Raw genomic sequence first — 47,988 nt, forward strand, 5'->3', positions numbered from 1 at the left:
AATACCAGTCGGCGAATTAAACAGACTGTCAAAAACTAACTGTTGTCCGACACTTCCCGTAAAGGTGTAAATTTGTTGTTGTGCTGGTGTTAATAATTTCCCTTCTACCACCTCACCAACTATTAAATCTTGGCTAGTAGTCGTGATTGTCGAGACTCTAAAACTATAATTATTGTTATCAATTGCAGAACTACCATCCAGCACTAACCAATAGTCACCATTTTCGGGGATAACAAACTTAAAGTCAGCAAAAGAATCAGCATCAGCTAATACCCTCTGACTACTGCCGTACACTCTCCAGTTAACATTACTATTACTGCTATTCAGATAATCAAAAAATAATTGTTGTCCTGCATTTCCACTAAAACGATAGATTTTTCTAGTTAATCTGGAGTTGAGTGTACCTGTAATCGGATTAGCAGTATTAAACTGGAGTGGTTCAGTATTGACTGCTAAATCTAATAGTTGAAATTTATAATCGCCAACGGTTTGACTACCGCTACTAATAATTAGTTGATAGATGCCTTGTTCACTCAGTATGATAGGCAGCAAATCATTACGTACACTTTGATTAAAAATCGTATTTTGACTAGGACTAACCAAGCGGACATTGATACCAGTAGGCGAATTAAACAGACTGTCAAAAACTAACTGTTGTCCGATGCTTCCTGTAAAGGTGTAAATTTGCTGTTCTGCTGGTGTTAATAGTTTACCTTCGACAACATTACCGATAATTAAATCTTGGGTAGTAGTCGTGATTGTTGAGACTCTAAAACTATAATTGATGTCACTAGCTGGACTGCCATCCAAAATTAACCAATAGTCACCCGTTTCGGGGATAACAAGCCTAAAATCAGTCAAAGAATCAGAGTAAGTCAGTACCTTTTGACTACTGCCATAAACTGACCAACGTACACTAGAATTACTAATATTGATTTGATCAAAGAATAATTCTTGTCCAGTAGTACCACTAAAACGATAGATTTTTGCTGCCACTCCTAAGCTGAGTGTGCCTGTAATGGGATTGGTAGTATTAAACTGGAGTGATTCGGTATGTACTGCTAAATCTAACAACCGAAATTTATAATCCCCAACAGCTTGGTTAGTGCTACTAAAGATTAGTTGATAGCTGCCTTGTTCGCTGAGTATGATGGGAATCAGTCCGTTAAAAGATTGATAGTCGTTGTTTGCACTTTGGTTAAAAATAACATTTTGGGTGGGACTAACTAAGCGGACATTGATTCCAGAAACGGAATTGAACAAACTATCAAATATTAATTTTTGTCCGATGCTTCCCTCGAAGGTATAAACCTTTTGTTCTCCTGGTGTAACTAGCAAGCTTTCTACAGAATTACCCAGAGTTAAGGGAATTGAATTAGCTGGTGGGAGAACAACAGGCGCGTCATTAACTACATTATTAACAGTGAAAGTATAGGGTGTGCTATTGTTGGTATTACCGATGACAGCTAGTACATAGTCGCCTGTACTGGGTAAGAGTGTCTGAAAATTTTGGTTAACTCCTATCGATGCGATGACAGCGTTATCAGATCCATACAGTATCCAAGTACCACTTGTAGAGACGTTGGTGGCAGAATCCAACAGTAAACGCTGTCCAGCACTGCCACTGATAGAATATAAATCTATTTCTTTGCCGTGATTGAAGGTATCAGATTTTGTTTGTCCTAGTGTGATGGGATTTTGGGAGGCGATCGCACCCACATCTAGTAATCTAAAACTATAGCTGCCTGTATTCTCACCACTCGGATCTAATACGATGCTATAAGTTCCCGTTTCGGTAAAGGTGATAGGCTGAGAATCTGCGTTAACTACAATATCAAACAGTTCTACATTTGTCGGACTCAATAAACTGGCACGAATGCTATTATTAGATGTAGCTAACCCATCAAAAATTAACCGTTGTCCAGTAGTCCCACTAAAGGTAAAAACTTGTCTTTCTCCAGGTTCGGCAATTGTTCCTGTTAATGTTCGACCTAACAGAAAATCATTAGTTAAACTCGTCATTCCTACCAGTTGGCTGTTTATCTCTCCTCCGGTAAGGGCATCTTGATTTAAGGCAGTTTGCTGGTTATTCCCCTCATCAAAAATTAAGCTTGTTACTTCATAACTATTGATTTGTGCGGATGTAAGCGGTTGGTAATCAGTAGCACCGTTGACTTGTGAAGTGGGAAATAAAATTGTATCAGTCTGCTGCTCTTGTGAAGGAGAACTAATACCAAACTGGGAATCATTGGAGTTATCGTTGAAGCTACTGTTTTCCGCTAACATCTCTGCTTGTGATTAAAATAAATTCTTAACGTTAAATTAAGGCAACACAAATTTTTGTAACTATAAAGTTACATTTACTCAAAGAAAATATTAGTCCAAGATTAATCCACTTATTAGCCAGCAAATACGCCAAATATTGGGTTTGTTTCTTAAATCTTGGCAATCAGCAATTACTCACGCAACTGATGCACTGCTGCTAACTAACTGTTCACACCTTGGCTCATAATGTTATTCAATAACCCTGATGAATAAAATTCAGTAGCCTTCTTCTTACTTGTAGTTTCATATACATTTTATTTCACTAAATAAAATACGTATTGTTAATTTCTTTATTCGTTCCTGATTCTACACGAAATTTAGATTTTAGTTCATTAATATTACTTAAAATTTCCCTGACGATAGTATACCTATCAGGTTGCTGCAATAGGCATAGTTACAGGATAATTGGCTATTTGCTGTATCAGGTTAATTGCTGCTGAAAAAGCATTAACAATGCTAATAACGCTTTCTCATAGCTTTGAGCAGAGAAAAATCGAAATGTTGAGATGTTAAAGTATCATTAATAGCACCAGAAATTTAATTCATTAAAGCAATTACTGTTAGAAAACCAAAGGTCATATCATGTCCATTAGAACAGTTATTATATCTGTGAGGGCTAGGGAACTCTTAACAGGGAACAGGTATCTTTATTCCCAATCGACAGACAAATGCTGATATGATTCAGGCAATTTTTATGATCGTTTTGTAGGTACTTCATCAGAGTTGAATTGCTTATAAAGAGGAGATGTTTCGCATCTGAGGCACCCTACTAATGGACAATTTCTAGACTAAACGGTTTAGTTTTATAAAAAGGTGAAGGGTAATCTTCCGTCTTGGGTGAGTCAAAACCCCAATTCTAGACTAAACGGTTTAGTTTTTAAATGCAGTTTTCCGACTGATAGATATCATATCCGGTTGATTACTGATAATTAACTGAAGATGCAGACTTTTCTCTGACTCCGTTCCCTCACCAAAAAACCTACATCATAAGCGTTGAGCTAGATGTAGGTAGATTGAATATGTTTGTTAACTACAGATTAGAATTGGACAATGTGCGATAGCCATACCCTAGGTGAGAGTCTTTTTGAATCTGTTGTTTAATACTATCGAGATCAAGAAAAGAGTCCGCAACATCTATTAAACAGTCATTAGTCATCGTTCGCAGACTAACAACTTCCACTCGCACGCCTGTACTGGTGACAGCATTGACAGCATAGGCTAAATCTCCATCCCCACTCACTAAAACGGCTGTATCGTAGTAGGGAGCTAAGGTGATCATATCTACAGCAATTTCTACATTCAAACTCGGTTTTTTGGTATTATCTGTTGGCTGTACGTCTTTTGTAACTACACGATAGCCATTACGACGCATCCAAAATAAAAAGCCTTGTTGCTTATCATTGTTACGTGAACGAGTGGCAGTCTGGCGTGATATATCAATCCCAGTGTAGAAAAAAGCACGTAATAACCGTGAACCAGAAGTTAAACGACAGAGTAATTTAAGATAGTCAATTTCAATGCCTAGTTGCAAAGCAGCATGAAAGAGATTAGCACCATCGATGAAAATAGCAACTCGACCACGATTTAAGTCATTAGTAACAGCATAATCAGCCCTTGGTTGTCGCTGTCTGGAAGATTCATTGTGGTTGCTGTTTTTTATCTGAATTTTACCTGGCGAATGAGGTTCTTCAGCAAGCGGTCTATAAGAATTGTTTACTTTGGTAAAACCAGTGTTAGTCATTGATTCCTCTGGATTTTAAATTTGGCAAGGCTGTTGGCACTATTGGCAATAGAGCGTCTATACTGATTGATCAGCACAGCAAAAAATGATTTGCAGTCACTTGACACCAACACTCTCAAATCCTGTTCACTGCTTAGATTTCAAAGTTTCATGACTCAGAGTCATTCACACACCAAATTAGATAGTTAGTATTCTTGGAGATTCCTGAAACAGCCTCAGAATCGACGCTGTTCATCAACCATCCAAAATTGGTGTAACTCTTGTCAAAACAAGTTTTACCAGATATCCCCTCTGTTGATATGCTGCCCTTTTTATCCCACTACAGCACATTAACTTGACCCAAGGGGTAAGCAACTGGGCGAAAACAACTTGCTGTCATGGTCAGCCTCGGCAAAAGCCATTGGCATCTTATTCTTATTGTACCTCTGTCTTTAAGAAGCCTTACATTAAGCTAATATTTATATCTTGACTTAACAAGATTCGTGAAACATAGCTATGGTAAAGATTTGATTACAAAGAATTATATTTATTTTGTTTTAAGAATCAGTAAATCTTTACATTTCTGGGTTGCTATGAGTATATATTGGTGTTTGTAGGCATTAAGGAGATTTTTGAGGAAAAATTCTGTAGGTATGTGAGGTTTATGTCAGGATTTGCGCGTTTTTGTTGGAGAAATTAGCCGTAACTTATCATAATATGGCGGTGCGTTGCGCTTTGCTTGAACGCACCCGACAATTTAAGGTTTACTATAGCATTATGCTGGATGTAAATATTAGTTACTAAATTGGGAAATTTATCCAGCAGCTAACTTTGATATTGCAAGCGATCGCCCTCAGCAATCTGATACTATTACTTATAATCAAACAACAGATTTTACTCCCAAGATAACCGTAATTAATCATTATTTGTACGACTGATACTAATCAACTTAACCGAAGAGTGTTTCTTTAGATGGAGGGAATAAACGTGATTAACCAGCTAAATTTATCTTTAGATTAGTCCACAATTAAATGTCTTTGATAATCTCCTCTGAGGTGTCCGACTCGGAGGTTATTTTTTGTTATTTGTTGTAAACATTTATATATTTTTAAAAAAAGACCCCCGGTAATGAGCCGAGGGATTCTGCAAGTCGGTATTGTCGCACAAAGACATTCGCGAATTCCACAATAACAACCATCACATTAGAGAATGTGCCAATTTGCCAAAAGGTGGGGACTGGGTATTGGAAGGGACTGGGGACTGGGTATTGGGGACTGGGTAAAAGTTATTCTTCCCCTGCTTCCCCTGCTTCCTCATCTCTCTGGGTAGATATTCAACCATCAACCCGCCAGCAAGTTTAAAATTGAAAGTAAAGAAATGTTGCTGGGCTTAGGGGAATGAAACGCATCGTTTTAATTGCTGGGTTTGAATCGTTTAACGCTGACTTGTACAGGAAAGCTGCTTGCTTGGCTAAATCTCGCTGTGGTGATTTGGATATTCGAGTATTTAGCGATCGCGATATTATAAGTATTCGCCCAGAAGTAGAAGCAGCACTACAAGGCGCGGATGTGTTTTTTGGTAGTCTACTATTTGATTATGACCAAGTTTTGTGGCTGCGCGATCGCATCGCCCAAATACCCATCCGCCTAGTCTTCGAGTCAGCCTTAGAATTGATGAGTCTAACCAAACTCGGTGCATTCGCCATTGGCGACAAACCCAAAGGAATGCCCAAACCCGTTAAATTCATCCTCGACAAATTCAGCAACGGACGGGAAGAAGACAAACTTGCCGGCTATATTAGTTTCTTAAAAATCGGCCCCAAACTCTTGAAATTCGTGCCAGTGCAGAAAGTCCAAGACTTACGCAACTGGTTAATTATCTACGGTTACTGGAACGCCGGCGGCACAGAAAACGTTGCCGCATTATTCTGGACACTAGGAGAAAAATACCTAAGCTTAAAAGTCGGTGACATCCCCCCACCCATCGAAACCCCCAACATGGGTTTACTACATCCCGACTATCAAGGTTTTTTTACATCCCCCACAGCATACCTAGAATGGTATCACCAGCAGCGCATAGAAAAACATCCCCAGTCCCCAGTCCCCAGTCCCCAGTCCCCAGTCGCCGCCATTCTCCTCTACCGTAAACACGTCATCACCAAACAACCCTACATTCCCCAACTAATTCGCCGTTTTGAAGAAGCGGGTTTGATACCTTTACCCATATTTATCAACGGTGTAGAAGGTCACGTAGCGGTAAGAGACTGGATGACAACCGACTACGAACTGCAACAACGACAACAAGGTAAGATTGAAACCCCCTCACTTTCACCAGAAGCCGTGAAAGTTGATACAATTGTTTCTACAATTGGCTTTCCCCTTGTCGGGGGGCCAGCCGGTTCAATGGAAGCAGGTCGTCAGATAGAAGTCGCCAAGCGCATCCTCACCGCTAAAAATATCCCCTACATCGTCGCCGCACCTCTATTAATTCAAGACATCCACTCTTGGACTCGTCAAGGTGTGGGTGGTTTGCAAAGTGTGGTATTGTACGCCTTACCAGAATTAGACGGTGCCATTGATACTGTTCCCCTCGGCGGTTTAGTGGGTGAAGATATTTATTTAGTTCCTGAAAGAGTGCAGCGTCTGATTGGCAGAGTGAAAAACTGGGTAGAGTTGCGTCAAAAACCACCCGCAGACCGGAAAATTGCCATTATTTTATATGGGTTTCCTCCTGGTTATGGTGCAGTAGGTACGGCGGCATTATTAAACGTTCCCCGCAGTTTAATTAAACTACTCCACGCCCTCAAAGACCAAGGTTACAACGTCGGCGAAATTCCAGAAGATGGCGAAGAATTAATACGTCAGGTAAAAGCAATTGATGAAGAAATGGAGAGATGGGAATTAAATAAGCCTTTCCCCTCCTCAGCTACTACTGTCAACGCCCGTAAACTAGAAAAATGGTTGGGATATCTCCGCACATCTCGCATTGAAAAACAATGGAAATCTCTGACAGGAAGCGGAATAAAAACCTATGGTGAGGAATTACATATTGGTGGTGTGCAGTTAGGAAATGTTTGGATAGGTGTACAGCCACCTTTGGGAATACAAGGCGACCCCATGCGGTTAATGTTTGAACGAGATTTAACACCCCATCCTCAATACGCGGCTTTTTATAAATGGTTGCAAAATGAACTTCAAGCCGATGCAGTAGTTCACTTTGGGATGCACGGCACTGTAGAATGGTTGCCGGGTTCACCTTTAGGAAATACGGGTTATTCTTGGTCTGATATTCTGTTAGGAGATTTGCCGAATCTCTATATATATGCTGCTAATAATCCTTCAGAATCAATTTTAGCGAAACGTCGCGGTTATGGGGTGTTAATTTCTCACAATGTCCCGCCTTATGGTCGGGCTGGTTTATATAAGGAATTGGTAGCATTACGAGATTTAATTTCTGAATATCGCGAAGACCCGCAAAAGAATTATGTCCTCAAGGAAGGGATTTGTAAAAAGATTGTTGATACTGGTTTAGATGTGGATTGCCCATTTGCAGATGCGAAAAAATTGGGTATTCCGTTTACGCCAGAAAATATCAAAATGTTTAGTGGTCATGCTTTTGATGATTATTTGGTGAAGTTATATGAGTATTTACAAGTTTTAGAAACTCGGCTGTTTTCTTCTGGTTTGCATATATTAGGTGAACCACCAAATGAAGAAGAATTAGCAGCTTATCTCGAAGCTTATTTTGGTAGTGAACAGCCAAGAAACCCAGAGGAAGAACAGCAAATCAAAGATTTGTTACTACAAACTACAGATGAATTAACTAATTTATTACGGGGATTAAATGGGGAATTTATCCCACCTGCGCCGGGTGGTGATTTATTACGAGATGGTGCGGGTGTGTTACCCACAGGTAGAAATATTCATGCTTTAGACCCCTATAGAATGCCTTCTCCTGCTGCTTATGAACGGGGACGAGAAATAGCTCAAAAAATTATCAGTCAGCATTTACAAGAACATGGTAAATATCCCGAAACGGTAGCAGTTTTATTATGGGGATTAGACGCGATTAAAACTAAGGGTGAATCGCTAGGGATTCTGTTAGAATTGGTGGGTGCTGCACCTGTGAAGGAAGGAACAGGGCGCATTGTGCGTTATGAGTTGAAACCCTTAGCAGAAGTAGGACACCCGCGCATTGATGTGTTAGGCAATTTATCAGGAATCTTCCGCGATAGTTTTGTGAATATCATCGAATTATTAGATGATTTATTCCAAAGGGCGGCGGATGCTGATGAACCAGAAGCACAGAATTTTATTAGGAAACACGCCTTAGCTTTAAAGGCGCAAGGTGTGGAAAATACTTCAGCGAGATTGTTTTCTAACCCGGCTGGTGATTTTGGTTCTTTGGTAAATGATCAAGTTGTTGATAGTAACTGGGAAAATGGCGATGAGTTAGGTGAAACTTGGCAAAGTCGCAATGTGTTTAGTTATGGTAGAAAAGATAAAGGCCAAGCTAGACCAGAAGTTTTAAATCAGTTACTCAAGACTAGCGATCGCATCGTTCAAGAAATCGACTCTGTAGAATATGGTTTAACCGATATTCAGGAATATTACGCCAACACAGGCGGATTGAAAAAAGCCGCCGAACAACAAAGCGGTAAGAAAGTCACCGCCAGTTTTGTCGAAAGTTTCTCTAAAGACACCACACCCCGCAACTTAGATGATTTACTCAGAATGGAATACCGCACCAAATTATTAAATCCCAAATGGGCGGAAGCAATGGCTAATCAAGGTTCAGGTGGTGCTTTTGAGATTTCCCAACGGATGACAGCCTTAATTGGTTGGGGTGGTACTGCTGATTTTAAAGATGATTGGGTATACAATCAAGCCGCAGACACCTATGCTTTAGATCCTGAAATGGCGGAGAAATTACGCAAAGCTAACCCCGAAGCGTTTCGTAATATCGTCAGCAGAATGTTAGAAGCACATGGGCGCGGTTTATGGCAAGCTGATACAGATAAGTTAGATAAGTTGCGTCAATTATATGAGTTGACAGATGAACAATTGGAAGGTGTGACAGTTTAGAAAATATCAATCAATTGACTGATTATCTCCCTCGCCCACTCGATAGCTTCCTCTGGCGTAGAGACTTTCCCCTCAGCTTGCGCCACAGCTATCTCTGTCAGTAGTTTACCTACTACTGGCGATGCTGGGATATTTAATGCTATCATTAGATTTTTACCACTTACTAGCTGAGTGGGATGAGCGACCAGATCATCAGGGTTAAGGTAGCGGCTGATCAATGGTGCGTATACCCTCAATGGATTGGTGCCAGAAATCGGCTCTACCAGATTATCGTTTACTAAGGCTAGCACAATTGTAGCCGGCAATACAATTCCTGCCTCTTGGAATAAAAAATACTGTTCTCGCAAGGTATGAGCTAACTTTAGCTGAGGGGATAGTCTAAGAGCAGTGATAACAGCGCGAATTTCAGCGCGGCTATAGGTGAGTTCCTGTAGTTCAATTTCTGCAACGCTGGGATTGGGATGGACAAGACAAGCGAGTTTGGCAATACTTAACCATGTAGTTTTGACTGTATCACGGACTGATTGTTGCAGTTCTCTATCTAGTTGTGCATAGTGTTGTGCAAGTATGCTAGCAACTTGATCGACTGCTGCTAATTTACGAAAACTTTCAGGAGTGGCGTGTTTAAAGAATGCAGTCAGTAAGCCATCTTCAGCCGCTTGAGTTATCCCAGGTGTACCTTGAGAATTGGCTAGTAAATAACCAATTTCTACTCTCACTCTTTCGGCGGCAACTTGGGATATCTGCGAAGCTAAAGCACGGATAGTATTTTGGGTGTTGGTTTCAATGATAAATCCTAGTTGAGCAGCTTGGCGATAGGCACGTAATAGGCGTAGCGGGTCGTCTTGTAAATTGCTGGGTGATATCATGCGTAATAGACCTAACTGTAAATCATCACAGCCATGTAGGGGGTCGATGATTTCTTGGCTGTGGGGATTGTAGGCGATCGCATTAATGGTATAATCTCTCCTATATAAGTCAGTCTCTAAACTCTCGCCTTCCTGTTGGGCAAAGTCAGCCGTAGCATCAGGAAACACCACCCGCGCAATTCGTCTTTCTGAGTCGAGTAACACAAAACCAGCTTTGTAACGTTGGGCGATCGCTCTAGCTACCTGAACCGCATCCGATGGGATCACAAAATCAAGATCCCAATACTCACGGGTTCTACCTAAAATCCCATCCCGCACCGCACCACCTACCATGTAAGCTGGTTGTGGCAAGCATTCCAGACTAAAAGGCCAATTTTCCGGGGCTAGGGTAGAAGGAACTGAGTCAAACATTGTAATAAAAATCAACCCAGCAACAGGTGAATAATCATTGGGCTTAAGCTAGATTAACAATAAATGCCCTGGAGTTGGTTCTATTATGTGTATTTGTGTCAACTGCCACTATGTAGATCGCTGTGTGACTTATCATGCAGTAGAAACACAGCACCAACAACCCCACCTCACCGAAAACCCAACTTTTGATCCCAACGAACCCTCCATTAACGTTAACATCCGCACAAAGGAAGATACAATTGAAATGGAATGGGATGTTGTTGGTTGTCTCAGTTTTAAACCAGAAATGGGCAAATGGTCAAAGTTACGCCCAGGCGAATTAGTCCCCACTTGAGATTAATTTCAATAGTCAATCATTGTGTAGAGACGTTGCATGCAACGTCTCTACAAGTCATCGATGCACAGGGCATTGAATAAAAATTCAACCTCATCCCCCTCATCCCCCCAAAGACACCAACCCCTTTGATTCCTGTGCCAGTGTACTGTGTAAACCTGCCAATAATTCCTTTGTGGTGTAGGGTTTAGCAATAAATTGTTTGACTACAGGAGATTTCACGAGTTTATGAGTGGGGACAAAACCACTCACAGCGATAATTTTGATATGAGAATTCATTTTTTGCAAAGCGCGAATGGTGCTAGCACCATCCATCGATGGCATGATCATATCCATTAACACCACACTGATTTTATCCCGATGTTGGGCATAAAGTGCGATCGCCTCCACCCCATCCCTCGCCGTCAGCACTTGGTAATTATAAGTTTCTAAAGCAATTTTCGTAGTTTCCAAAATTTCCGCTTCGTCATCCACTACTAAAACTAATTCTCCACTACCTTTGAGTAGTTGCAAGTCTTCATCCTGGGAAGTCGCCATTGTCTCGACGGCTGGCAAAAATATCTTAAATTCCGTTCCCTTACCTACCTCACTGTAGACTTTCACAAAACCATTATGACTTTTAATAATGCCTTGTACCGTAGAAAGACCTAAACCCGTACCTTTACCTACATCTTTCGTAGTGAAAAACGGCTCAAATATTCTATCAACGATTTCCGGTTCCATACCCATGCCTGTATCTGCTATGGAAATCACAATGTAAGGGCCAACACAAGCATCCAAATTCATTCGGGCATAGTGTTGATCAATCAAAAGATTTTGAGCAGATAAACTGAGTCTACCACCTTCTGGCATGGCATCACGAGCATTGACAACTAGGTTCATCAGTACCTGATGCAGATTGGTGGCATCACCGATGACAGTCCACAGGTTAGGCGGGATATTTGTAGATAATTCTATGGTTTTGGGAAATGTTTCTTGAACAATTTGTTGAATTTCGGAACACAAGTAATTAACTTGTACAATCGTCCGTTTGCCTTCCACGCCACGGGTAAAATGCAATACTTGTTTCACCAAAGCCGCCCCACGTTTAGAGTTAGACTCGATAGTTTTCAACATTTGTTGACTGCGGTCATCAACGTGGGGTAGTTTGAGTTGTAATAGTTGCGCTGATGCTAGAATCGGAGTCAGGATATTGTTGAGGTCATGGGCAATACCGCTAGCGAGTGTGCCGACACTTTCTAGGCGTTGCGCCCGTAAAAACTGACGTTCTAGTTGTTTTTTGTCGGTAATATCGGTGTTAACTGTTAATATAGATTGTGGTTGTCCATTGCGATCGCGCATAATTGTCCATCGGCTAGCAACAATAATTTTTTTGCCTTGTCGGGTAACTTGATGTAATTCACCCTGCCAGGAATCACCATCAGCTAAACTAGCGGTGACATTTTGCAGTTGAGACAAATTGTCTGGTTGATATAGCAACCGACGCACACTTTGCCCCATCGCTTCTTGAGTCTGCCATCCATAGAGATTTTCCGCGCCTTTGTTCCAGAAACAGATGCGATCGCTCATGTCTTTAACTAAAATGGCATCTGTGGTAATATCCAACAAAGCCGCTTGTTCTCGCAGTTTTTCCTCTACACGAGTACGTTCTAAAATCTCTGCGGCTAAACGCTGATTCTGCACTTGCAATGTTTTCGTCAAATTACGCAGTTGCAGATGCAGTTGAATCCGCGCTAAAACTTCTTCATGTTGCAGTGGTTTTGTGATATAATCCACAGCACCAATATTTAAGCCCTTGACCTTATCTAAGGTTTCCGAAAGGGCAGTCATGAAAATCACCGGAATTTCTGTTGTTAATTCGTTGCTTTTCAAGCGGCGACAAGTTTCAAAGCCGTCTATACCCGGCATGAGGATATCTAAAAGAATCAAGTCAGGTGGCGCATATTCAGCCCTAGCGATCGCACTTTCCCCATCTTCAGCTACTAACACTGTATAACCGGCATTCGCCAAAAAATCAAACAGCATTTCTAAATTCGTGGGAGTGTCATCCACAATCAAAATGACACCTTGAACAACAGAATTAATAGTCATAGTATCTTAAAAAAAATTTAATATTGTTTGAGAAAATCTACAAGTTGCTTACCTTTAAAGCTTTTAGCCAATTGACGTAAATGAGTCGCAAACGGGGCAAATTCTGGATTTAACTCCTCTATTTGTCTAGCTTTTTCGGCAATCCCTCTGAGATTTCCCCGCATCGCCAAATCAAGCAAAATCCCCAATTCTGCTGCGGGTGGAACTAGCAATGTTAAATTTTGGCAGGGGTTTGTAGGATTGACAGCTTCTGACGGTAATTGATGCTGCCTACTATCTTGATAAACCCATTTCAAGCCTAAATGAAACTGTAATTTTTCTAAAAGATTAGCTACCTGAATCGGTTTCGGCAGAAAATCATTGCAACCAACTTCACGACTCTGTTGTTGACTAAAATCAAACACACTAGCCGAGATTGCAATCACAATAGTTTGTGCTAAGGTTGGTATCATCCTCAGACGACGAGTAGCTTCAAAGCCATCCACTCCCCCCATAACTAAATCCATAAAAATCACATCAGGCTGAAATTCACAGGCTTTATCAATACCATCCAACCCATCTGTCGCTTCCATTACCTCAAAACCCAAAGGCTCTAGCAAATTCACCAAAACAGAACGATTTGCCCAATTATCATCTACAACCAAAACTTTGCGTCTAGAGCCAACAAAACTGACGATATTTTGTTCATCAACTCTCTTAACATCAGTAGGCGAGATAATTTCTGGTAAGTCTAAGTCTAACCAAAAAATGCTTCCTTCACCTAAATTACTTTTAACTTGAATTTCCCCGCCCATCATCTCCACTAATTGACGGCTAATTGCCAAACCTAACCCTGTTCCTTCCGTTTTCAGATTATTATCACCCACCTGATGAAATGGCAAAAAGATTGCTGATAATTGCTCAGGTGCAATCCCAATACCTGTATCTTCTACATAAAATCTAATTTTAGGAATAGAATACTCAGCCGCATTTTCCCCAGCTACCAGTTGCCAATCACCAGCACCTGTGACATAACCCACCTTGAAAAATACATAACCTTGTTTGGTAAATTTAATCGCATTACTCAATAAATTAATTAAAACTTGCCGTAACCGTTTTTCATCAGCGTAAACAATGCGCGGTAATAAAGATACTGATTGATATAATAACGTTATACCTTTTTGTTCCGCACGCACACGGCACATCTGAACAATACCTTCTAAAAATTGCGAAAAATCAAATTCTTGCGGATAAAGTTCCATTTTTCGCGCTTCTATTTTCGCAATATCTAAAATATCATTAATTAATGTTAATAAATGTTCACCGCATTGGTGAATGATTTCCACGCCATTTTTTTGTTGAGCAGTTAAATTTTTGTCCTTTTGAAAGATTTGCGTGTAACCGAGAATTCCATTCAATGGTGTACGTAATTCATGGCTCATATTAGCCAAAAATTCACTTTTAGCACGGTTAGCGGCGGCGGCTGCTTCTTCTGCTCTTTGGCGTTCTCGAATCTCTGTTTGTAACAGCAAATTTTTCTCTTGTAACTCTAGAGTTCGCTGATTGACTTTTGTTGCGAGTGTGCGATTATATTCTTCTAAATCATGATAAAGACGAGCATTTTCAATGGAGATTGCAGCTTGACAAGACAAAATTTGCAACAATTCTACTCGCTCAGATGTAAAGGCTCCAGAAATCAAGTTATTTTCTAAATATAAAATGCCAATCAGTTTCCCTTGATTGACAATTGGCGTACATAGCAGAGATTTTACTTGATGCTGGATAATATAGCTATCTGTGGTGAACATTCCTTCACAACTGGCATCATTAAGTACAATACTCTCCTGAGTGCGACAGACATAATTAATTACAGATAGGGGCAGATTTTGACTGTGTTCTACAGGGATAGACTGCTGTAAACATATCTGCTCATGTCCGAAACTGCCGGAAGCCTCTATCAACAAATTACCTGCGGTTTCTAAAATTAATAATCCGGTTTCTGCCCCAGCATTTTCTAAGAAAATTTGCATTAATTTAGTCAATAAATTCTCTAAAACAATTTCACCAGAAAGAGCTTGCGAGGCTTTAATAACTGCGGATAAATCAAACATTCCCTGTATCCCTGTAGTCGTCGAGCTAATCGTTTGATTCATCTCTAAGCTTGGCGTGTTTTGCTCCCCTATCCGAGATAAAATATGTGGATATTTTGCGGCTAAATCTTTAACTTTGGCAGTAGCTCCCCAGCGCATATAGCCATAGTAAGCATCAATGAGATAGCTATGAGCAACCTTGTCTCTACCACAATCAAAATAAAACTTGGCAGCCAGTTCATTAGCTAATGCTGCTTCTTGGATATAACCCTGTTGTTTAGCACCTGCGATCGCGCGCTCATAAAACTCCATTGCTTGCCAATATTCACCCAGTAACCGCGCCTTTTCTGCCTCTACAAGCTCATACTTATGCTGAAAATTCATTGGTGCATGACTTGACCATTTTTGCATTTTTTCTTGATTATTGCTCACCCGGCTGAGGATATTTTCTCGTTGTGATGGTGACGCTGATGAATAGATTGCCAGTTGTGCTAAAGAATCATAAAAATGGAATAACGGCACATTCAACCATCCTGTTACACCGTCTAAATAATCTTCGGCTTTCATAGCATTTACGGATGCTTCCGCAAACTTACCAAATAAGTAACAAAGAATTAATTTATTCAGAAATACATAGAAGATTATAGTACGTTCATTTGCGGCAATATGAATTGATAATAATTGTGCCTCATTGTAGACTTCACCGATTAAAAGACAGGGGTTTTCAGCCAAGTCTAATAAATTCAAAACTGCCTGATGAAATACTTGATGCCACTTTAAAGCCGTCTCTTGATGAAGTTGAGCGATCGCCCTACCATATCTAGTCATTTCCTGTTCTAGACTTTTTAACTCTGCACCACTCCAATAACTATATTGACAGCGATTACTAGCTGCATATCCCGTATGTACTAAATTGCCATATTCCCATCCACTAGCATAAGCATCTTCTAATAATGGTAAAGTCTCTCGAATATGATGTTTCCAATGAATCAGGAAAGTTGCCACCTTAAATAAAACTTGACTTCTTAGCTCACAAGCATCTAAAACATCTAATAACTTTAAAGCTAACTGCCCAAATTTATAAGCCGCTTCCACATCTTGTAATAACCCACTAAAAACTACACCATAATCAGCAAAACCGCTAGCGGAAAACAGAGTATTACCATGTTGAATAGATAAATTAACCTCCTGACAAGCCATCATCATAAATAATGTAGGTGCAGATTGATAAGCAGCCGGAACTAAACTGGCTATCAACCGCAAAGCTGCTAATTGCTTTGCATCTGTCATGGTTGGGAGATTAACTAAATCTTCTATACTTTTATCTGCTAAATTTGCGCTTGTTTCTTGAATAGCTTGCTGAATATCTGATGGAGTTGGTGATGCAGTTAGTTTCACTCCCAATATTTCTAACACTTGCAAACCCAGCTTGACAGCTGCCAAAAGTTTTCTTTGGACTTCATAACTTTGAATTCGTAACTCATAAACTTTTACCTTTTCCCAATCATTATCAGCTTCTTGCAGCACCACCTCAACCAATTGTTCCATTTGCTCAAAGTCGCCCATCAGAAATGCTGCTTCTGCTGCTTCTTGATGCAAAGCTAATACTAATTCATATTGCTGCTTCCAGCTAGCGGTTGTTAACAGACTTAAACCTACCTGGAGGTAGCCCATAGCCGCCTCATACGCCGTTGCTGCTTTAGCTTTTTTCCCTGCTATCAGGTTAAGTTCAGCTAGTTGAATTTTTGCAGAATCTAGAGCCAGTAATTCTGTCCCATAATTCAGGTGATTAACTAAATTAAAAATATTTTCACTGCGTTCTTCTAATGTATTATTTTCTAATAGTAATCGACCAATTTGTAGATGAGTTGCTTTTTTGAGAGAATCCGCAATTAAAGAATAAGCTGCTTGTTGAACTCGGTCATGTAAAAACTTGTAACTAATTGTGAAGTTTGCCTCTGGCAGACTATGAAAAACTAAAGGAATTTTGTAAGATTCGTCTATAGGTAAGACTAAACCAGCCTGTAACGATTCCCATAAATCTGCTGCTGTTTCATCCCAAGTTTTTTGATTAACAATACTCAGAATATCTAAAGTAAATTGATTACCAATACAAGCGGCTAATTTTAAAACATTCTGTGTCATTGGTGATAGCTTCTGAATTTGATTCACCATCAGATCAACGACATTATCAGTAATTTCAATATCTTGCAGCAGTTCCATATCCCACTGCCAACAACCAGTCATAAAATTAAATGATAGTAGGTTGTCTTGCTCAAGGGTTTTGAGCAGTTGTGTTAAAAAGAAAGGATTTCCTTGAGTTTTCTGCCATAATAACTCTGCGAGTGCTGCTGAATTTTTTTGCTGAGTATGGAGAGTATCACTAACTAATTGCTGAACATGAAAAATCTGTAACGGCTCCAGAACCAAATTGTTAATAACTACATCAGATTTTTGGATTTCCTGTATAGTCAACATTAACGGATGATCAAGATGAACTTCGTTGTCACGATATGCTCCAATCAGCAATAAATATTTAATCTCTGAATCAGTGCTTAAAAGTTGAATTAACTTGAGAGAAGCAGCATCTGCCCATTGTAAATCATCTAAGAAAATAACTAAGGGATGTTCAGGTTGACAAAATACGGTAATAAATTGTTTAAATACCAGATTAAATCTGTTTTGGGATTCATTTAAACCTAATTTAGCAACAGGTTGCTGATAACCAATAATTTGTTCTACTTCGGGAATTACATCAATAATTACTTGTGCATTTGTACCAATAGCTGCTAAGATTTTGTCTTTCCAAATCTTGATATTTTCAGTATTTTCTGTGAATAATTGTTGAATTAATGCCTGAAAAGCTGGAATAAAAGCCGCATAAGGAATATTTCGCTTTAATTGGTCAAATTTACCCGAAATAAAATAACCATGCTGGGCTAATATAGGCTTATGAACTTCATTGACTAAAGAAGATTTGCCAATACCTGAGTAACCACTAACTAACATAATCTCTGCTGCGCCACGGCTAACACGCTCAAAGGCGTTCATGAGAGTTAAAACTTCTGTTTCACGCCCATACAGTTTTTGTGGAATCAGCATTTGGCTGTATAAATCAGATGTACCAACAACAAAGTTAGCTATTTTTCCAGTTGCTTGTAGTTCTCTGAAACATGCTTCTAAATCAGCTTTTAGCCCCAAAGCATTTTGATATCTCTCCTCAGCAGTTTTAGCTAATAATTTCATGACAATATCAGAAATTGCTGGCGGAATTTCTGGATTAATATCTTTTGGTGATAACGGTGTTTTCGCAATATGACAGTGAACAATTTCTAAGGCATCAGTAGCTATGAATGGCAGTTGTTGCGTGAGCATTTCATAAAAGGTAACACCCAAAGAATAAAAATCAGTGCGATAGTCAATCCCGCGATTCATCCTTCCAGTTTGCTCTGGTGACATATAAGCCAAAGTCCCTTCCAGCCCACTAGGATGACTAACAAGTAAATTTTCTCTCGACAAACAGGATGAAATACTAAAATCTATAATTTTGATGTCGTTGCTTTTGAGATTAACGAGAATATTATCCGGCTTAATATCTTTATGAATAATATGATTTTCATGAATTTGAGCCAGTGTTGCAGCTAGTTGAATAGCAATTTGCAAAAACTGACTGATATCAAATTTTTGACTATTCATGATCTCTTTGAGAGGTTCCCCTTCAAAATCTAGCAAAATTAGCCCCAAAGCATTTTGATAGCTTGCTAACGCCTGGGGTTTAATCACTCCATCTATCTCTAAATGTTGGAGAATTTTATATTCATGTTTTAACTGAGTCAGCTGTTCTATAGTAGGATACTCAGCTTTAAGAGTTTTAATAATTGCTGTTAATTGATGAGCCTGATTAATCGCACGATAAATACAGGTATTCGTACCATCATAAAGAATTTGAGTGAGATTGTAATCGGCAATGTTGATACCCATATTTTTCTGCTTGCTGCTAGGATGATGTTGCTTGGCAGTCAGTTATTTGCTTCTCTATCAATGGTAATAATTTCTGCTGATGTTTAACTATGGGAGTATGATCAATTGTCTACATAGTTTTTAGCTGTTACCTATTTTTTTAATTGAAAATAAAATTACGTAACTAAAATTTAACTAATCTGAAGTGTTTGCTTTTATTCTCAATCAGCAAGGTAGTAACGATGCAACGAGTTGGATAGCGAAGCATGAAACAGAGGCTAGAGCCTATTAGGGAAGGCAAAGCCCAGCATATCTAAGTTTTCTTAGCACAACCCACCCTACTAGGCTGACATAACTAAAATGATTTAAAAAATGGTAGATTGGGGAGCCATCGCCGTGAATGGGTTTCCCGGCTTGAAGCTCATGGCGTTTGACGTAAGGAAACTCAAGACTAATATCCTAGTTGGGTTGCGCTACGCTTCACCCAACCTACATCTAATGCACAAAATTAGCTGTGTCAATCCAATAGGTTCACAAATCAAATTAAATTTCTCTAGTTTTCTCCAACTACATTGCAAGGCTGGCTCGATTATGTGGTTGAATAAATTAATTACAGCAGATTTGGGGTAAATGAGGTACAAATTTTAGGAACAAAGCTTTATGCTAAAAGACATTCCAACCTGTTCCCTGTTCCCTGTTCCCTGTTCCCTGCTATATGTCAACTTAAACAATCAAGATTTGCATTTACCTTGGCGACACAATTAGAACATATCACACCCAACAAATACGCTTTATCACTGCATACTACTACCCCGGAATTGGGGTTGGCGATTAGTAATTTTGCAGGTGATACTCGGTCTAATGTTTGGAATTTAGGGCGTGATTTATCGAGTTATATACATCAATATTTAGTAGAATTTATCCAGCCACAAACTTGGGCAGATTTGGCTTTTATTGCAGTTGCCAAAGGCCCTGGAGGTTTTACAGGGACTCGGATAGGTGTTGTGTTGGCACGGACTTTAGCACAGCAGTTAAACATTCCTGTATTTGGAATTTCTACATTAGCGGCAGTTGCTTGGACAGCGACAAATGCAGGTAAACAAAAACAGACTATTGCCGTGGAAATGCCAGCGCAACGAGGACAAGTATTTGGGGCTATTTACCAACCTGCTTCTAATAGTAACGAATTAATCACTTTATTACCAGATACGGTGTTTACACCAGAGGCATGGCAGGAAACTTTAGCTAACCAGAAAACTGATTATCATTTAGTTGAAGCTAAATCTGGGTTAGCTGCCACGGTGACAAGTATTTTAGAACTAGCTTATCTAGAATGGCAGTTGGGTAAGCGTCCCCATTGGTCAGAGGCTTTACCGTATTATGGACAGCATCCAGTAAATATTTAGAATGAGATTAATCCAGAACTTACCCAACTGGCACATTAGTAGGGTGCGTCAGATGTGGAAAATCCGTTTTTAGCAACTAATCTCTTCTGACGCACCCTACTGGACTGACACGACTAAAATGATGCACAAATATAATACAAAATTTCTTGTGGTGCAGGCATCTTGCCTGCACAGGACGGTCAAGATGACCATCCCACAAGAGTTTCCTAATGCACTAAATTAGCTGTGTCAGTCCACTACAAGCAACTTTGATTGTGACAATGGCGTAAGTCCTATAATCATTAAATTGCTGTCAATCAGACTATGATTACACGTCCTAGCGCAATTATCACTCCTGTCTCAACTCTGCCACCTTTGGAAAACGGCGACAAACTCACCCGCCCGGAATTTGAGCGTCGTTATCATGGTATGCCGGAAGTCAAAAAAGCGGAACTGATTGAAGGAATTGTGTATATGGCATCTCCGTTAAGAGTTACAGGTCACGGTGAACCCCATGCTGATATTATGATTTGGTTGGGACTTTACAAAGTGGCTACACCAGGAGTTAAACTAGCTGACAATTCCACTGTCCGCCTAGACGCAGATAATGAACCTCAACCAGATGCTTGCTTGAGAATTGCTCATGGGGGACAAACTCGTGTTAGCGAGGATGATTATATTGAAGGTGCGCCTGAGTTAATTGTGGAAGTTGCAGCTAGTAGTGCTTCCCTTGATTTGCATGAAAAGCTAAAAGTTTACCGTCGCAATCAGGTGCAAGAATATTTAGTGTGGCGAGTTTATGACGGTGCTTTTGATTGGTTCAAATTACAGGAAGGGGAATACATCCAACTTCAGCCTAATGCTGAGGGTGTAATTTGTTCTCAAGTCTTTCCTGGTTTATGGTTAGAAACATCAGCGTTGTTGGCGGGAAATTTAGCCAAAGTAATAGAAGTTGTACAGCAGGGTTTAGCGAGTGCAGAACATCAGAGTTTCGTGGAAAATCTTGCCAGCAAGCAGTCTTAAAAAAAGCACAGATGAACACAGACAAATTATCAGCGTTCATCAGTGATGAATTATATAGCGGATTGCAACCGGATAGAACACAAATTCATCCGCGTTTATCTGCGTTTACACCGTTCGCGCAGCGTCTCCGTTAGGAGAAGTTCTGATGTCTACGACAAGCCGCTTGCGCGTCTACGGCGGAAGCCGCCGCTCAGACTTCTCTCTGCGTTCAATTATTTTTGCTCACTCTCATTGAAAACCGCTATATCTGAGAACTTACGCTGTAACAGCTGCTAAGGCTTTATCTACAGCTTGCAACGCCGTATTTACCTCTGCCTCTGTAACAATTAACGGCGGTACAAACCGGACAACTTTTGGCCCGGCTGGTACAAGTAATAAGCCTTCATTCATGGCAGCTTTGACAATATCAGCAGCAGTTAGCTGGATGTCTGCTTGTAATTCCATACCGTTAATTAAACCCCAACCGCGCACATCGGTTATATGATGGGGATACTTAGCAGCGATCGCTCTTAATCCAGCCCGTAACTGTTCACCTCTATCTTGCACATTCTGCAAAATATTCTCTTTCTCCAAAGTTTGGCAAACACTCAACGCCACGCCACACACAAAAGGATTACCCCCAAATGTACTAGCGTGTTCCCCTGGTTGGAAAACATCACAGAACTTCTTACTCATCATTGCCCCGATAGGTATACCACCACCCAAACCTTTGGCGGAGGTGAAAATATCCGGCTCAATGCCGAGATGTTCATAACCCCAGAGTTTACCACTGCGCCCCATACCAACCTGCACTTCATCACAAATCAACAAAATGCCGATTTCGTCGCAAATTTGCCGCAGTTTTTGGAAATATGCCACATCTCCGGGACGGACTCCACCTTCTCCCTGTAATGGTTCTATCAGGATAGCCGCAACCCGATAATCTCCTTCATCTAACTCGCTCACGGCTGTTTCAATGGCACCAATATCATTGTAAGGTACATAGTGAAATCCTGGTACTAGGGGGTCAAAGTATTTTTGATACTTTGGTTGTCCGGTGGCGGTAACGGTTGCTAAAGTCCGCCCGTGGAAACTGGCGTTAGCGGTTAAGATAATCGGCTTGTCAATTTCTAGCACTGTATGGGCATATTTCCGGGCTAGTTTGATTGCTGCTTCGTTGGCTTCCGCGCCAGAGTTGCAGAAAAATACCCGGTCAGCGCAAGAATGTTGAATAATCCAATTAGCTAATTCCCCTTGTTCGGGGATGTAGTACAAATTAGAAACATGGTGTAGCTTTTGAATTTGGCGTGTTACCGCTTCTATCATGGCTGGGTGCGCGTGTCCTAGAGTGCAGGTGGCAATTCCAGCTACAAAGTCTAGGTATTCCTTCCCGTCGGTGTCCCAAACTCGGCATCCTGCACCCCTTTCTAGGGCGATGGGAAACCGGGCGTAGGTAGACATGACAGCTGCATCAAATTTTTCGGGGCTAAAGGGGCTAGATGACATAGTACCTGAGTCTGGGGGATTTGTGGCTTGCTCAAGAAGGGATTGTAGACTCACTAGCTATCCTCCTAAAAAAATGTTTAAGTGTATACTTACTCTCTAGTTTCCTAGAAATTCTACAAAATAACTTTGGATTTACTGGATCTGATATTCTCTCTTGGGTCTAACATTATATATTCTCAAACTCGTGGCAGTGGTGAAAAATAACTTTGTATTCAACTCTTGAGCAAAAATATCAACGCATTCAAAAAGAGTTAATGGCCGGGGCGATCGCTCTAGTCGGTGTATTATTACTTGGTACTCTGTGGTATCGCTTTGTCGAGGGTTGGTCATGGGAAGATGCGGCTTACATGACTGTAATTACTTTAGCAACTGTGGGATATGGTGAGACCAACCCTTTAGGTAGCCGAGGGCGGTTGTTTACCATCGCTCTAATTTTGTTGGGTGTGGTGAATATCGGTTACATTGTCAATAGATTTACGGAAGCAATTATTCAAGGCTACTTTCAACAAGGCATTCGGCTACAGCAACAGAGGCGGTTAATGGAATCACTAGCACAACACTATATCATCTGTGGATTTAGTCGCACAGGTCGCCAAATTGCTAAGGAATTTCGGGCGGAAGCTGTGCAGTTTGTGGTGGTTGATTCTGAGGCGGAATCTGTGGAAAGGGCGCAAGCTGAGGGTTATATGGCTTTTCAAGGCGATGCTACCCTGGATGATACATTACTGAAAGTCGGGATTGAACGGGCAATGTGTCTAGTTGCCGCTTTGCCTTCGGATGCCGAAAATTTATATACTGTGTTATCAGCGAAAACTTTAAACCCACGCATTCGCGCGATCGCACGGGCCAGTACAGAAGAAGCGTTACAAAAGCTACAGCGTGGCGGAGCAGATGCCGTAATTTCACCTTATATTACTGGAGGTAAGCGGATGGCAGCCGCCGCCCTCAGACCGCAAGTTTTAGACTTTGTAGATGGAATTCTCACTGGTGCAGACCGTCAGTTATACATGGAAGAATTTTTACTAGATGCGTCTCTGTGTCCGTTTGTCGGGCAAAGTTTACAAAGAGCTAAATTGCGATCGCAAACTGGCGCGTTAGTTTTAGCCATTCGTCGCCTTGATGGTACTCTCATCGGCGGCCCTACTGGTGATACTGTATTAGCAGCAGGAGATACGCTTATCTGTATGGGTACGGCGGAACAACTCCGCAGTCTCAACCAAATTCTCAGCCCGATTAATTATCAAAATTTGCGTAAACCTAAAAGTAGTTAACAACTTTCACGTTAGCACATTACTGGGATGCGTAAGTCATCAGCAAATAAGGACTTTATTACTATTTCCCCCTTCCCTCGTAGGGAAGGGGGTTAGGTTTTTAATAAATCCTCCGACAAATCACCATAATATGTGATTGATATTTATTAGTTGTATAATGAACAATTTCTAATCCAGCTTGCTCTAATTCCTGGATAAGTTCAGGAATTTCATGTTTATGATGTCGCCAAATCGTCATCTCTTCACCTGCGGAAATTGTGACATTTTTCTCTATGCCTTGATAATTAAAATTAATCGTATAATCTTGCAGTAATTTGATATTTGCAACTACACTATCTGTTACTGAATCATACTTTCTTAGCAGTTGACAATCTTCATACCTAAACCCCATATTCTTCTTCAGCCATTCATATATTTGTCCGGCATGATAATCACAGCCACCTCTGACTCTACCATCCCATGCTGAGTTAGCACCAATTTCGTTAGTGAATACTAACAAATCATTCTTACTCATGCTATTTTTGAAATTATCAAAAACTTTGGTTCTATGGTAATGATTGCCAATAGTTACTCCCAAGTGTAAAAATATATTGGCTATCTTGTCATTTTCGTTATCAGTTGGATTTTTCCACAAGTCTGGAGGAATAGAATTATTTTCTATATCAATAGCTTGGCTAGCAAAATCAATTGCAGGAAACCATTTTTTAAAATTGCTGCTAGCTACTTTTAATAATTCCTCACTCACATCTAAAGCCACATATTTCTTAATTATATTTAATTTTTTCAATCTGGAAATAAAGGCTTTCACCGGATAGGAATTACCAGCACCTACATCTATAATATTGAGTTTTTCGCAACTTTGATAATTACCATTTAGATAGGCAAAATTTTGCTTTAACAAATCAATTTCTACATTGGATGTGCGATACCATGTAGGAATAATGTATTTTAAATAAAAATCATGCCAAATTTTTGCGCCTCTGCCTTTGTAAGAATACTTTAACGGGATTTCTCGTCTGACTTCTAAGGCGTGAACTATTTCTAAAACTTCTGCTGGAGAAAAAACAGAGTAAAACTCAGAACTCGGCTTGGCTGTAAGACTGTGAGATTGGGGGATATCTGAGATAATTTGTGAATTGCTTTGAGCATTCTTAGCCATTGTTCTGGTTTGATACTGAAAAATTGCATAAGAATCAGTATACAGATTTACGTGCTAAAGCATCTCAAATTATCTATTGAGCAAAACACAACAGTGTCCAGAGCCAAATTTATGCTTTTCTAGCTCGACAAATACATGATATAATTGATTAATGCAAATAACTATTGAGTGTTAACTAATACCTCCTGCTCAACTTCTTGCCACCCGTGCATCAGTGCCATACTTTTGATTGCTAATTCTAAAATTATCGGTGGTGCGGTGGAGATGAAAATACTGGGATAAACTGCTGCACCCCAGGTTGGATGCACTAACACACAGCATTTATTTTTTAAAACTGGATAGTTGAGTAAAGCTTTGACAACGGCTGTGTCGTTGTGCGGCATTTCCCCCGGACGAGAAAACAAAGGGTAGCCAGTGCGGGGATCTATCAAGTCTGCTAAATAGCCGCGATCGCGTAAACTAAATGCTAAGTCGCAACCAAAGCGCATAAACTTTTCCCGCAAGTGTTGTTTCTCTTGCTCGATTTCTGGGGTACTTTTCACAAGAGGATAGCGCGATCGCTGCAAAACAATCACCACCCACAATAAAGCTTGCTGTCTCCAATCTGGTAATATCCGTTCGCGGTTGGCACAGATATATTGACTGGGCGCATGAATAGAAATTTGTACTTCTTGTCCCATTTTTCCAACCAAATTAATGGGACGGGTTTGTTCCGTAGCGTCAACTTTGGGATAGTTCACCACATTTATTCGGTTGCTGCAACTTTTTAAGTTATCTTTATAATCGATAATAACTCTTATTACTATCAAAAAAATAGCAAATTTTTCGGAAATATCAGCCCTTTTTCAATTTGTTGTTCATAAATTGTAAAGATTTAATCGGATTTTTATCTTTTATTAACCTAATCTGATATTCCCAGCATCAAAAGACAACCTTCCGCATATCCACAACCTATCCCCACCTGCCCATCCACCCATATTTGAGATTACCAAACTAATTCAGTTTTAAACTATTAACTGGGACTTCATCCCAAGAATCAACAGTCCGTAACCGCGCTATCCAACCTGCTGCCTTTTGTTCCTCAGTCAAGTTCTGCTGAAAAGACTGATGGCAATCTTGAGCTTGAGATTCATTACAACAGGCAATACAAGCATGAATCATCCCAGATGGATCAATTTGCTCATTTACCCAGATAGTCATAGAATATCCTCTAAAAAACAATTTATTATCTTAAGATAATAATAGAAATAGAAACTATAGAGCAAATATTCTCTTAACTTCCAGCCCTAGAAATGCCCAACCGCCTAAAATTTATCTTTTCTGTCTCGTTCATAACGACGACGGTAGAGTAATTCTAACTGTCCACCATACTCTTGAATCCTGGCAATTTGACGCTGATATAGTCCCCGGAAGGTATTGGCAAAGAACAGCGTAAATATCGCCACCACTAAGCCTGATGCGGTAGACACCAAAGCTTCACTAATTCCAGAGGTGACACCTACGGTTTTCGTGCCTCCCACATCCCCAATATTCAGAGAAGCAAAGGCAGAGATTAATCCTAAAACAGTCCCCAAAAGTCCCAAAAGCGGCGATAAACCAATAATGGTGTCAAAAATATTTTGAAAACGTTTGAGTACAGGTATCTCGGCTTGTGCTTCACTTTCTAACGCTAGCCGAAATTCCTCTGGTGTGGGTTCATCTAATTCTAAAGCAGCCAGAAAAATCCGAGCTAGGGGTAAGTCTGTATTTTGCTGCAATTTACCTACAGCACTGACTATATTATCTAAGCGATAAAAGTTTAAAACTTCTTTTACAACTCGGTTTTGCTTCCTGGTCAGTCTTACCCAAAATATCATCCTTTCAATAATTAGTGCCACTGCTAATAATGAAAATCCCAGCAGAGGCCACATCACTATACCACCAACTGTAAAAAGATTGTTCATAATTGCTATCTAGGTTAAGTAGTTGATAAATGCACACCTAGATTAGCAGATTGCTATCGGAAAATATTTTAACTCTCATGGCTATATGGGTGTTGATATTACTAAATGGGTATTTTATTGGTTATTTCACGCTGGTTTGCAGGTTTTAGGCAAAAATATATGATTTAGTTGATTTTTTTAACGCGGAGGAGCGCGGAGGTAAACGCAGAGGGGCGCGGAGGGTTATTTTAAGTTTTGAGTGAGGTGAGCAAATAAATGTTAAATTTAATATAATTACAGGTTGTTAAGATGTGATCAATGGATTTACTAAATCTTGACAGTTATTTACTTCCTGATAATATTAAATGTATTACTCATTGGGGTGATGATTGGGCTTGGTTGGGTGGTGGTACTTGGTTATTTTCGGAAGCACAGCCACAGGTGAAGGTGTTGGTAGATACTCAGAATTTTGGCTGGTCTGAGATTGAGGTAACACAAGGTTATTTGGTGATTGGGGCTAGTTGTCCTTTAGTTAAGTTATTGGACTATCCTTGGTTACAAGAATGGCGGGCTGTTACAGGTTTTAAAGCTGCTGTGTCGGCTTTGGCTGCTTCTTTGAAAGTTATTAATATGGCTACTGTCGGTGGTAATATTTGTCTGGCTTTATCTGTGGGAACTTTAGCACCTTTAATGGTGGCTTTGGATGCTATTTATGAAGTTTGGAATCTTCAAGGTGAGTCATTTCCAGTAGCAGCTAAGGATTTTCAATTGGGTTCTCGTCGTACTGTTTTAAAGTCAGGGGAAATTCTCAGGCGGGTTTTAATTCCTCTGTCTCATTTACAATGGGCAGTTAATTATCAACGTTTTAGTCTTGCGTCTACAGACTCGGCTTTGGCTATTGTGGTGACGGTGATGAATCATCAACAAGTACGTTGTGTTATTGCTGCTAGTGTTCCTGCACCTCGATTATTTGAGTTTGCAGATTTGACAACTATGCAATCACAAGTTAGTCATTTTTTGGCTGATGAATTTTTTATTGATGATGCTATGGCTAGTGCTAATTATCGTCGAGAAATGACTGCGGTTTTAATTCATAAAACTGTGAATTTGTTTCGCGCACAGACGCAAAGAGTAAATGGTTGAGATATATAATTATTTCAAGTTGAAAATTTCAGATGTTAGAAAATTTAGAGTTTACGGTTAATTGTCAACTACATTCTGTTAGTTGTCACCCTGGTAGTAGTCTTTTAAGTTTGTTGCGTCAATTGGGTTATTTTGGTGTACACCGGGTTTGTGATGCGGGTGATTGTGGTGCCTGTACGGTTTGGGTAAATGATACTCCTATTCATAGTTGCATTTATCCGGCTATGCGTGTTCATCATCAGGCGGTCACGACTATTGCAGGGTTGGCAAAAAATGGTATACTAACCCCTATGCAGCAAGCTTTTTTGCAAGCTCAGGGTTTTCAATGCGGTTTCTGTACTCCTGGCATGATTATGAGTGCGGCTAAGTTACCGTCATTGTCTCTAGATGAGTTACCTTTGGCTTTGAAAGGTAATCTCTGTCGCTGTACTGGCTATCAAGCTATTATTGAGAGTATTTCATTATCTGCTAATTCCCCAGTCCCCAATACCCAGTCCCCAATACCCAGTCCCCTCGGACAAAGTGTTGCTAAACAAGATGGGGAAGCTATAGTCACGGGGAGGGCATCCTATTCAGGTGATATTGTACCACCAGGGTTATTACATTTGCAAGTGGTGCGATCGCCTCATCCCCACGCCCGTATTCGTCACATTGACACCAGCAAAGCTCAAGCTTTACCGGGTGTGGTGGCAATTTTCACCCATGAAGATGTCCCTAGAAAAGCATACACTACAGCCGGACACGCTGAACCAGTACCTGATCCGTTAGATCATTACTTGTTAGATTATAAGGTGCGATTTGTAGGCGATCGCGTGGCGGCTGTTGTCGCTGAATCACCCAGTATTGCTGCACAAGCTTGTGAATTAATTACTGTTGATTATGAAATTCTCCCTCATGTAATTTCACCGACTGAAGCTATGAATGGTGGTGTAGTCATTCATGATGAACCAGAATCAACACAAATTCATGATCGAAATCACAACATTGCTGGACAAATTTTCCTAGAATCTGGTGATGTAGAACAGGGATTTAGTCAAGCTGATTTGATTATAGAAAATACTTATAATTTACCAGCAGTTCAACACGTTCATCTTGAACCACACATAACTATTAGTTGGTTAGAAGCTGACGGAACATTAGTTGTCCGTTCTAGTACCCAAGTACCTTTTCACTGTCAGCGTCTACTCTCCCAACTGTTTGATTTACCTTTAGAAAAAATTCGCGTTTATAAAGCACAAATTGGTGGAGGTTTTGGCAACAAACAAGAGATACTATCAGAAGACCTTTGTGTTTTAGCTACTTTACGTACAGGTAAACCAGTACAGTGGGAGTTTAGCAGAAAAGAAGAATTTACTGCTACGAATAGTCGTCATGCAATGACAATTAAAGTTAAAACCGGTGTGCAAGCAGACGGTACAATTATCGCTCAAGATTTAGAAGTCATTGCTAACACTGGTGCGTATGGTAATCATGGGCAAACCGTGTTATTTTTATCCGGTTATATCCCACTAGGTTTATATCGATGTCCCCATCAAAGATTTCGAGGATTTGCTGTTTATACTAATACCATGCCTGGGGGTGCATTTCGTGGTTATGGTGCAACCCAAGGAACTTTTGCAATGGAAAGTCAAATTGATGAAATCGCTCAACAATTAAATATAGATGTTGTAGAAATGCGGCGAAAAAATCTGATTTGTCCAGGGGATGTGATTAGTTTAGGTAAGTCTGATGACCATTTTAATTTAATTGGTAGCTATGCGGTGAATGAATGCTGGGAACAAGTCACTCATGCGCTGGGTTATCTTCCTGGTACATCTCCAAAAATATCAGGTTCTCGTCGTCGCGGTGTCGGTTTTGCAGTTTCGATGCAAGGAAGCGGTTTATCGAAAATTCATTTAGCTAAGGTGAAATTATCCCGGTTAGCTGATGGGAAATACGAGTTAAGAACTGGTGCTGTAGATGTGGGAACTGGTTCAGATACAACTTTGCGTCAAATAGCAGCAGAAGTTTTGGGTGTCAACGTGACTGATATTCATATCATCTCTGGCGATACTCAAGCAACACCTTTTGATGCTGGTTCTTATGCTTCCGCGACAATTTATATTTCGGGACAAGCTGTAAAATTAGCAGCAGAAGAACTGTTAAAAACTCATGAGCATACTGTTGAAATTTCCTATGCAGCGAATGAGTCAAGTTTAACTTTTGCTGTGCAAGGTGTAGAAGTAGAAGTTGATATTGAAACCGGAAAAGTAGAAGTTTTAAAATGTGTGCAAGCTATTGATATTGGTAAAGCAATTAATCCCCGTATTTGTCAAGGACAAGCAACTGGGGGTATAGTCATGGGAATTGGTTATGCTTTAACGGAAGAACTAATATTTAATCAGCAAGGATGTATTATCAACCCGACATTACGACAGTATCGCCTACCCACAGCCGCAGATGTCCCACCTATAGAGGTAATATTAATCGAAAAACCTGACCCTCATGGCCCTTTTGGTGCCAAAGGTGTGGGAGAGATTACGATTAATTGTACAGCCCCAGCTATAGCGAATGCGATCGCTCATGCTACAGGTTGCAGACTCCGCCAATTACCCATGACACCCCCAAGAGTCTGGGAAGCAATTCACAATTCAGGTGTTCATGCTTGACTTCTACCAACAACTCGCCATATCCTTAAAACAAGGTGCTGTAGTGTTAGCCACTGTCATCAGTACCATCGGTTCAGTACCTAGAGAAGTCGGCGCGAAAATGTTGATCACCGCCGATGGAAAAACTTATGGTACAATTGGCGGCGGTGCTGGAGAAGCGAAAGTTTATCAAACAGCTTTGCAAGTCTTAGCCACTGGTGTCAAACAATTTGTCGAAATCGATTTATCCGGCGCACCCCATCGCCAAATTCAAGGCGTGTGTGGTGGTACAATGCAGATATGGTTAGAGTTATGGTCAGGTGATAGCAGCTTAAACTTAGTCAACCAAATTATCGCAAATTTCACATCTGGCAAATCGGCAGCGATAATCACACCATTATATATAGATAGTCAACCCTATTTAACCACAGCCGACATTCCCGATTTACCGCAGTTAGCAAATCATAGTTTCATTGAACCTTTACTTCCACCGCCCACACTATTAATTATTGGTTGTGGACATATAGCCGTACCTTTAGCGAAGATTGCTAAAATAGCCGGGTTTAATATTATTGTACAGGATGACCGCCCAGATTTCGCCACACCTGACAGATTTCCTGATGCTGCTTTGGTGCTAGCTCAACCCATCCAGGAAATACAGGAAATTATCCAGCATATTCCTAATTTATATATTACCTTGGTCACGAGAGGTTATTTACAAGATATCGCAGCCTTACCCATACTCAGCCAGATGAATGCCAAATATATTGGCATGGTTGGCAGTCGTAAGCGAGTCCGTACAGTTTACAAAAGTTTAGATAATCAGAGTAAATTAGCTAAAATATATGCACCTATTGGCTTAGATATTGGTGCTTTAACTCCAGAAGAAATTGCGGTGAGTATCTGCGCGGAATTAATTAAAGTTCGTCGTGGTGGCACTGGGGTATCATTATCTGAGCAGATGGATTAGTTTGTAGTGAGGACTTTAGTCCTCTCTTTTACACACAAACTCAGGCGTTGCTGATTAAATATAAGAATTTGTTTCGCGCATACCGCTAAAGCGGAACCCGAAGGGTAGGCGCAAAGGCGAGCCAGTGCGTTGGGCGGCTCCGCCGACTTGTAGCAACTGGCGTGCAAAGAAATATTTTTGTGTCGTATTCTAAGTCTGGAAGGCTCAAAGTCAGGACTAAAGTCCTTACTACGAACTAATAATGATAAAATTGTTTGGGTATAGCGTTTCAGTATTAATTAGAGATTGTCAAACTTTGCTATCATTCTCGCTGCGGGTAAGTCAACTCGCATGGGTACTTGTAAAACTTCCCTACCTTGGGGTGAGGGTAAAACTTTATTGACTTATCAACTAGAACAATGGTTAAGTGTAGGTTTTACGCCTGTCGTTGTGCTAGGTTTACATAATGCTGATAGACAAAATGATTGTCTTGTTGGTAGTGTAGCTGTGATTAATCCTCATAGTCAAGCTGGGAAAATCACTTCGATTCTTACAGGGTTAGATTATATTCCGCCAGACTGTCAAATTTTAGCAATTTCCGCAGTCGATCAACCTAGGAAATTAGAGATTTATCAGCGACTTGTACAAGCACATCAAGATAATGATGCTGTGATTACAGCACCGACTTATCAAGGTAAAATGGGACATCCATTGTTATTCGATAATGGGATGCGATCGCACTTAGCAAACATCAGTGAGGAAACTCTTGGTTTACGTCACATTATCCAAGAATTTTACAGCGTCATTCATAAGGTTGAATTTGCTCATCCGGCTGTGTTGCTTGATATTAATACGCCAGAGGTATATCAAAACCAAATTTTAAATTAGAAATATGATTTTTTTTCACGCAGAGACGCAGAGGCGCAGAGAGTAAGAGGATTAAATCATCTCAAATTCTAATTGGTGACTCTTGAGAAAATCATGAGTGAAATGATCAACTACATTCGTGTCAGCTAATTCTAGATTATAGAAATCTACCACATCATGATTAAAATACGGCCCAGCGTGCCAAGTACCTTCATTTAACTTAATAAAACAATTTCCAGGGATACGAAAAGCCGCCATTTCTGCTAACACTGGTGTATCTAAATCATTATAAGGGGGACACACCGCAATTAACCAATCCTTCCCTTCTAAAGAACCCAAACATTGTGTACATTGCAGATGACGAGTAATTTTATGAAACCTTGTACCCCGCTTATTTAACCGCATAATATAAAAACGTGGCGTACCATTTTGCAAATTTAACTGTGCATCTTCCCCATCAAAAACCTTACCATCTGCACTAGCAAAAATCACCTGTCCATAACGTTGAAAATTTGCTGATGTTATCCATTCCGCCCGTAATTGCTGCACCACTGACGACATACTCATAAAAAACCAACTCCTCTCTCTTAAACCCTCTCTTTGCACGCCAGTTGCTCCAAGTCGGCGGAGCCGCCCAACGCACTGGCTCGCCTCTGCGCCTCTGCGCCTCTGCGTGAAAAAATCATACCCTTACTCATCAACATCAGGATACCATTTCCACTCACGAGGAATCAAAGAAGCCTGAATTTCCCTATCAGACGGTTGCGTATACCACCAAGCCCAAGCAATCAAAACCGCTTGCAGAGGCAGTCTAATCACTTGAAACCAAACAGAATCCGAATAGGGTATACTTTCTATCTTAATATGATTCACAGCCTGATTAATATTCGCCGGGAAAACCGCAAGAAATAACAAAATTACACCCCAAGCTGCGGCTTGACTCACAGGCGGAACTAACAAGCCAATACCGCCTAAAATTTCATAAAAGCCACTCAGATAAACCAAACCCAACGGGTAGGGAAGTTGTGGCGGTACAATTTTAACGTATGGTTGGGGAACGGCAAAATGTGTAATTCCAACTATGATTAGAGATACAGCCAAAATCACCCGTAAGAGTTCTTTACGCTTGTGCATTGATTTTCCCGAAATTCTGTGTTTACCTATACTGTTTCAGTGTGACTACCTGAAGTTAATTTGTCCTCACTCAACAGTCAGAAAATCAGCGCACATCTTCACAAATTACACTTACGACCTTAAAGTATTCTCATAACTAAAATGACTATAAATTTTTAGGTTAGTATATGACTTGCAATTTTAGCCGTCGTCAATTTCTCGTATATGGTTCAGCTACCTTTGCTACCAGCTTGCTATTAAAAGCTTGTAGTAGTAACCAAACGCAAACACCAACAGCGACAAGTGGCGACGCAGGGTTTAAAATAGCGATCGCACTCCCTGGAGTGATTACAGATCAAGCATGGAATCAATCTGGTTATGAAGGGGTAAACTTAGCTAAACAACAGCTAAATGCAGAAGTCGCCTATGTCGAACAAGTTGCCCAAGCCGACCAAACAGAAGTTTTAACAGACTTTGCCCGCAAAGGTTATAATTTAGTATTCGCCCACGGTGGACAATTTGACGCAGCTATTGAACAAGTCGCACCACAGTTTCCTAAAACTTTTTTTGTCGGTGTAAATGGCAATCTTCAAGGTGAAAATATCGCCTCTTTAAGAATAGACCATCTGCAAGGTAGTTATTTATGTGGCATCATTGGCGCATCTGTCACTAAATCTAATAAATTAGCTTATATTGCTGGGCAAGAATTCCCCGCAACTCAAGACGAATTACGAGGATTTGAATTAGGCGCGAAATCTGTTAAACCTAACATTCAAATTGTCTCAACCTTCACAGGTGATTGGAATGATGTTGCTAAAGCTAAAGAAGCCACACTTGCTTTAATTTCTGCCGATGTAGACGTAATTTATCAATGGTTAGATAGTGCATCAGCCGCAGTCTTACAAACAGCCAGCGATAAAAATATTTACGCTTTTGGTAATACTAAAGACCAGCTAGATGTCGCACCACAAGCCGTGTTAACCAGTGCGGTTAAACGTTTAGATATAGCAATTTCTTATTTAGCAGAATTAGTTAAAAACCAACAAATCACCGGACAAATCTATAAAATTGGCTTAGAAAGACCAGATATATTGACTTTAGGTAAATTTGGTGTTGCAGCTAATGAAAAAATACAACAAAATGCTTTACAAGTCAAGCAAGAAATTATAGATAAAAAAATTACTTTTGAAAATTGTCAAGACGCAGGTAAAAATACTCGTTGTGTGAAAAAAGCAACAGCTTAAATGGATTTACGTTTAGAAAACATTACCAAACGCTTTGGTTCATTTGTGGCTAACGATAATATTAGCCTGAATGTTGACACTGGGAAAATTCATGCAATTTTAGGTGAAAATGGCGCAGGAAAAACCACTTTAATGAATATTATTAGTGGAATATATCAACCTGATGCTGGAAAAATTTATCTGCAAGATACAGCAGTTAAAATCAACTCACCTCATGAAGCGATTAAACTGGGTATTGGCATGATTCATCAACATTTTATGCTGATACCGCAGTTAACTGTCACTGAAAATATTATCTTAGGTACAGCAAACAATTGGCGGTTAAATCTCCGCCAAAAACAACAGGAAATAGCTGCATTATCCCAAACCTATGGCTTAGAAATTAACCCAGAAGCGAAAGTAGAAGATTTACCCGTCGGTATCCAACAACGAGTAGAAATTCTCAAGGTGCTGTATCGCCAAGCTAAACTATTAATTCTCGATGAACCAACGGCAGTTCTCACACCACCGGAAGTAGAATCATTAATTAATATTTTACGCCAATTAGCTGCTGTTGGTAACACAATTATTTTTATCAGTCATAAGTTAGAAGAAGTGATAAATCTCTGCGATACAGTAACAGTATTGCGACGGGGTAAAGTCATCGCCAATACGAACACTCAAGACGCAACACCGCAGCAGTTAGCAGAATTAATGGTAGGGCGTGAAATTGCTTTAAAAATTGATAAATCTGCACCATCACCGGGAGAGGTAATATTATCTGTTCAGGGTTTGCAAGTTGCAGACGATAGGGGTATTTTGGCGGTGCGTGATGTGTCGTTTCAACTACACGCCGGGGAAATTTTAGGGATTGCGGGTGTAGATGGAAATGGACAAAAAGAATTAGCCGATGCGATAACAGGTTTAAGAAAGATAAAGACGGGGAAAATTGAATTACCAGCGAGGAAGGGAGTAGGATATATACCCGAAGATAGACAAAAAATGGGTTTAGTGTTGCAGTTTAATATTGCCCAAAACCTAATTTTAAAAGCTTTTAAAAACTTACCGTTTTGTCGTCGTTTTTTATTGCAATCGGCCGCTATTAAACATCATACCACAAACGCCATGCAAATATTTGATATTAGAGCGACAGGGGAAGATATACAAGTAAGTCAACTTTCCGGGGGAAATCAGCAAAAAGTAGTTTTGGCGAGAGAATTGACAGGAGAACCCGATTTAATCGTCGCCATGCAACCGACAAGGGGGTTAGATGTAGGCGCGACAGGTGCAGTACATTCACGGTTGTTAACAGAACGCGATCGCGGTGCCGGAATATTGTATATTTCGACTGAGTTAGAAGAAGTCATCGCCATGAGCGATCGCATTGCGGTAATCTACAGAGGTGAGTTTGTGACGATACTAGATGCAGACACAGCCACAGTAGAAGAAATTGGTTTATTAATGGCTGGGGGGATGACAAGAGAAAACATCTAATATAAGCTGAAACTTTGATTTCCCAATTTTGTGGTTGATTGACTTTTTTAGTTGATGAGTTTGTCCTAGTATCACATAATGGATTGCCAGATTGATGGTAGTTTATTCTTGCACAAACTCCTAAATCTCAATTGCCATACAAACCATGACACTCAATTTATATTTACTGCGACATGGAGAAACTACCTTTAGTCAAAGTGGTAATTTCTGCGGTGCAACTGATGCAGAATTAACACCAGAAGGAATACAGATGGCTGAAAGTTTTGCCAATACATATCAAAAATTGAAGTGGGAAGCCGTCTATGTTAGCCCGATGAAGCGCACAGTAACAACAGCCAAACCGCTTTGTGAAGCTATTGGAATGGATATGCAATTGCGTGACGGAATCAGAGAAGGTAGTTATGGCGAATGGGAAACCAAGAGTAAATCCTTTGCTCAAGAGAACTACCCAGAAAACTATCTAAAATGGATGACAGAACCCGCTTGGAACGCACCCATAGGTGGAGAAACGGCGGTAGAGATTGCTAACCGTTCTATGCCAGTAATTGCGGAAATTCAAGAAAAACATCCCCAAGGTAACGTCTTAGTAGTTTCCCATAAAGCCACGATTCGGATTATGCTTTGCAGTTTACTAGGAATTGATTTAGGACGCTATCGCTACCGAGTAAATATTCTAGTAGCGTCAGTAAGTATGGTAAAATTTGACGTAAATGGCCCCCTATTAGAAACATTAGGCGATCGCCATCACATACCAGAGCATCTTCGCTGCCGTCAGGGAACATAACAGATAAAACTATCTGCGTTTATCTGCGTCCATCTGCGTTCAAATATTCATAAAGCCATTCTTGTAAAAGTTCCCATTCCAGATATTGCTCGACACTGATTTTTGGAAGTAGAGGGGTAGCAACCATCGCATCATGAGCAAAACCAAGCGTGCTAAATTCCTGCTACCAATATTATCGCCCCTAATTGCCATTACCTGCGCCCTGATAGTCGGTGCAATTCTCATTTCCCTAGCAGGTGCAAACCCCATCACCGCTTACACAGCCTTATTTCAAGAATCCCTGACTACCTACTTCGGCTTAGGGAACACCCTCACCAAAATGACACCACTGCTATTTACCAGCTTAGGCGTATTAGTAGCACTAAAAGCAGGTCAATTTAACATCGGTGGCGAAGGACAAATTTATCTTGGTGCATTAGGAAGCACATTAATCGGTTTATACACTCCCCAACTACCTGCATTGATTCATATACCCTTAGCACTCTGCGCTGGATTTTTGTTTGGTGCAGTGTGGGGTGGAATACCTGGTTATCTCAAAGCAGTCAAGGGAATTAACGAAGTGATCACCACCTTGCTACTCAATTACATCGCCGTCAACTTAGTGAGCTACCTAGTACAGCATCCCTTAAAAGCACCAGCCGCACCCAGTCCTTACTCACCAATCATAGCGAAATCAGCACAACTACCAATCATCTTACCCCAAAGTTTAGCCCATGCTGGAATCGTGCTGAGTTTAATAGCCGCCGGCATATTGTGGGTGATATTAGAGCGATCGCCCCTAGGATACCAAATCGCCGCCGTCGGATTCAACCCCATAGCCGCCCGTTACGCCCGAATTTCCGTAGAAAGCACCATCATCCTAGTCATGGCTGTAGCAGGTGGTTTAGCCGGATTAGCCGGCGCATCAGAAGTCATGGGCTTAAAGTATCGCTTATTTGAACAAATCTCACCCGGTTATGGCTTCGATGCCATTGCGATCGCCTTCTTAAGTCGTGGTAGTATTAGCGGAGTCATCTTAACATCCCTATTTTTCGCCACCCTTCGCAGTGGTGCCAACGTCATGCAACGCAGCGCAGGAGTACCCCTAACCGTAGTGTACGCCATCCAAGGATTAACCGTCCTATTTATCGCCATCAGCCTCGCCATCGAAACAAAAATCAGAATCAAAACACAAAGTAACACAGAGGCTTAACGCAAAGTACCCTCCGCGAACCTCCGCGTTTCCTCCGCGAACCTCCGCGTTTAAAAAGAAGTTTATGATTTCTGACTACCTCATCGCCAGTTTACGTTTAGCCATACCCCTAACCTTTGCAGCCCTTGGGGGGATGTACTCAGAACGCTCAGGAGTGCTAAATATCGCCTTAGAAGGCATGATGTTAACAGGAGCTTTCACAGGCGCATCTGTCACATTTTACACAGGTAATCCCTGGCTGGGAGTAACAGCCGCCTTGCTAACTGGGGGTTTAGTCGGATTACTCCATGCTTTTTTAAGTATAACTTTATACGTTGACCAATTAGTTTCCGGGTTAGCGATTAATTTAGTAGCGGCTGGCTTCACCTCGTTTTTAGCGCGGTTAGTATTTAACGGTAGTAGCACTCAAAGACTACCAGGAATAGAACCGATAATCATGCCTGGGTTAGCTGATATTCCCATCCTCGGCGCGTTATTATTTCAGCAAGATATCCTAGTCTATTTTTTGCTGGCGGTGGTGCTTGCAAGTATTTATGTTTTATATCATACCAGCTTTGGTCTAACTTTGCGGGCGGTGGGGGAATATCCCCAAGCGGCGGCGACTTCTGGGGTATCAGTGGCAATGGTGCGATACTGTGCTGTAATTCTCAGTGGTTGTCTTGCCAGTTTGGGAGGAGCTTATCTAGCTTTAGTGCAGGTACAATTCTTTAGTGAAGGGATGAGTGCAGGTAAAGGATTTATTGCGATCGCCGCCGTTATCTTTGGCAGATGGCATCCTCTCGGTATTAGTTTAGCTTGTTTGCTGTTTGGCGGGACGGAAGCTTTACAGTTACGCATTCAAGGCTTGGGTGTGAATATCCCTTATCAATTTCTAGTGATGTTACCTTATGCGATCGCCTTATTCGCCTTACTCGGACTCGCAGGTAAATCTACACCTCCAAAAAGTTTAGGTGTTACTTATCTGCCAGACAACCCTCAAAATAAGTGATTAATTCATCTCTGGAGTCTCCCATAAGCAAAGCTACAATAATCATGGGAATGTAGCTGCTGTAAGCAATTTTGCTTTTTCCCGTTTGACTTTGCTAAGATGCCTGAATGTTACAAAAGCAACATCACCAAAACACTAAACCCGGATGGTCTTTGGATGAGCGAGATCCAAAGTTTATCCAATCTATCATGCCCCTGTTGGGTCTGTTATACCATTATTATTTTCGCGTGCAAACCAGTGGCTGGCATCACATCCCACAGGAAAAAGTCTTAATCGTCGGTTCCCACAATGGCGGACTAGCAGCCCCGGATATGCTGATGATGATGTATGACTGGTTTTGCCGATTTGGCGTAGAACGGCCTGTTTATGGGTTAATGCACCCGAAAGTCTGGGAAGTTACCCCCCAAGTAGCGCATACGGTTGCTAAGACTGGTGCGATTATCGCACATCCGAAAATGGCGATCGCCGCTTTACGTTCTGGTGCTAGTGTCCTAGTCTATCCCGGTGGCGCAGAAGACGTTTTTCGACCGCATTCTTTGCGTCACAAAATCTATTTTGCTGGACGACAAGGATTTATCAAGCTAGCATTACGGGAAAATGTGCCAATTGTACCGGCGATTTCTTATGGAGCGCATGATACACTAATTGTATTAGCTGATTTATACAAATTCATGCAACGCTTGCATGAGTGGGGGATGCCTTGGTTATTTAATGTTGATCCCGAAGTATTTCCCATTTATGTAGGTTTGCCTTGGGGATTAGCTATCGGGCCATTACCCAACATTCCCTTCCCAGTATCGATTCAAACACGGGTGTGTCCACCCATTGTATTTGAAAAGTATGGCACAGAAGCAGCGAGCGATCGCCAGTATGTCAATGAATGCTATGAATTAGTTAAAAGTAAAATGCAGCAAGAATTAGATCAGTTAGTAATGCTCCATCAAAAACGTTAAAATACCTCATAAAAAAGGCAGAGGAGAGAAGATATGTCAACTTCTTCCTCCTGCCTGTGGTGATCTACCGCAAAAGATTAGCTCTTGCTAATACGCTGTCCTAATAGTTCTTTTGCCCGATTTGCTAGTCGGCAATTCGTATCTTTTACCTCTTGGAAAAAGTTGGCTAAGTCTTTATCTCCACAGGCATTAGCATCTTGAACATATTGTTCATAGACTGCGGCACCTTCGAGAGAGTGGTAAATCACACTAATCAAATCGAAGTGTTCGTTTTTAGTGCCTGTATTCGACTCAGCTTTATTCATTACTGTTGCCATCTTGGTACTCCTATCTTGAAATTAAAGTTCATGACATGAATACAAGCCTAGGAAATCTCAGAGTAATTTTCCTTCATTCTCAAGATAGAAGCATCATAATATGACGAATTATCAAATTTTGTGAAAATAAAATTGAATTTACCGGAGTAAATTAGGTAGGCAAAAAGGCTTGATTAACAGAATTTTAGCAATAATTTGGGGAATTTGCAGATGTAATCAACTAATAAAAAACCCAATCACCAAATTTCAGCATGAATCCCCTAGTAAATCCTTGTATCTAGTAGATATGAACGTTGAAGTAACCTAACTCAAGTGTTGTGAACTGGCCATCATTGGTGAGCGATCGCCGGTTATAGTAAAGTGACGGTTAGTCGGGCGATCGCCGTCACCCAGGTAGGCATGAAACAACAGCAAACGGTCACAACTCCTGATGCTTTTAGCCCGTATGATCAACCGTTTGTAGAGACGCATTAAGAGTTGTGATACATGACTGAGTGCTAATTAATATAAAGCAAAATAAAATATCAAAAATACTAAGCAAGCATACTTATGTGGTCTTCAGAGGGCAAACCAGCTGATACCGGAGCAAGTAGACAGCAATTGCTCCAAACAACTCCCAACTATGGCGAACAGGAACCTGAACCTGAGCAAATATTTCAACTGATTGATAGTCTCTTATCCTTTGAAGCTTGTCTGTATCATCAAATCTTGCCTCTGAGGATAGAAAACAATCAGCTATCGTTAGGGATGGTACACCCAGAAGATAGCGGGGCTTTAGATTATGTCAGCCGCATTGTGTCCTATCTCAATTACATCATGGTGACACAAGCAATAGCCGCCGACACCCACCGCAATCTTCTCTCAGCCTACCTCAACTATAAAAATACATTTCCCCTAGAACCCCAACCAGCAGCACAACCAACATTACCAGGCGTTGCACAACAGAATACACAGACAACAGCCGAACAACAGAGGCACTCACCAAATACTGATCACTCTTGTGGGCAGTCAACAGATTGTTGTGTTCCCCCAACTGCCGCGAATTCCACTCAAAATTCTGGCGTTGTTCCAACTAACAATCATCAAATAGAAGAAAGCGTAATTTTCAACAGTGTGACTGTGTTACAGGTGGACGCTACAGATATATCTAGCAGTCTAGAAACACTTGTACATTTACCACCGAAAAAATTATTAGAAGAACTACTAGGGCGAGTATTAAGTGGCGGAATTGGTCGTCTATATTTAGAAAGACAACCCTACCAAGGAAGAATTCTTTGGAGTGACAACGGAGTTGTGCAGACTGTATTAGAAAATCTGCCCCTCTCAGTTTTTCAAGGGGTACTCAACGAATTAAAGCGTTTTGCGGCTTTTCCGGTGACTAGATTAACAGAACCAAGACAGATAGAGAAAGAATGCTTATATCAACAAAATCTTGTGTTATTACGTATCCGGGTGATGCCAGGAGTGAACGGCGAAGAGGCGACATTACAAGTGCTACGAGGAGCCGCTTTAAAATTTTATCAAAAACAACAGTTAGCCCATCTCCGTCGAGATGTGATTGGAATTGCTCAACAACTCAGCCATAAATTGCATGAATTGCACCAAAGACTGTTGCTGAATCCTAGCCGTAAATCAGAACAATCAGAAGCCATAACTGCGCTCAATCGCTTAGTAGAAAACCTCGATCAACAAATCAAAACACTGACAGCAAATAAGCAGTTACCAAGAGATGATCAATCCTAGTTTTGTCAGTAGAACCTCTGATTGCGATCTGCTACACAATTGTTATCTTGTAATTTAAAGCTAGAGTATCTTCTAGAGATATTCCAGTTAAATTTATTACATACTTTTTGTGGCATTTCTTGTCAGATTGTAGTTGGAAAACTTCAAAATAGCCGTTAATTTTCCCTTTCCAAATTTATTTTTAGTAGATATTACATGCAAACAGAGGTTTTTAGTGATATTTTCCCCTTATTGAGTACAGCCAACCCACAAACCTTAGAATGGCTGATCAACGTGGCAACTGAACACGAATATCCAGCCGGCAGGGCTGTAGTCATGGAAGATGCTTGGGGTAACGCAGTTTACTTCATAGTTACTGGCTGGGTGAAAGTCCGACGCACCTGTGGCGATCATGCTGTGGCTTTGGCAATTTTGGGTAGAGGTGATTTCTTTGGCGAAATGGCGATTTTGGATGAGTCTCCACGGTCTACAGATGTGGTTTCTCTGTCAACAGTAAAATTACTGAGTATTTCCAGAGAAAGGTTTATTCAAATTCTGTTTAAAGATCCCCAGTTACATCACCGAATGCTGCAATTAATGGTGCGGCGATTACGACAGATTAACCAACGCTTACAACTGAGGTCTTCACCACCTGCTGTCAAACTCGCCCATACCCTAGTGAGTTTAGGCGAAAGCTATGGTTATGAATTAGACACAGGTAAGGAAATTTTTAATATACCTTTTAAGGATTTAGCAGAGGTGACAGAAATTAGCCTGGAAGAAACAACTAAAATTATGGAAAAACTGCATGAAAAAGGTTGGATCAAAATTGACAATGCCAACAGCACTATTGAACTCATCAACTTTAAACATTTGATGAATCTGGCAGGCAAGGTCGGATGATCACTTGAGCCTGATGGTTGATTGATTAATTAAATCTTCTTGGTTAATTTTATGAGTTAATAAGTATAATATCTGAATAATTTAATATTTATTTTATAAATGCCCTAGAAAAAGTCGTGTTTTGTTGATATAAGTCAGATGCTCTAGTGTTTGATCTAGAATCAACAGCCTTGGGTAATTTCACCAAGGGTGTTCTTTCTCAGGTTATCTTTGTTGTAGTATCTGGTTTGATTGCATCTCTGAGTGCTGAGTCAATAGTGAATAACTATTGACTATTGACCGTGAACTATTAACTATTATCTATGGACTGACTTTTGACTCGGAATTTATCACTCTAAACTACAGATGACTGAAGCAACAGCACCTCGTATCGATATTGGCGTTCAGGAAACCGTGCCGACGATTCATTATCAGGTGGCAATGCCCCAACCAGAAACGCATCTATTTGATGTCAGGTTACAAATTGTAAACCATACGTCATCAATTCTTGACTTAAAAATGCCGGTATGGACACCAGGATCATACTTGGTGCGAGAGTACGCCAAGAACTTACAAGACTTTAGTGCTTGTGCCGGAGAGCAGCCTTTACCTTGGCGGAAAATTAGTAAAAACCACTGGCAGATCACTAAAGAAGGTGTCTCAGAAGTAACAATCAGTTACCGCATCTTTGCCAATGAGCTATCAGTAAGAACAAATCATTTAGACACTACCCACGGTTATTTTAACGGGGCTGCTCTGTTTTTGCAACCACTGGGTTGCGAAAATCTACCTATACGGGTCACAGTCGTACCACCTCATCCTCATTGGTTAGTCACTACTGCCTTACCTACAATTGGTGAGCAGTCTCATACTTTCTACGCTGCTGATTTTGATACCCTAGTTGATAGTCCTTTTGAAATCGGTGAACACCAGTTACATCACTTTCAGGTGTTAGGCAAACCCCATGAATTAGCAATTTGGGGACAGGGAAATTTTCAAGTCCAGCCACTAATTAGGGATATTGAAAAAATCATCGCAGTCGAAGCCGAGATATTTGGCGGTTTGCCCTACGATCGCTACATCTTTTTAGTACACTTGTTTGCTCAAGCCTATGGCGGATTAGAGCATAAAAACTGTTGCTCTTTGATTTATCAACGGTTTGGATTTCGCTCTCAAGATAAGTATGAACGTTTCTTGCAATTAGTAGCCCATGAGTTCTTTCACTTGTGGAACGTCAAACGCATTCGTCCCAAACCTCTAGAACTGTTTAATTACGACCAAGAGAGCTACACAACGTCTCTATGGTTTTGTGAAGGCACAACAAGTTACTATGACTTGCTGATTCCTTTACGCGCAGGAATTTATGATGCCAAGTCATACTTAAATTACTGGAGTAAAGAAATTACTAGATTTCTGACGACACCAGGGCGTAAGGTGCAATCGCTATCTGAATCTAGTTTTGACGCTTGGATTAAACTCTATCGCCCAGATGCTAATAGTAATAATTCCCAAATTTCCTACTACTTGAAGGGAGAAATGGTTTCCTTATTGCTAGATTTGCTGATTAGGGCGCGTCATCACAATCAGCGTTCCTTGGACGATGTGATGCGGCAAATGTGGTATGAATTTGGGCAAGCAGAAATTGGCTATACTCCCGAACAGTTACAGGCTGTAATCGAATCTGTCGCCGGTGTAGATTTGACAGATTTCTGTGAACGCTACATTGATGGCACTGACGAATTACCATTTAATGAATACCTCAAACCTTTTGGGTTGCAGGTGGTAACAGAAAAGGAAGAAGAACCTTACTTTGGGGTGAAGGTAAATACTGAACATGGAAGGGAAACTATTAAATTTGTGGAAGCAGGTTCCCCAGCACAAATAGCAGGAATTGACGCAGGTGATGAGTTGCTAGCGATTGGCGGCATTAAAGTCACAGCCCATCAGTTGAGCGATCGCCTCAAAGATTATCAACCCAATGATAAAATTGAGGTGACAGTTTTCCATCAAGATGAATTGCGTACCTATACTGTCACCCTAGCTCAACCACGCCCTACCAAATATCAGGTTTTGCCTATCAAGAATGCTGAACCCATCCAACAAGAAAATTTTGCTGGCTGGTTAGGTGTACCTTTCTCCACTGTTTGTTAATCAAGTTAACATTTCTTTTGATATCTAAAAATAAAGTCAGCCTGAAAACTCATCCAAGGCTGACTTTATTTTTAACTTGCCATTTAGAAAAATAAATGCCACAAATGTATGTAAATTCTGCAACGTTAGTAAAATTCAGGAAAGCACAATGGCAAACTTTGAAATTATTGAAAAAGAGAGTTTGCGGTTAGTTAAAATAACTTTGCAAAACGAAACAGTACGCACAGAATCAGGTGCTATGTACTATATCCGTGGCAACATCACAATGCAATCGCAAGCCCCGTCAGCAGGTGGATTTTTAAAATCTCTAGCCACAGGAGAAAATATTTTCCGCCCGACTTATACAGGTACAGGTGAATTATATTTAGAGCCTTCTTTGTCTGGGTATCACATTTTAGAATTAGATGGAGATGAATGGATTTTAGATAGTGGTGCTTATTGGGCAAGTGATGGGACAATAGAAGTAGGAATTGAGCGCAACAAATTTATATCTGGCTTAATTGGTGGTGAAGGTTTATTTCAAACCAAAGTTAAAGGTAGAGGTAAAGTGGTCATGGTAGCGCAAGGGCCAGTAGAGGTGATACACTTGCGAAATGAGCGATTAGTAGTGGATGGTAACTTTGCGATCGCTCGCACACCTAGCTTAAATTACCGCGTGGAAAAAGCCACCAAATCTCTATTAGGTTCAATGACTTCTGGTGAATTTTTAGTCAATACTTTTGAAGGAACTGGTACTGTATTAATTACACCTGTACCTTATTGGCAAGTGATGATGTTACGCCAAATCATCTCCGCCATTCCCAAAAATTCTAGATAATAATCATCAATTAATTTGAAAATACAAGGAATTAAAATTTAAGCATTTATATGAGTCATCATTTATCTTAAGATTTTAATTCCTTTTATCCGATTACTTAGTCAAGAAAACTATGCTAATTACGTTATGCTTTCTATGCAATTGCCAAGCAAGCAAAGTTATTTAACATTCGGGTTTCATCAACTAGGGGTAGGTTTACAGATATCATCAATTATTAACGAGCATATCAGTAAACCCGCCCCTAATTAACCCAGAGAATGACACATCATATATTAAAAGCCACTAAATCAACAGTGCATCTAGGGGGTTTTTCCCATCTGCTAGAACCTGCACTGACGATTGATTCAGGTGACACCATTGACGTAGAGACTTACACAGGTTACTACATTTACGACAAAGCACCACCAGAGTTTCTCACACCAGAATTTCTGGATATTTGCCAAAACCTACCACCAGAACGTAAAATAGCCGCAGGACCCCATTTACTCACAGGGCCGATTTATTTACGGGATGCCGAACCAGGGGACGTTTTAGAAGTAAAATTAGAAGCGATCGCACCCAGATTACCAGTAGGTTTCAACGCCATTCGTTCCGGTTGGGGAGCCTTACCGCATCAATTTACTCAACCAGCGTTGCGGTTTATTCCCTTAGACTTAGTGAACAACACAGCCGAATTTCCCCACAACAGCAAGATTAAAATCCCACTCAAACCTTTTTTTGGTATCCTTGGTGTCGCAACTCCAGAAGATGCTCGCTCTTCCATTCCCCCAGGCTGTTACGGTGGTAATATTGATAACCGCGAACTACAAGCAGGCTCTCGTTTGTTCCTACCTGTTTTCGTTCCGGGTGCCTTATTTTCCATTGGTGATGGACATTCAGCACAGGGAGACGGCGAAGTTAACGTTACCGCCATCGAAACTTCCATGAATGGCCGCATTCAAATTAAACTCCGCAAAGATTTGCAACTAACAACACCCATAGCAGAAACACCAACTGATATTATCACAATGGGATTTGCTGCCACTTTAGATGCAGCCTTAGAATTAGCTCTCAAAAATATGATTGATTTTTTAGAGCATTTTGTAAATTTGACTCCAGAAGATGCCTATGTTTTATGTAGTTTAGCGGTGAATTTTCGCATCACACAAGTTGTCAACAGTCCACATAAAGGTGTTCATGGACTGTTACCCAAAGCAATCTTGTCACATAAAATCAGTTTATAGTTAACCACACAATTTACAGTTTTCCATGTCTAATTTACTCATTCAACTGTTGCTGATTGGTTTAGTAGCTGGTGTTGCTGGTGGGATGTTTGGCATCGGTGGCGGTGCAATTATGGTGCCAGCAATGGTGTTGTTATTAGGGTTAGATCAAAAATTTGCCACTGGTACTTCCATCGCTGCTCAAATTTTACCAATTGGACTGTTAGGCGCAGCAGTTTACTATCGTGAGGGCAAAATTGATATTAAATACGCGGCAATCATTGCTTTAGGTTTATTGATTGGAAATCTGTTTGGAGCATTGTTTGCTAATCAACCATTTATTACCAGTGCAACCATGAAAAAGCTGTATGGCATATTTTTGCTACTCATTGGTTTACGGTATTTGGTAGGGCGTTAGGGATTGGAGATTGGGGATTGGGGATTGGGGATTGGGGA

The 47,988-nt window shown here is 40.6% G+C and carries 36 protein-coding genes; 22 read left to right on the forward strand and 14 right to left on the reverse strand.

The features are described from left to right. Together AACS98_RS12720 and AACS98_RS12725 are read right to left on the reverse strand one after the other, a co-directional pair. On the reverse strand, positions 1–2,286 hold a 2,286-nt coding region (locus AACS98_RS12720), incomplete at its 3' end, for a hypothetical protein (protein ID WP_198161136.1). Between the two features lie 1,069 nt (positions 2,287–3,355). Then, positions 3,356–4,066: a LabA-like NYN domain-containing protein gene (locus AACS98_RS12725; protein WP_066380306.1), complete on the reverse strand. Its 711-nt coding sequence runs from the start codon at positions 4,064–4,066 to the stop codon at positions 3,356–3,358. Positions 4,067–5,442: 1,376 nt separating this feature from the next. On the opposite strand from AACS98_RS12725, the gene bchH reads away from it, so the two are divergent. After that, a complete protein-coding gene (bchH, locus tag AACS98_RS12730; protein ID WP_066380307.1) occupies positions 5,443–9,129 on the forward strand; it encodes a magnesium chelatase subunit H in 3,687 nt (1,228 codons plus the stop codon). Here bchH and AACS98_RS12735 read toward each other — a convergent pair. Further along, positions 9,126–10,409, reverse strand: coding sequence for a CCA tRNA nucleotidyltransferase (locus tag AACS98_RS12735; protein WP_198161137.1), 1,284 nt, complete (start codon positions 10,407–10,409; stop codon positions 9,126–9,128). The two genes, bchH and AACS98_RS12735, sit on opposite strands and share 4 nt — an antisense overlap. A gap of 85 nt (positions 10,410–10,494) precedes the next feature. On the opposite strand from AACS98_RS12735, the gene AACS98_RS12740 reads away from it, so the two are divergent. After that, positions 10,495–10,743, forward strand: coding sequence for a Ycf34 family protein (locus tag AACS98_RS12740; RefSeq protein ID WP_066380308.1), 249 nt, complete (start codon positions 10,495–10,497; stop codon positions 10,741–10,743). Positions 10,744–10,845: 102 nt separating this feature from the next. Here AACS98_RS12740 and AACS98_RS12745 read toward each other — a convergent pair whose 3' ends face one another. Then, a complete protein-coding gene (locus tag AACS98_RS12745) occupies positions 10,846–12,834 on the reverse strand; it encodes an ATP-binding response regulator (RefSeq protein ID WP_066380311.1) in 1,989 nt (662 codons plus the stop codon). A gap of 17 nt (positions 12,835–12,851) precedes the next feature. Then, complete coding sequence (locus AACS98_RS12750) at positions 12,852–18,884, reverse strand: hybrid sensor histidine kinase/response regulator (RefSeq protein WP_066380313.1); 6,033 nt, start codon at positions 18,882–18,884, stop codon at positions 12,852–12,854. A gap of 351 nt (positions 18,885–19,235) precedes the next feature. On the opposite strand from AACS98_RS12750, the gene AACS98_RS12755 reads away from it, so the two are divergent. The 3 genes from AACS98_RS12755 to AACS98_RS12765 all read left to right on the forward strand — a co-directional run bounded on the left by AACS98_RS12755 (position 19,236) and on the right by AACS98_RS12765 (position 21,271). Beyond that, a complete protein-coding gene (locus tag AACS98_RS12755) occupies positions 19,236–19,493 on the forward strand; it encodes a hypothetical protein (RefSeq protein ID WP_066380320.1) in 258 nt (85 codons plus the stop codon). A 119-nt stretch (positions 19,494–19,612) separates the two neighbouring features. Continuing rightward, on the forward strand, positions 19,613–20,269 hold the full coding sequence (gene tsaB, locus AACS98_RS12760) for a tRNA (adenosine(37)-N6)-threonylcarbamoyltransferase complex dimerization subunit type 1 TsaB (RefSeq protein ID WP_066380326.1): 657 nt from the start codon (positions 19,613–19,615) through the stop codon (positions 20,267–20,269). Positions 20,270–20,572: 303 nt separating this feature from the next. Then, the gene (locus tag AACS98_RS12765) at positions 20,573–21,271 is read left to right on the forward strand and encodes a Uma2 family endonuclease (RefSeq protein WP_197480155.1); all 699 of its coding nucleotides are present in this window, start codon (positions 20,573–20,575) and stop codon (positions 21,269–21,271) included. A 255-nt stretch (positions 21,272–21,526) separates the two neighbouring features. Here AACS98_RS12765 and AACS98_RS12770 read toward each other — a convergent pair whose 3' ends face one another. Continuing rightward, positions 21,527–22,810 carry an aspartate aminotransferase family protein gene (locus AACS98_RS12770; protein WP_066380328.1) on the reverse strand — a complete coding sequence of 428 codons (1,284 nt, stop codon included), beginning with the start codon at positions 22,808–22,810 and terminating at the stop codon, positions 21,527–21,529. Positions 22,811–23,010: 200 nt separating this feature from the next. Here AACS98_RS12770 and AACS98_RS12775 point away from each other — a divergent pair, with 200 nt between their 5' ends. Beyond that, positions 23,011–24,027, forward strand: coding sequence for a potassium channel family protein (locus AACS98_RS12775; RefSeq protein ID WP_066380332.1), 1,017 nt, complete (start codon positions 23,011–23,013; stop codon positions 24,025–24,027). 100 nt (positions 24,028–24,127) lie between these two features. Here AACS98_RS12775 and AACS98_RS12780 read toward each other — a convergent pair whose 3' ends face one another. The 4 genes from AACS98_RS12780 to AACS98_RS12795 form a co-directional block, all read right to left on the reverse strand. Then, positions 24,128–25,186: an L-histidine N(alpha)-methyltransferase gene (locus AACS98_RS12780; RefSeq protein WP_066380333.1), complete on the reverse strand. Its 1,059-nt coding sequence runs from the start codon at positions 25,184–25,186 to the stop codon at positions 24,128–24,130. A 161-nt stretch (positions 25,187–25,347) separates the two neighbouring features. Beyond that, a complete protein-coding gene (locus tag AACS98_RS12785; RefSeq protein WP_066380334.1) occupies positions 25,348–25,929 on the reverse strand; it encodes a methylmalonic aciduria and homocystinuria type D protein in 582 nt (193 codons plus the stop codon). A 250-nt stretch (positions 25,930–26,179) separates the two neighbouring features. Further along, positions 26,180–26,386: a glycogen debranching protein gene (locus tag AACS98_RS12790; protein ID WP_066380335.1), complete on the reverse strand. Its 207-nt coding sequence runs from the start codon at positions 26,384–26,386 to the stop codon at positions 26,180–26,182. Positions 26,387–26,490: 104 nt separating this feature from the next. After that, a complete protein-coding gene (locus AACS98_RS12795) occupies positions 26,491–27,129 on the reverse strand; it encodes a MotA/TolQ/ExbB proton channel family protein (protein WP_066380336.1) in 639 nt (212 codons plus the stop codon). Positions 27,130–27,426: 297 nt separating this feature from the next. Here AACS98_RS12795 and AACS98_RS12800 point away from each other — a divergent pair, with 297 nt between their 5' ends. From AACS98_RS12800 to AACS98_RS12815, 4 genes are all read left to right on the forward strand, one after another. Then, the gene (locus tag AACS98_RS12800; RefSeq protein WP_066380341.1) at positions 27,427–28,251 is read left to right on the forward strand and encodes an FAD binding domain-containing protein; all 825 of its coding nucleotides are present in this window, start codon (positions 27,427–27,429) and stop codon (positions 28,249–28,251) included. A 32-nt stretch (positions 28,252–28,283) separates the two neighbouring features. After that, complete coding sequence (locus AACS98_RS12805) at positions 28,284–30,899, forward strand: molybdopterin-dependent oxidoreductase (protein WP_066380343.1); 2,616 nt, start codon at positions 28,284–28,286, stop codon at positions 30,897–30,899. Further along, positions 30,892–31,848 (forward strand): XdhC family protein, encoded by a 957-nt coding sequence (locus AACS98_RS12810; protein ID WP_066380345.1) that lies wholly within the window; start codon positions 30,892–30,894, stop codon positions 31,846–31,848. Before AACS98_RS12805 ends, AACS98_RS12810 begins: the two co-directional genes overlap by 8 nt. A gap of 285 nt (positions 31,849–32,133) precedes the next feature. Then, entirely contained in the window at positions 32,134–32,715 is a 582-nt protein-coding gene (locus tag AACS98_RS12815; protein WP_232317149.1) for a nucleotidyltransferase family protein, read from the forward strand. A 51-nt stretch (positions 32,716–32,766) separates the two neighbouring features. Here the strand turns inward: AACS98_RS12815 and AACS98_RS12820 are convergent, their stop codons facing one another. Together AACS98_RS12820 and AACS98_RS12825 are read right to left on the reverse strand one after the other, a co-directional pair. Beyond that, the gene (locus AACS98_RS12820; RefSeq protein WP_066380349.1) at positions 32,767–33,261 is read right to left on the reverse strand and encodes an ureidoglycolate lyase; all 495 of its coding nucleotides are present in this window, start codon (positions 33,259–33,261) and stop codon (positions 32,767–32,769) included. 123 nt (positions 33,262–33,384) lie between these two features. Continuing rightward, complete coding sequence (locus AACS98_RS12825; protein WP_066380351.1) at positions 33,385–33,828, reverse strand: DoxX family protein; 444 nt, start codon at positions 33,826–33,828, stop codon at positions 33,385–33,387. A 167-nt stretch (positions 33,829–33,995) separates the two neighbouring features. On the opposite strand from AACS98_RS12825, the gene AACS98_RS12830 reads away from it, so the two are divergent. The 6 genes from AACS98_RS12830 to AACS98_RS12855 all read left to right on the forward strand — a co-directional run bounded on the left by AACS98_RS12830 (position 33,996) and on the right by AACS98_RS12855 (position 40,441). Continuing rightward, on the forward strand, positions 33,996–35,051 hold the full coding sequence (locus AACS98_RS12830; RefSeq protein ID WP_066380352.1) for a BMP family protein: 1,056 nt from the start codon (positions 33,996–33,998) through the stop codon (positions 35,049–35,051). After that, complete coding sequence (locus AACS98_RS12835) at positions 35,052–36,524, forward strand: ABC transporter ATP-binding protein (RefSeq protein WP_066380353.1); 1,473 nt, start codon at positions 35,052–35,054, stop codon at positions 36,522–36,524. It abuts the gene before it with no gap. Between the two features lie 145 nt (positions 36,525–36,669). Then, positions 36,670–37,308, forward strand: a complete 639-nt coding sequence (locus AACS98_RS12840; RefSeq protein ID WP_066380354.1) for a histidine phosphatase family protein — start codon at positions 36,670–36,672, stop codon at positions 37,306–37,308. Positions 37,309–37,441: 133 nt separating this feature from the next. Next, complete coding sequence (locus AACS98_RS12845) at positions 37,442–38,500, forward strand: ABC transporter permease (protein WP_066380356.1); 1,059 nt, start codon at positions 37,442–37,444, stop codon at positions 38,498–38,500. Positions 38,501–38,564: 64 nt separating this feature from the next. Further along, the gene (locus tag AACS98_RS12850; protein ID WP_066380357.1) at positions 38,565–39,488 is read left to right on the forward strand and encodes an ABC transporter permease; all 924 of its coding nucleotides are present in this window, start codon (positions 38,565–38,567) and stop codon (positions 39,486–39,488) included. A 107-nt stretch (positions 39,489–39,595) separates the two neighbouring features. Beyond that, entirely contained in the window at positions 39,596–40,441 is an 846-nt protein-coding gene (locus tag AACS98_RS12855) for a lysophospholipid acyltransferase family protein (protein WP_066380359.1), read from the forward strand. Positions 40,442–40,518: 77 nt separating this feature from the next. Here the strand turns inward: AACS98_RS12855 and AACS98_RS12860 are convergent, their stop codons facing one another. Then, on the reverse strand, positions 40,519–40,758 hold the full coding sequence (locus tag AACS98_RS12860) for a hypothetical protein (RefSeq protein ID WP_066380361.1): 240 nt from the start codon (positions 40,756–40,758) through the stop codon (positions 40,519–40,521). Positions 40,759–41,061: 303 nt separating this feature from the next. Beyond that, positions 41,062–41,229 (reverse strand): hypothetical protein, encoded by a 168-nt coding sequence (locus AACS98_RS12865; RefSeq protein ID WP_156481637.1) that lies wholly within the window; start codon positions 41,227–41,229, stop codon positions 41,062–41,064. A gap of 78 nt (positions 41,230–41,307) precedes the next feature. On the opposite strand from AACS98_RS12865, the gene AACS98_RS12870 reads away from it, so the two are divergent. From AACS98_RS12870 to AACS98_RS12895, 6 genes are all read left to right on the forward strand, one after another. Further along, on the forward strand, positions 41,308–42,501 hold the full coding sequence (locus AACS98_RS12870; RefSeq protein ID WP_066380363.1) for a GspE/PulE/PilB domain-containing protein: 1,194 nt from the start codon (positions 41,308–41,310) through the stop codon (positions 42,499–42,501). 195 nt (positions 42,502–42,696) lie between these two features. Further along, the gene (locus AACS98_RS12875; RefSeq protein ID WP_066380365.1) at positions 42,697–43,383 is read left to right on the forward strand and encodes a Crp/Fnr family transcriptional regulator; all 687 of its coding nucleotides are present in this window, start codon (positions 42,697–42,699) and stop codon (positions 43,381–43,383) included. Between the two features lie 345 nt (positions 43,384–43,728). Continuing rightward, positions 43,729–45,513, forward strand: coding sequence for a M61 family metallopeptidase (locus AACS98_RS12880; RefSeq protein WP_066380367.1), 1,785 nt, complete (start codon positions 43,729–43,731; stop codon positions 45,511–45,513). Between the two features lie 148 nt (positions 45,514–45,661). Then, positions 45,662–46,330: an AIM24 family protein gene (locus tag AACS98_RS12885; RefSeq protein WP_066380369.1), complete on the forward strand. Its 669-nt coding sequence runs from the start codon at positions 45,662–45,664 to the stop codon at positions 46,328–46,330. Between the two features lie 257 nt (positions 46,331–46,587). Further along, positions 46,588–47,553: an acetamidase/formamidase family protein gene (locus AACS98_RS12890; RefSeq protein WP_066380370.1), complete on the forward strand. Its 966-nt coding sequence runs from the start codon at positions 46,588–46,590 to the stop codon at positions 47,551–47,553. Positions 47,554–47,578: 25 nt separating this feature from the next. After that, the gene (locus AACS98_RS12895; RefSeq protein WP_015138028.1) at positions 47,579–47,950 is read left to right on the forward strand and encodes a sulfite exporter TauE/SafE family protein; all 372 of its coding nucleotides are present in this window, start codon (positions 47,579–47,581) and stop codon (positions 47,948–47,950) included. Positions 47,951–47,988: the final 38 nt, after the last annotated feature.

The organism is Anabaena sp. CA = ATCC 33047 (assembly GCF_963870205.1).
Classification (GTDB): Bacteria; Cyanobacteriota; Cyanobacteriia; order Cyanobacteriales; family Nostocaceae; genus Trichormus.

Bases quoted from the DNA above. Each gene is read 5' to 3' on its own strand.
- AACS98_RS12725 (WP_066380306.1), bottom strand. From the start codon at position 4,066: ATGACTAACACTGGTTTTACCAAAGTAAACAATTCTTATAGACCGCTT.
- bchH (WP_066380307.1), top strand. From the start codon at position 5,443: ATGAAACGCATCGTTTTAATTGCTGGGTTTGAATCGTTTAACGCTGAC.
- AACS98_RS12735 (WP_198161137.1), bottom strand. From the start codon at position 10,409: ATGTTTGACTCAGTTCCTTCTACCCTAGCCCCGGAAAATTGGCCTTTT.
- AACS98_RS12740 (WP_066380308.1), top strand. From the start codon at position 10,495: ATGTGTATTTGTGTCAACTGCCACTATGTAGATCGCTGTGTGACTTAT.
- AACS98_RS12745 (WP_066380311.1), bottom strand. From the start codon at position 12,834: ATGACTATTAATTCTGTTGTTCAAGGTGTCATTTTGATTGTGGATGAC.
- AACS98_RS12750 (WP_066380313.1), bottom strand. From the start codon at position 18,884: ATGGGTATCAACATTGCCGATTACAATCTCACTCAAATTCTTTATGAT.
- AACS98_RS12755 (WP_066380320.1), top strand. From the start codon at position 19,236: ATGGTAGATTGGGGAGCCATCGCCGTGAATGGGTTTCCCGGCTTGAAG.
- AACS98_RS12765 (WP_197480155.1), top strand. From the start codon at position 20,573: ATGATTACACGTCCTAGCGCAATTATCACTCCTGTCTCAACTCTGCCA.
- AACS98_RS12775 (WP_066380332.1), top strand. From the start codon at position 23,011: ATGGCCGGGGCGATCGCTCTAGTCGGTGTATTATTACTTGGTACTCTG.
- AACS98_RS12780 (WP_066380333.1), bottom strand. From the start codon at position 25,186: ATGGCTAAGAATGCTCAAAGCAATTCACAAATTATCTCAGATATCCCC.
- AACS98_RS12790 (WP_066380335.1), bottom strand. From the start codon at position 26,386: ATGACTATCTGGGTAAATGAGCAAATTGATCCATCTGGGATGATTCAT.
- AACS98_RS12795 (WP_066380336.1), bottom strand. From the start codon at position 27,129: ATGAACAATCTTTTTACAGTTGGTGGTATAGTGATGTGGCCTCTGCTG.
- AACS98_RS12800 (WP_066380341.1), top strand. From the start codon at position 27,427: ATGGATTTACTAAATCTTGACAGTTATTTACTTCCTGATAATATTAAA.
- AACS98_RS12805 (WP_066380343.1), top strand. From the start codon at position 28,284: ATGTTAGAAAATTTAGAGTTTACGGTTAATTGTCAACTACATTCTGTT.
- AACS98_RS12810 (WP_066380345.1), top strand. From the start codon at position 30,892: ATGCTTGACTTCTACCAACAACTCGCCATATCCTTAAAACAAGGTGCT.
- AACS98_RS12820 (WP_066380349.1), bottom strand. From the start codon at position 33,261: ATGAGTATGTCGTCAGTGGTGCAGCAATTACGGGCGGAATGGATAACA.
- AACS98_RS12825 (WP_066380351.1), bottom strand. From the start codon at position 33,828: ATGCACAAGCGTAAAGAACTCTTACGGGTGATTTTGGCTGTATCTCTA.
- AACS98_RS12830 (WP_066380352.1), top strand. From the start codon at position 33,996: ATGACTTGCAATTTTAGCCGTCGTCAATTTCTCGTATATGGTTCAGCT.
- AACS98_RS12835 (WP_066380353.1), top strand. From the start codon at position 35,052: ATGGATTTACGTTTAGAAAACATTACCAAACGCTTTGGTTCATTTGTG.
- AACS98_RS12840 (WP_066380354.1), top strand. From the start codon at position 36,670: ATGACACTCAATTTATATTTACTGCGACATGGAGAAACTACCTTTAGT.
- AACS98_RS12845 (WP_066380356.1), top strand. From the start codon at position 37,442: ATGAGCAAAACCAAGCGTGCTAAATTCCTGCTACCAATATTATCGCCC.
- AACS98_RS12850 (WP_066380357.1), top strand. From the start codon at position 38,565: ATGATTTCTGACTACCTCATCGCCAGTTTACGTTTAGCCATACCCCTA.
- AACS98_RS12855 (WP_066380359.1), top strand. From the start codon at position 39,596: ATGTTACAAAAGCAACATCACCAAAACACTAAACCCGGATGGTCTTTG.
- AACS98_RS12860 (WP_066380361.1), bottom strand. From the start codon at position 40,758: ATGGCAACAGTAATGAATAAAGCTGAGTCGAATACAGGCACTAAAAAC.
- AACS98_RS12865 (WP_156481637.1), bottom strand. From the start codon at position 41,229: ATGCGTCTCTACAAACGGTTGATCATACGGGCTAAAAGCATCAGGAGT.
- AACS98_RS12870 (WP_066380363.1), top strand. From the start codon at position 41,308: ATGTGGTCTTCAGAGGGCAAACCAGCTGATACCGGAGCAAGTAGACAG.
- AACS98_RS12875 (WP_066380365.1), top strand. From the start codon at position 42,697: ATGCAAACAGAGGTTTTTAGTGATATTTTCCCCTTATTGAGTACAGCC.
- AACS98_RS12880 (WP_066380367.1), top strand. From the start codon at position 43,729: ATGACTGAAGCAACAGCACCTCGTATCGATATTGGCGTTCAGGAAACC.
- AACS98_RS12885 (WP_066380369.1), top strand. From the start codon at position 45,662: ATGGCAAACTTTGAAATTATTGAAAAAGAGAGTTTGCGGTTAGTTAAA.
- AACS98_RS12890 (WP_066380370.1), top strand. From the start codon at position 46,588: ATGACACATCATATATTAAAAGCCACTAAATCAACAGTGCATCTAGGG.
- AACS98_RS12895 (WP_015138028.1), top strand. From the start codon at position 47,579: ATGTCTAATTTACTCATTCAACTGTTGCTGATTGGTTTAGTAGCTGGT.